This window comes from Pantoea phytostimulans (assembly GCF_046118715.1).
Classification (GTDB): domain Bacteria; phylum Pseudomonadota; class Gammaproteobacteria; order Enterobacterales; family Enterobacteriaceae; genus Pantoea; species Pantoea phytostimulans.
In genome coordinates this window covers 57,672-115,342 of record NZ_CP173701.1, presented here as the reverse complement: position 1 = coordinate 115,342, position 57,671 = coordinate 57,672, and the positions used below count along the sequence as shown (strand labels likewise).

Here is a 57,671-nt window from a genome sequence, read left to right as displayed (position 1 = left end):
ATATCTAAATTATCGCTTCCTCGTTACTGAAGTCAGTCGTAGTGGCGGGGGCAAAAGCGGGCCGGTTATGTCATTGCTGGCTCACATAACAATACTGACAATCGCTTCGTCTGAAAGAGAGAACATGCCCATGCCACAGATTGATGAGTTGGTTTTGGAACCCCCCTTTAATGTAACGCGTGCCAGCCACGTCGTGCTTAACGTCCGCGACCTTAATGCCAGCCGGCATTTCTATACCGAGCTGGTCGGGCTAGTGGTGAGTGATGAAGATGATTCGGCTGTCTATTTACGCGGCCTCGAAGAGCGCGGGCACCACAGTTTAGTGCTGCGTAAATCATCTGAAGCGACATGTGTATGTATCGGAATGCGCGTACGTAATGAAGACGATATCTATAAAGCACAGGACTATTTTGCCGAACAGGGCAAAACGGCGACGCTGGCTGATGTGCCTTATCAGGGGCTCACGCTGCGCGTCAGAGACAATGTGGGTGTGCCACTCGAATTTTGCGCATCAATGGAACCGCGTGAACGGATGCTGAAACAGTATCAGCATTATCGCGGGGCCAGCGCGCAGCGACTTGATCACTATCAGCTGCAGGTCAGCGATGTTCGCCAGACGTGGGGCTTTTATCAGGCTCTCGGATTTCGCGTCAGTGAATATACCTATTCGAATATTAGTGAGATGCAACATTTATGGGGCGTCTGGCTGCAACGGAAAGGCAATCCGCACGATATCGTCTTCACCCAAGGTCCAGGCCCGCGCCTGCATCACTTTGCTTATACCCTGCCGGATTCCAACGACATGATCCGCGCCTGTGATGTTGCCGGTGCGTTAGGTTATGCGCCCAGCCTGGAGCGTGGCCCTGGCCGGCACGGTATCAGTGGTGCACTGTTTACTTATTTCCGCGATCCTGACGGGCATCGCATCGAATTGTTCAATACGCATTATCAGCACATCGATCTGGAACCCGCACTCGGCTGGGATTTAGCTGATCCTAAACGCGCCGATCAGTGGGGACTTCCCGCCCAGAACAAGTGGTTTACCGAAGCCACGTCCTTTACTGACAGTGTTCTCACTCAACCGGAAATCCGTGTCGATCCTCCTACGCTGGAACGTTTTCTTGCCTTGGCTAACGATGGTTAACCGTTCTGCAGTAACGCTGTAATACGCGTGGCGCAAAGCCCGCTATCCCTCTGTTTCTGCATCAGCAGACTGTGATATCAGCTTTAGGGAGACAGGATCGTGAGTACATTCATTCAAAATCCACTCGTCAGAATTCTCGTTGCCTACGCCCTCGGCGTAATGGCTGCAATGACCGTTAGCGAAGCCGTAACTGAATTAGGTTCTATTGCTAAAGAGTTTCACGTATTCGACCACAGCCAGATGGGCCTCATTATGTCCCTGCCTTCGCTGATGGTTGCGTTAGGTGCACTGTTGGCCGGATACATTGTTGATCGTGCCGGGGACCGTATTGTTCTGTTAGTCGGTGCCGTCGTTATTGTCATTGGTGATGTTTGTGTCGTTGCCGCCCCCACATTCAACTTACTTTTAGCCGGGCGAATCGTGACAGGCATAGGTTACGTCATGACGGCCGTTGCCGCTGTAACGCTGTTAATTCGTATTACGACCGGCAAACAACGCAATATGGCGATGGCATTATGGTCAACCTTTGTTCCCGCCAGTTTTCTGCTGCCCTTTCTCTCTGCCGGTCTTGCGGACCACTTCAGTAACTGGCGCGCTGCGTTTATTGCGCATTCGCTACTGACGCTGCTGCTGGCATTCATCGCCATGATTAGCCTGCCGCGTCGGAGTGCAGAAGAGAAAGCGCAGTTTTCACGCACGCGTGGTCTGCGCGCTGTTCTGAGAAGCCCACTGATCTATCTGCTCGGTATTTCATTTGGTGCCGACGCCTTTTTGCAAACCGGCATTATTTCCACACTTGCGCCCTATTTATCGAAACGCTACAGCGTACCGCTGGTGGAAGTGGCGCACTGGAATGTGGTGGCGATGATATGTAACGGCATTGGCTGCCTGATGGTAGGCGCAATGCTTAACCGGGGAGTAAAGGCCGCCGCGATTGGATTCGTTGGGCTTATCCTTACCGGCATTCCAGCCCTCGCAATTTACATGTTGCCACTCGGTTTCATGCTCTCGGTGGGCGCGTCATGGCTGTTTATGTTTGGCAGCGGCCTGCTGGTGGGCATGTGGGCAATGGCACCGGTCGTCGCGCCAGCACGTGAAAGCATTGGCGCCACCAGCGGCTTGATCACACAACTGACGCTGGTTGGCGTGTTCTTGGGTCCTCCACTGTTTATCGCGGCACAACACAGTGGAAGCATGCAGTCGCTGGCAGTGTTGGTTATCGGTGGGCTGGTTGTTTGTCTGGCAGGCGTACCGATCTGGCTGCGCGATGTTAATCATCAGCCCGGACGCGACGCCCATGCTGGAGACCGTAGCACCCTGAAAAGCCATATCTGAATTTCCTGAACGCTGAGCTTAAAAATTCATAAACAAGAGGACGTCACTATGTTGGATATCGTCATCATCGGTGCGGGCCCGGCTGGCCTTGCCGCTGCCCTGCGCCTGCATCAACAGGGTTTTCGCCCGCGGCTGTTTGAAGCCGTTGCAGAGATAAAACCGCTGGGTGTCGGCGTTGACATCAAACCCTATGCAGTCAGGGAAATTACCGAGCTAGGTTTATACGACGCGTTTGTCGACATTTCGGTTGAAGCGAAAGAATCGATCTTTTACACCGGCCACGGACAGCAAATTTTTGCAGAACAGTGCGGCCGTCATATGGGCTACGACCATGACCAGCGATTTGTTCATCGGGGTCGTCTGCAAATGATGCTCTACAAAGCGGTACAGGAAAGGTTGGGTCAGGATGCCATTACGCTGGGCTGTCGTTGCAGCGGAATTGAACAGGATGAAAACGGCGTTACCGTACATTTCGATAACCATCTGAATCCCGATGCGCCACAGAGCGTCCACGCCGATGTGGTCATTGGCGTAGACGGGATTCGTTCTGTGATCCGCAGCAAACTGCTGCCCGAATCGGCGCGCAGTCATTTCTCCGGTTTGACGCTTTACCGCGGTGTCACAGTAATGCCGCCATTCAAAACTGGTGGCAGCATTTTGCATATCGGCGATCCGATTCGTCAGGGCACGCTGATCGTTTACCCGATACAGGACAACGTAGATGGCAACGGTAACCAGTTGGTCAACTGGGTTATCGAGCAGAACGAAAAGCCGCAGAGCGAAGAAGACTGGAATCAGAAAACCGGTGTGAAAGAAATTGAACATGTATTTGACGACTGCAAGCTCGATTTTCTTGATGTCAGCGAAATGATCCGTAATGCCAGCGAATGCTACCTGTTTCCGCTTATCGACCACGATCCGTTACCGCAATGGTCGTTTGGTCGTATTACGTTGCTGGGCGATGCCGCGCATGCCATGTATCCCCGTGGCGGTAACAGCGTGTGCCAGGCGTTTGTGGATGCGCGAGTGATCGCCGAAAAACTGGCGTCTGTTGCCGATCCGGTTGAAGCACTCAGCGCTTATGAAAATGAGCGTCGCGAGAAGGTGAACTGGCTGGTTGTTGCCTCACGGGGTGAAGGGCCGGAAGTCGTGCGCCGTATTGTAGAAGAACGCAGTGGGGGCAAACCGTTTGAAGATATAGAAGCTATCTTCCCCCACGAAGAAGCCTTGTCGATTTTCAGTGAATACCACGCCAAAGCGGGTATGCGTATACCAACAGAGAAAGAGACAGACCAGCCGGCTAAATACAAGTCGGTCTTTGCCACACAAAAATAACGTGAAGCAATCTTAACGTAGACAGAAAGGAACGGATTATGAGCAAGATTATTGATTCCAACATGCACTGGCTGCCGGGTGAACTTTTCTCCGACAAGAAACTTCTTAACTCTTTCCTCGACTGCGTACCCAAACAATACGGTGTGCATACGCGGGTGGAACAAATTGAAGGAACGGCGCTGAGCCAGTTGATCATTGAGCAACCTAAAGGCTATGTGAATCTCAACTATGCCGAGGGTCAGTACACGCTGGAAAGCCAGCTCGCCGACATGGAAAAAGCTAGCGTGGATCACGCTATTTTCCGTCTGCCAGTGTGGCAGGAATGGCTCGATTTAGAGACCTGTAAAGAGGTCAACACCCGCATGGCAGAGTATGTGAACCGCAGCGAGGGCCGGATGTCGGCGTTGGCAGTGGTGCCGCCATGGGGTACCGATGATTGCCTGCGTGAAGTGGATCGCTGCCTGAATCAGCTCGGTTTTCGGGGTGCACAGATCGTGGCGCACTATGGTCAGATCTATCTTGATGATGCGGCGTTTCGCCCCTACCTGAAATTCCTCAATGACCTGAATGTGCCGGTTGTGGTGCATCACACACCGCTGCCGGTCGATTTCAATTCGGTACTGCCTTATACCAATCAGCGTCGTCAGTTTGGACGCTGCGTTGATCAGGCTACTGCAGTAGGACGTGAGCTGTTTAGCGGCATGTTCGATGAGCTGCCGAACCTGCGTTTTATCCATTCAATGCTGGGGGGTGCATTTTATGCATTCGCCGACATGCTGGTGCCACCACAACATCAGTTTAACGATGCGGTCGACCGTTTCCAGACCGGAACTGGAAACCTGCGCGCGCAATTGAGTAATAACATTTTCTTCGACACGTCAGGCGCACCGCAGTGGGGTAAAGCGCAGCTCGAAGCGGCAGTGAAAGTCATTGGCGGCAAAAATATTCTCTACGGCAGCTCATATCCGATCCGTAAAGACTGGTTCTTCAAGGGCATTGAAACTATTCGGAGTCTGGACATCAGCGAAGAGGATAAAGCCAGTATCCTGGGCGGGAATGCCGCGCGTATTTTCAAACTGGAGTAACGCGTTTCGGCGCTGCGTCAACGCCGTAAAACCCTCTGTGTCTTATTTACTGCTCAGCCACCATGCTGGGAGCGGCGGGCTTCTGTTCGCCGCTTTTTTGCCCGGCAGGACGAAATGAAGGAGATTTCCATTGGAACCGATCAGATTTGTCAGTTTCTCCACGCTTGATGGACGGGTTAAAGGTTATGGTCTGATAAAGGGACAGGGTGTGATTGACCTCAGTAAACGCGTTGGCGATCGCTGGCCAACACTTGATGCGATCATTGCCGATAATGCCCTGCAAACATTGACCGCCGACGCGGAAAACCTGCCCGTTGACTATGCGCTAAGCGATATTCAGTTTGAAGTGCCGCTCACTCATCCCGGTAAGATTTTATGTGTGGGGGTTAATTATCCCAACCGTAATGCCGAGTACAAAGATAATCAGGTCGCGGCTGATTACCCTTCTCTGTTTGTCCGTTTTCCAGAGTCACTCACCGGACATCTTCAGCCTTTGCTGCGTCCTGCCGAAAGTGAACAGCTTGATTATGAAGGCGAGATTGTGATCGTTATAGGTAAAGCGGGCCGCCGCATTGCCCAGAACGACGCAATGGATCATATTGCGGCCATTACGCTGGGCAACGAAGGCACGGTGCGTGACTGGGTCCGCCACAGCAAATTCAACGTCACTCAGGGTAAAAATTTTTATCATTCCGGCGCGATCGGTCCCTGGCTGGTGCCCTTTACCCATGCCGCTCAGCTGAATGATATCCATCTGGCTACTTACGTGAACGGTGAGCTTCGCCAAAACGACCGTACCAGTAATATGACCTTCTCTTTCGCCTGGATCATCGCTTACGTTTCGACTTTTATTCCGCTGAATCCCGGCGATATCATTTTTACCGGTACGCCTACCGGTGCGGGTGCGCGCTTTGAGCCTCCCATCTGGCTCAAGCCTGGTGATGTGATTGAAGTACAGGCGGAAGGGATTGGGACGCTGCGCAACGTTGTTCGCGATGAGGGGTGAATCATGCTTAGCCAATCAGATATTTTGAGTGTGGCTGAAGCACTCGATAACGCAGAAAAATCACGTCAGCAAATTGGATTAGTCTCCCTTCTACATCCCACCATGACGCTGGATGAGGCCTATGCCGTTCAACGTGCCTGGGTGAAACAAAAAAAAGAGACGGGGCGTAAGGTTATTGGCTGGAAGATTGGTCTGACATCAAAAGCGATGCAGTATGCGCTCAATATTTCCACACCAGATTCAGGCGTGCTGTTTGATGACATGCTGTTTGAAGATGGCGACACGATCACGGCAGATCGCTTTATTCAGCCGCGTATTGAAGCTGAACTGGCATTTATTATGAAAGCGCCGCTCAATGGCGAGAATGTTAGCGTCAGCGATGTCTTAAACGCCACCGCGTATATCGTGCCTGCGCTGGAAATACTGGATACGCGCATTGTGCGAAGCGATCCCGCCAGCGGTAAATCGCGCACCATTATTGATACCGTTTCTGATAATGCCGCTAATGCCGGCATTGTATTGGGCAGCCAGCTTTTTGCGCCTGATCAGATTGATTTGCGCTGGACAGGGGCCATTGTTTCGCGCAATGCAACGGTGGAAGAAACCGGTTTAGGTGCGGGGGTGCTTAATCATCCGGCACGTGGCATCGCCTGGTTGGCAAACCGGCTGTCACAATATGGCGATTACATTGAAGCCGGGCAGATCGTGCTGGCGGGCTCTTTTATTCGCCCGGTTGAAGCCCGTCATGGGGACACTATTCATGCTGATTTTGGGCCACAGGGTTCAGTCAGCTGCTATTTTGAGTGAGGTCAAAATGCCTGCACCCGTAAATCACTTTAAAAAAGCGCTACTCAGAAAAGAGCCGCAAATTGGTCTCTGGCTGGCGCTTGCCAGTCCTTATGCAGCAGAGATCTGCGCCGGTGCCGGGTTCGACTGGTTGCTGCTTGATGGTGAACATGCGCCGAATGATGTGCCGCTGTTGATGAGCCAGCTTCAGGCACTCTCTGTTGCATCGGGACATGCCGTTGTTCGCGCACCGATGGACGCACCGTGGCTGATAAAGCAACTGTTAGATATTGGCGCCCAGACATTATTAATTCCCATGGTCGAGAACGCAGAACAGGCACAGGCTCTGGTGAAAGCTGTTCGCTATCCACCGCAGGGCATTCGTGGAGTCGGCGCAGCACTGGCCCGTGCATCCGCTTTTAATCGTATCGCAGATTATCTGACGTCAGCGAATGAACAAATCTGCTTGCTGGTACAGATTGAAAGTCGCGCCGGTCTGGAGCAGTTGGATGCAATAGCCGCCACTGAAGGTGTAGACGGGGTGTTTATTGGTCCCGCCGATCTCGCTGCGGATATGGGATATCTTGGCCAGCCAGCCGCAGAAGAAGTCCAGCAAGCTGTTGAGCAAGCATTAATACGAATTCAGTCACATGGCAAAGCGGCAGGTATTTTAAGCGCCGATCCCTTACTTTGCGCCCGATATCTTGAGCTGGGCGCGACGTTTGTTGCGGTAGGCAGCGATGTGGGATTGCTGGTGAAATCCACCAGCGTGCTGGCAGCAGATTTCCATGCCAGGTTAAAAGAGTAAGCCATAAAAATGCAGACGAAACGGATCCTGTCTGCATTTTACTTCATTACATTAAACAGACTGCCAGGTTACATCCAGCTTTTCACGTACTGCCGCTTCTTCCAGATGACGCACTAAAATGTGCTGCATCTCCTGAAGATTTTCTGCGTTAAGCGCGGTTAAGCTCACGCGGAAAATGCCTTCCAGTGCCTCCATGCGCACTTCGCCCATACTCATGCGAAAATGGCCGCTGCTCTCATCGGTCACAACGGGTGTTCGGTGTTGAAAATGGCTACAAAGGCGGCGTAAATAACGTTCGCCATTTGGGGTTGCGATATCAGCAACGCATTTTTCTGCGCCCTCGCTTAACACCGGCAGGTTGAACAACGCTTCAATTTGATTTGCTGCAATATGAATAATATCGCCTATACGCGCAATCACTTCGTCGGCAACCGGCTCCATTTTAATGCGCAAACTCAGTGCGCGTTTCAGGTGATCCATCGCCTCTACGATTGCCTGTGGCGATTTGCCATGCGCTTTCGGCACGACACGTGCCATCAGCATATCGGTCACGCTTTTATTCGCACTGAGAAATGCTTTACCTTCATCGGTAATACTGTAGCGTTTACGCCCGCCCTTTTCTAAATCGATTTCAGTGTAGCCGCGATCGTAAAGCCAGGTTAAAGCCGGATAGATAACACCCGGGCTGGGCTTATACGTGCCGCCCAGGCGCTCTTTTACTTCATGGATCAGTTCGTAGCCGTGGCTGGGTTGTTTGGCGATCATTGCCAATAACAGCAGGCGCAGTTCACCATAGTCGAAGGCGCGCGTGCGCCGGCCTGGTTTACCGCCGACCTGTGTTACAGCACTATCGGCTTGCCCGGTGCTGAGATTATCTGCAATCTCATCCGAACGGCGATTCTGGACCATTATTACCCCGTTCAATAACCACACTATATAACTGGATTTTAAATATATCGGAAATGTTGTAACTGACCAAGCTAACACGCGACTTGATAAGATTTTCCAATCAGGTTCGTTGGTCTGAGTCGCAAAAATGCGCTTAATTTTTTACTGTCAGATGCACAGGCAATATAGATAAACAGGCGGGCAGACACAAATGCTGCCCGCAATTTTCATTCTCCCAGCACAGCAGTAAAATCGCACTGAATGAGCGTATTGCCGGTGAAATTACCCTCTAATGCATGACGGGCAGGGCGGGCGTTGACGTCAGGAAAGGCTTTCTCCCAGTGACGGTTCACCGTTTCGCGTTGAGATTTATCCTGCATCCACAACGTCATTTTAATCACATCCTCAAGCGTTCCCCCTGCGGCTTCTACAATGCTGCGCACATGCATAAACATCAGTTCACACTGTTGTTCCAAATCTGCGGGTACCTGCTGCGTATGCGGATCGCGACCATAGATAACGCCAGAACAGAGCATTGGCCCGATGCGGCAGGCTGCCGGAATGGGATTAGCATGGGGAAAACCATCAATATAAATACTTTGCCGTTTAGCCATAACCTTCTCCTGAAGTCAGTCAGAATTAATAGTCGTCATCCGCCATCTTTGCGCCAAAGCGATACACCAACCGCAAGCGTTCGGCGTGATAATTACCGGTGACTTCTGAAGGGGAATGCACGTAATCCAACTCAAATTCCAGATGCAGGCGCGGAGTGACGTTATAACCAAGGATCATAAAGGCTGCGTTGATGTTCTCAGCAGGCAGCGGATAATAGATGCCGGTAGAGTCTTTCAACTCCAGACGCGTTACGCCTAATACGCCTAACCAAGTTTCATCATGATAGGCGTAGCGCAGTGCAAACGCGTTACCAGGTTGGTTGGTGGTGACCATAGAAACCAGCGGCTGTCCGCTCTCCAGCGGCGTATGGTCATAAATGCCATAACTGTAAGGTGCAAAGAAGCCACCGCTCAGGAAAGCATCCTCTTTGGACGGCACATAGGTGGCAGCAAAATAGATGTCGTGATTGCGCGAACGCATGCCGATGCGTCCTGAATAGAGATCGGTATCAACGTTGCGATACGGCGAGGCTTGATCGCTGGCATCCCACTCATGCAGATATTGTGCGCCCCAGTAAGGTGTCCAGTTGCTGAACTTTAGCCCAGCAACAGGAATTTCCGCGCCACCATAAGCGAGTTGTGCGCGTTTATCAAAATTGTAATACCAGGCTTCTGCGGTGGTGTTCCAGCGCCGGCCATAACGTAAACCCAACGTGGTAAAACCATCGCTGTCAACCGAGGGAACGCTGGTATCTTCTATTTCCGGATTGCCCGCATCACCCTTTTCAAAATGCTCTGAACTCAGCGGTTTGAAACGATAGATACGGTAAGCATTGAGTTTGAAATCGCCTTTCTGATTTAGCGCGTATGTACCGCCAAAGCCCTGATATAGGGCAGGGACCATTGTCCAGCCTTCGCCCTCGTTCGCAAAAGGGGTATCTATGCCAAAACGACCAGCCTGAAGATCAAGCCCATATCCCTGATAGCGCAGAAAAGCTTTTCCGAGCACCGTCGTGTTATCGGATGGCAGATAGATTTCAGTTTTCTCAACGTCAGAAGGATTCATTCCCAGGTTATAAGCACCATAAGCGCCCAGCCCAACGCTGAATCCACCTATTTCCGGACTGCGATACTGAATATCACCGCCCAGCGAACTGGTGCGCTTGTTCGGTAACGTACCGCTGAACTCTTTGAAAAAAGTCATGGTCTTCAGCTCGCCAGATATATTTCCCTGAGCGAGCCAGTCGTTGAAGCTGTCTGATTCAGTAGCCGGTAATGCTTCGGCGTAACACGCATTGCAAAACAGTGCCAGAGGCACGACGGTTAAAGCAGTTATTTTAAATTTTTGGACACGCATTGCCTGATAACCTCGTTTTATAAATATGTAGGGTTAATGTCTATTAGGGTTTTTAGGCGCAGCGAAGCCTTCCGCTTCATCAGGAAGCAGTCAACAAACGCTGTGGATTACCCGGGCAAAACGACGTCACCCGGTACGACGGAAATTCAGGCTTTGCAGCCTGTTATTGCTTCTGATATTGCATCAGCAAGGCCTTGCCGTAATCGTTACCGTTCGGGATGCGGGTGATGGTATGAATATGAAAGCGTGCTGGCTCTTCATTGGTAAGCCACATGCCGCTGTGATGATCGAATTCCAGTAATACCACTGGGCTTTGAATGCGGTAATAAAACACGTCGTCATTGCCGCAACCGCCGATCCAGCTCCACCAGGTTGACTCCAAGTGCTGCTCAATCTGTTTGAGACGAGCCTCACGCGGTCCGTCAGGTAAAAAATCGAGAAAAACGCGAATGGTTTCCATCAAACTGGCGCGCTGTGATGCGTTAAATTCTGCTGCGCAAATGCCCTCCAGCGGTATAACGCGATTATCCTGGAATGCGCCGCCCAAGTGTCGCTGATCGGCAAAGTTGAAACGCTCTGGAGGCATCAGCGGATCTTCCATCTGCTGATAAAGGGTTGCTCGCGCCTGCTGATCCGGGTTGAGGGATTGCATCAATGCCAGACCACGCTGCTCCTCTTCGGTGAACAGCACGCAGTCAGTGTCATCACCGCGCGCAATGACGTTTGGCTCTACACCCATAAATATGGGGGCGATAACCAGTTGCCGCCCTATGATAAAGCAGCAAAACGCCACATGATGGCCATAGATATTCCAGCCCCAGGGCTGCGTAGCAGACGGCTCCCCGAAGAGCATAAAGTGAAAACTCCAGCGGTTCATGATATTGGTGAGGTCGTAAAGTTCGCCCAGAAAATGATTAGCATCCATCAGCTGCTGCACTTTGATAAAACCCCGTTCACTGGTGCAACTGCGTAACAGCTTCAGGAAGGCTTCACGGGTTGCTGTTGAGGTTTCTTCAAGCCGTACGCCGTAATCATTAAACGGGATTTCAGGATTGTACCAGGCGCGCCACTGTTTGGCCTCTATAGGGTAACACGCCTCTATCTGCACCTCAGGCGCCAGGGTTTGTAAAAGAGCCTGGGCGGCGGCAACAGCATTTTCAACGGCAAAGCCCTCATCCTGCAGGCGATAAAGATCGGGTTGGATTTCACCGTTGCTGGTAATGCCGCGAAAGGTTTCATCCAGCATCGCCTGCCAGTGTGCTTTCAATTTTTGCGCTTTATCGGTTGCAAGCATGCGTTCGCCATAAGTATGCACGTCGACGCCACGAGCAAGACCAATACGATGCGCATCCGCTGGCATTAAGTAATCACGAAAATTTCGGCTGGTCATAACATCCTCCGGCGATTAAGAGTGAGCGGCTTCTGCCACCACACGATTTTCTATATGGCCCAGGCCTTCTATCTCCAGCCGCATGACATCGCCGGGTTGCAGGAAGCGGCCTGTTGGTGCGCCAATGCCCGAAGGTGTGCCGGTAGCAAGAATATCGCCCGGCTCAAGCGTCATCACCGTTGAGAGGTATTCTATTTGCGCATAGATGTCGTAAATCATGTCGCCGCTGCCGGAATGCTGACGCAGCTCTCCGTTCACATAGAGTTTCATATCCAGATTAAGCGGATCGGGAATTTCGTCTGCGGTTGTGAGCCAGGGACCTGTTGGGCCATGAGTATCGAAGGATTTACCCAAGGTGAAGGTGGGTGATTTGTGTAACCAGTCTCGGGCTGATACATCATTCACGATAAGGTAACCCGCAATGACTGCAGCCGCATCGCTGACTTTGACGTGACGACAGCGTTTACCAATCACGACGCCCAGCTCAATTTCATAATCCATTTTATCGCTGACATCAGGCTTTACGACTGGCGAAAATGGACCGTTTATGCAGGATACCTGCTTGTTGAACCACATCTGACTTTCAGGGATCGTTATGCCAGCCAGTCGGGCTTCATCCGCATGTTTACGGTAATTCATGCCAATCCCGAGAAATTTCTGCGCATCCTGTACTGGCGCTTCTAACTGAACCTCTGACAGTGGAAAAGCCGGTTCGCTGGTTTCTTCAAGCACTCTCCTCAGCTGCGGCAAATCAGTAATCAGCTGTCGCATTGATTCAGACACACCCGACACAGCGGAGAGATCGATTACCCGATCGTTAATGACTTTGCCAATACGCGTATAACCCTGCTCCGTAAAACGTACCAGTTTCATGCTGTTCTCCTTTATTGAATAAGTAGCCTTTACGACTGATAAGGGGTCAGTTGAGAGAGAACGATCTGCCAGCCCTGCGGCATACGTCGCAGTACCAGTGTGGAGAAGCCAAACCGTACTTTTTCCTCGCCCGTTTCCAGCAGCCGAACGGTGTTACGAGTATTGCCGGTGAGGATGGCAATATTGCCCTCCAGACGAATTTCAGGGGTAGCGCGTGAAATGGCGATAAATCCACCCATGCGTTCAATATGTGTCAAAAGTTGCTGCTTGTTATGCACCATGCCGGTGCTGTGAATGTGGACAAGATCCTCTGCCAGTAAACGTTCCAGTAAAACCAGGTCGGGCCGCGTTAAGGCCTGCTGGCGCTGCTGTTCGAATTCAAGCAGCTCGCTAAATTGCGGTTTCATTATCTACATCACCTCCATTAAATCAGGCCGTCGTAAGAACCACCGTCGAGTTGCAGATTCTGGCCCGAGATAAAAGAGGCTTGCTGACTGCATAAAAAAGCGCAGGCGGCACCAAATTCCTGCGGCGAGCCATAACGCCTTGCGGCAATAGATTGCACATTGCGCAAGCGAGCCTCTTCACGACTGATACCCTCTTTCGCGATTAAACGCTGAAGCATAAATTCCTGCCGGGGCGTATCAATCCGCTCAGGTAACAGGTTGTTAATCGTGACATTGTCTTTCGCCACGTCCTGACTGATGGCTTTACATATTGCCGTTAGTGCGGTGCGCGCTGAGGTTGATAACCCCATCATGTAATGTGGCGATTTCACCATGGCGGAGGTGATGTTAACGATGCGGCCAAAGCCCCGGGCCTGCATACCCGGAAGCCAGGCACGTATCAGCTGAACGGCGGGAATAAAATTGGCTTCCATTGCATTGCGTAAAGCATCCTCGCTCCAGTCAGATAACGCACCAGGCTGAGGCCCGGCATTATTCGTGACCAGAATGTCTACTTGCTGTAATGAAGAAATGATTTTTTCCCTTCCCAAAGATGTCGTTAGATCCGCAGCTATATAACTGACGACCGTTTTTGGATTATTAAGGCGAAGCCGTTGCACAACGCTTTGCAGTTTGCTTTCATCACGCCCGTTTAAAATGATGTGTACGTTTTCTGCCGCTAATGCCTGAGCACAGGCCAGTCCCAGCCCCTGCGATGAAGCACAGACAAATGCGATCTTGTTTTCTATGCCTAAGTCCATGATTACTCCGTTATTTAGCGAATTCTTCAGGGTTATTTCAATCACTGAACTTTTTGGTGTGCAGCCCTATTCAGCCTCGCGTTACTTGATATTAGATATATCTGTTATTGCGATATGTCTAGATATTGCGCCTCTCTGAGAGCGAAAACTCAGAAGTCGGTCACGGATCGTTAACAGGAAAAATAGGGGGGATCAGGCGTTGTTTTGAAGAGGGTTAGGCAGTCTCTGTGGAAAAGGGACTGGATAGCAAAAACAGCTATTTGGTCAGGTAGGATGAAGTTCTCAGTGGTGTGAGCAATTATCTGTGCCTTTTTTACAGCGGCACTTGGCGGTAAATTTGACGAGAAAGATATGGTGGGTTTTTAACTTTCTTGGGAAGAATTTACAGGTGAAATTAATACGTGATTTATGCCCATCTCATTTTTGAATGTCACTTTCTATGCTGGCTTCTGAAAAGAAAAGGGCAATAAGGTCATCCAGCAATGCAGTGTTGCGGATGCCATGATGGGCTTACAGCTTCTCAGCGGCAAGCGTGGGACGAAACCAGCGTAATTTTCGCGTCGCGACGCCGGCTGCGCTTTGCAGGCCAGAAAGATATCCGTATCTCCGAACACGACATTATCGCTTTGGGCTGAGAATCAAAGTACGCGTAATGTAATATATAAAATAACTAATCAGTATGACCATGCTCAGGCCTACAACTGAGTTTATCAGCTCCAGTAAACCCCAGGTTTTAAATATGACTTTCATCGATATACCGAAGATTTATTTGTTGCACCCACAACGGTAGTTATATCCAGTTTCATAAAAAGAATGTTGGCTTTCTTCGTAATCTACATAACCAGCGGCATAGCGATAAGAAATGCGACTTCATAAAACATCGCGAGGCCAAATATCACACCGATAAAGATCAGGCCCACAGAAAGAAAACGCGTGCCGCAGTGGCGGATAACCATATCAGCTATTTGCTTGCTGGCACCTGGTTACGTCATAAACTTACCGATGAACGCACCAGATATAACGAGCAGCGCCAGATGCTCCATAATATTGCCAATACCTTACTGTAATGTAGAGACAATTTTTTCCAATGGAGTGCCTACTGCCACAGCAACAAATATCTAGGCAATAAACAGCGAGAAAACATCATGAAATTTATATTTAATATTGAGTGCGACCAGAAACGCAATACCTGCCAGCATCTAAAAAAGTAATAAGAAAGGGGATGTGATGTTCCTTAACTATTTTATAGGTATTTTTATTTTTAGATAAAACAAGATAGCGGGAGGAGGTCAGTTCAGTTGGCCTTTGACTGACCGTAATCGGTAAATTATTGAGAGTTTTTACGCTCGAACAGGATAAGCGACGACGATAATTGTCAAGAAAATGCCCCTTTTGGCCTTGAGTGATATGATGGGGCATTTCTACCTCATTAATTCTCAAGGTCCATTCTGCATCGTCTGGTGTTCCATCTTGATGCTCATCATGGTCTTCAGTTATAGATGCATAGGGGATCTAACTTCAGGTGGGATAGTCTTGAGGTTATTCAGGATTGCTCGAACGTAACTTCGATTGCTTATCATTATGTCACAACGTTTTTACGTTGTTCCTCACTTTAGACCCGTGTTGTAATCTTGTGCACGAAAAGTGCGTTTTATTCTTGATAAGCGTGAGAGGTATTAGTCCCCCCGATCTAAGCCATCAACATGGTTCACATGATGTTATGTTCATAAACGTGCTGCTATCCTGAGCTCATTATTGTGTGAGTTTTATTTTCATAGTGATTAAGGTCAACGCGACGGTGAATACAGGAAATTTTGATCTTCAGTCGTTAAGGCTTTTTCTGCTGGCTGCCGAAGCAGGTAGCCTGACTAAAGCAGCAAGCCAGTCAAACATCACCCTGTCTGCTGCGAGCAAACGTATCGCTGAACTGGAAAAGAATTTTGAGTGTCGTCTTTTCATCAGACTACCTAGGGGGCTTGAACTTACAGCTGCAGGGCAGGGGGTAGTCAGACATGCACGCAAAGTGCTCGATAACGTCAATCAGATGGCCAGTGAGATGATTGATTATTCTTCTGGTGTATTAGGCCACATTCGTGTTGCTGCCAATGTTTCAGCTGTGATTCAGTTTCTGCCGAACGATCTTGCACGATTTCATCAACAACATCCCAGATTACGTATTCTCCTTGAAGAAGCATTAAGTGAAGACATTGTTGATCAGGTCGATTCAGGCAGAATCGACATTGGGATCTTCGCAGATAATGTCGCAGCTTCAGGCATTCGGACATTTCCTTATCGGTATGATCGGTTAGTTCTGTTGGTGCCATCAGGACATCCTCTGGCGCATCTGACCTCTGTCAGCTTCTGCGAAACGCTGGGTTATGATTATGTTGGCCTGAATCAGGGCAGTTCACTACTTAGACGTATATCGGATGCTGCAATCAGCTCAGGTAAAATCCTTAGGGTCAATATTCAGGTCACCAGCTTTGATGCACTTTGCCGTATGATCCAGGAAGGGCATGGAATTGGTATTTTACCCTCTGGAGCGATCAGCCAAACCTTACATGGCCAGAAACTTATTGCCATCTCCCTTAACGATTCTTGGGCTCATCGAACGCTTAAGATCGGGATTCACGCTGAAAATACTCTTCAACCTGAATCAGAAAAGCTGTTGCGTTTTTTGCGTTCCGTCAAATAAATGATATCCCCTTTATGTGATGAGCATCACCAAAACAGAAAGGAGGTTAACCGTACCTTCAAATAAAACTCATTAATATCATTGCTTAGAATGGTTATTTGAGCATTCCTTCACACCCACCCTTTCCCTATTGGAAAGGGTGGGTGAATAAAAGGAAATTTTCATTTACCTCTGTCGGGTTAATGCTTCTTCCATATGGCAATTATGGTTAAGGGGAGAAGTATGTCATTACCTTTAGAAGGCTTGAGGGTTATAGAAATGGGGCAGCTGATAGCGGGTCCTATGGCTGGCCGCATGCTCGCCGAATTTGGTGCGGATGTCATTAAAATTGAACCGCCTGGGAAAGGCGATCCTTTACGTAAATGGCGGATGCTGCATGATGGAACATCCGTATGGTGGGCGGCACAGTCCCGAAATAAACGTTCGCTCACGTTAGATCTTCGGCAGGAAGATGGCCAAAACATTGCACGTTCCCTGCTAAAAGATGCGGACGTATTAATTGAAAACTTTCGGCCCGGTACCTTGGAAAAATGGGGCCTTAGCTGGGAAACACTTCACGAACTGAATCCACGTCTGGTCGTTCTCAGCGTATCAGGATATGGACAGACAGGACCTTATCGCGATCGCCCCGGTTTTGGTGTTATCGGTGAAGCTATGGGTGGACTGCGTCATCTTTCAGGTGAACTGGGCAGGACACCTGTGAGAGTTGGTATTTCCATTGGAGACTCTCTCTCAGCCTTGCATGGTGTCATTGGCGTGCTCCTTGCTTTACGGCATCGTGACGCCGTTGATGAAGGACAACAAATTGATGTGGCTCTGTATGAGTCGGTATTCAATATGATGGAAAGTCTCATCCCCGAATACTCCGTTTTCGACCACATCCGTCAGCCGGCTGGCAGCAGCTTGCCTGGCATTGCCCCAACAAATGCTTACCGCTGCAGGGATGGAAAATATGCCCTGATAGCCGGCAATGGCGACTCAATTTTCCTGCGTCTGATGGAAATCATTAACCGTCCCGACCTCGCTGGTGATCCGGAGCTTGCACATAATGATGGACGCGTCAGGCAAGTTGAAATGCTTGATAGCGCAATCAGTGACTGGACCTCACAGCGAAGTCTCACGGAAGTGCTAGCGTCGCTCCATGTAGGTGGGATTCCGGCAGGTAAGATCTATGATGCCGCTGACATCGCTAATGATCCGCATTATCAAGCCCGCGATATGCTGCTTAAAGAGCAATTACCTGATGGCACATCCGTGCTGCTACCCGGGATAGTACCAAAATTGCTGGCGACGCCCGGTACGTTGCGAAGCCGCGCTCCAGAGTTGGGAGAACACACCGAAGAGGTCCTCAGGGAGTTAGGTATGAGTGAGGATGATCTTGAGAGACTAAAGCTAAAGGGGACAGTATGAGTTCAATTCAACCAGGCCAGGGAAAGCGCATTTTCATGCAGGAAGTTTGCCCACGCGACGGCCTGCAAAATGAAGCTGTTTTTGTAGAAACAGCAGATAAAATTGCATTGATTGATCGCTTGAGTCTTTGTGGTTTTGCGAAGGTAGAGGTGACTTCTTTCACTTCGCCAAAAGCGATTCCGGCTTTACGAGATGCAGAAGCGGTAATGAAAGGGATTCAAAAAGTTGCTGGTGTGGAATACAGCGTGCTGGTACCAAACATGCGTGGCGCTGAACGTGCAATAGCATGCAACATAGATGAAGCTAACCTGGTAATGTCCTGCAGTGAAAGTCATAACAATACCAATCTACGTATGGGACGAGAAGCTTCATTTAATCAGCTGAAGCAGGTTATTCGCGAGATCGAAGGCACATCCGTTGCGGTCAATGTGTCTCTGTCGGCTGCGTTTGGTTGCCCATTTGAAGGAAACGTGCCTGAAAAGGATGTGATGAGCTTAGTGGATCGATTTGCCGGTTTGGGGGTCAGAGGGGTAACACTTTGCGATACCACCGGTATGGCATATCCCACGCAGGTATTAAACCTTTGCCGTAACGTGAAAAAGTTTTTCCCTGCACTGGAAGTTACGCTCCATTTCCATGATACGCGTGGGCTCGCACTCGCGAATACAGTAGCAGCGTTGTCAGAAGGTATTGATCGCTTTGATTCATCTGCCGGAGGGCTGGGTGGATGCCCTTACGCACCTGGAGCCAGCGGCAATGTCTGCAGTGAAGACATGGTTCATATGCTCTCACTGATGGGTTTTGACACTCAGGTTAATCTCGCAGATCTAACTGGTATCTCACGCAGCCTGGCTTCTTTAATTGGTCATGAGGTGCACGGAAGTATCGTACGTGCTGGCCGTCGTGATGACTTGCATGCAATGCCCGAATCACTCGAGCAGAGTTTTAAAGGCTTTATCAAAGATGGAGTGAAAGCATGATTACGCATATCGATCATCTGGTTCTGACGACTCGTGACCTTGATGCCTGTATAGATTTTTATACCCAAGTACTGAACATGGAACTGATTAAGTTTGGTGACAACCGCGTGGCATTTTCTTTTGGTCAGCATAAAATCAACGTGCATGAGTACGGCTGCGAAATTGAGCCCAAAGCACACCTGCCAGTGCCAGGTTCCTTGGATATTTGTCTAATTAGTCACTCGTCGACAGAGCAGATAAAGCTTCATCTTGAGGCAACTCAGGTAGAAATTCTGGAAGAACCGGTTACGCGGACTGGCGCGTGCGGGCCAAATACCTCGTACTATCTTCGCGATCCCGATCTGAATCTTATCGAGATTTCTCATTACCAATCTTCCCATAAGACAGGTGGCTAAATGAAAATAGTTACCCTAGACGCAGGTACGCTACCTGTTGAGCTGTTAAAACCTGATTATTGTGATACATGGTTATATCGAACCAGCACCAAAGAGAACGAGCTCCTGGCTGCATTGGATAATGCGGAAGTCGTGATCACGAATAAGGTTCCTTTGCGTCGTGAAATCTTAGAAAAACTTCCTTCGCTGCGTTTTATCTGCGTGGCAGCTACAGGTTATGACTGTGTTGACGTCAGATATTGCCGTGAGAAAGGCGTCGCTGTCAGCAACGTCCCCGGATATTCAACGCGTAGCGTTTCAGAGGGGGTCATTGCATCAGTATTTGCACTGAGACGATGCCTGTTTGAATATAGCCACGTTTCGCGTCAGGAGTGGAGTGAGTCTGAAAATTTTTGCCTGCATAAAACGCCAATTCAAGATATTCAGGACGCAACGATCGGTGTCATCGGCCGAGGTGACATCGGGAGCACAGTGGGACGTATGGCCAAAGGCATTGGCATGAATGTGCTGTATGCGGAAAGGCCCGGACAAACTCAGGTACGAGGTGGCTATACGGAATTCAATGATGTCATCCGACAAAGCGATATTCTCACACTTCATTGCCCGCTCACACCGGAAACCCGTCATATCATCAATCACAGGGTACTTTCTGAAATGAAACCTGGAGCGATGATTATTAATACTGCCCGCGGACCACTCATCAATGAAGACGATCTGATTGTTGCACTTGAGTCAGGAATAATCGGCGGAGCAGCGCTTGACGTCTTAAGCCAAGAGCCGCCGCCGTCGGACAACAGGCTTTTAAAGGTAAAACATCCTAATCTCATCATCACACCTCATATTGCATGGGCGAGTGAGAGTGGCGTGAATAATTTAATTAAAGGTATTAACTATAATCTGGCCGGATATTTTGGCGGATCAATTAAAAATAGCGTTTTTTAAATATTATGGCGTGCTATGACGCGCCTTTTTTAACCCTACAAATGTACAACTTACCCGAGGATTCATTATGTCTCAGAACATCGCTGCCTCGAATATTTATAAAAAGAAATGGTATCAACATTTATATATACAGGTGATTATTGCCATTCTCATCGGGATAGGCATTGGTCATTATTACCCTAGTGTTGGTGTAGATCTTAAACCCCTTGGCGATACATTTATTAAGCTTATTCGTCTACTTATTGCACCCATTATTTTCTGTACGATAGTTAGCGGTATTGCCAGCATGAAAAACCTTAAGAGTGTAGGCCAGGTAGGGTGGCGTTCCTTGGTCTATTTTGAGGTACTGACTACTGTGGCACTGGTGATCGGACTCATAGGGGTGAACCTGTTAAAACCAGGTGCGGGAATGCATATCGATCCTGCATCGCTTGATGGAAGCGCGATTGCAGAATATACCAAGGCCGCCCATGAGCAAACTGTTACTGGCTTTCTGACCCACATTATTCCGGATACGGTATTTGGGGCGTTTGCAGAGGGCAACATACTCCAGGTATTGTTCATTTCGATACTGTTTGCATTCGGCCTGCAACTGCTCGGTGATATCGGGAAACCATTGCTGAACACCATAGACCTCATCTCTAAAACATTCTTCCGCATGCTCAAAATTGTCATGTACCTGGCTCCTTTAGGGGCAATGGGGGCAATGGCGTTTACCATCGGAAAATACGGTGTTGGGTCACTGTCATCATATGGTGCATTACTGGTCTGCTACTATCTGACCGGCTTCTTCTTCGTCTTCGTCGTATTGAATCTTGTGGCGAAACTGTTTGGATTTAGTCTGTGGCGTTTTCTCAAGTACATCCGCGAAGAGCTCGCCCTTGTCCTTGGAACGTCATCCTCTGAGTCAGCATTGCCGAGACTGATTACTAAGCTTGAGAAATTAGGTTGTGACAAACCAGTGGTTGGGCTCGTTGTGCCATCTGGTTACTGTTTTAATCTCGATGGCAGCTGCATCAACATGACTGTACTTGCGGTGTTCATCGCGCAAGCTTTGGATATCAATCTTACGATTGAACACCAGATATCCATGCTGATTATCCTGCTTCTGACATCAAAAGGTGCCGCAAGTGTGAGTGGAGGAGCGTTTATTACACTTGCCGCGACGTTAGGTTCAATGAACAGTGTTCCTGCTGCTGGGCTCGTGCTCGTACTGGGCGTCTACCGATTCATTTCTGAGGGAGGGGCGCTGATAAACGTCATAGGCAATGGTGTCGCAACAATTGCCATTTCCAGATGGAATGGCTCGCTGGATATGGAAAAGCTTCAGTCTGAGCTGGGAGGGAAGCAAGTGAAATCATCAATTAACGAACGCTACGCGGTCGCTAACGCGGTGCACAAAGACAACAGATAGAGTCTGAGCATTTGATTAAGGTTCATATTACTGTTCAGTGATATGAACCTTTTTTTTGGATAAAAGGTCATCCCTGGATGACAGCTCTTGGCTGAATAAAACGCTCTGATCTCAGCTTTCATCGCTTATTGAGCCAAGCCATAGCGCGGCAGATCACAAATCAGGAAGATCAAAAGTTAATCATGTTGAGCGATTTAATGCATTTTGTTATGTATACGTTAACGTAGTCGTTAAAGGTGCCGTTATGAGTCATGATTCTGTATCACTGAAGGAGCTGAAAGCCACTGGGAAACACCTGAATCGTCCTGAATGTGTGCTCGCGCACAGGTCTGGATACCTCTTTACATCTAGCTGGGAAGGCAATGGTGGGGTTTCAATCATTGCTCCTAACGGCGATACCCGAACGTTGTTGAATCAGTCTGACACAATACTCAGACCTAACGGTATTGCACTTGAGGCCGATGGAAACTTTCTTCTGGCTCACCTTGGGGAGAAAGTGGGGGGACTTTACAGGCTATTCCCTGATGGGCAGGTTGAACCGGTTCTGACACACATGGGCGCAATGCCGATTCCACCGTCTAATTTTCCAGTAAAAGACCAGAGCGGCAGGATCTGGTTAAGCATCTCTACTACTGTCATGCCCAGAGCTGTGGACTACCGAAAGCACGCTAATACCGGCTTTATCATTCTCATTGATAAGAATGGAGCACGTGTGGTAGCCGATCAACTGGGTTATGCGAACGAAGTTGTTATATCACCTGACCAGCAATATCTGTATGTGAACGAAACGTTTGCCCGTCGCTTATCGCGCTTCACTATTACACCTCATGGTGCACTAACAAACCGGGAGGTTGTGGCAGAGTTCGAAGCGGGTGATTTTCCAGACGGCTTAATCCTTGATAGTGAGAGCAACTTCTGGGTGACAAGCATCGTGTCCAACCGAGTGATTAAAATCGATCAAAAGGGAAACCGACATGTCGTTCTCGAAGATGCAGATGCTGAGCATCTGGAAATGGTCGAAAGAGCATGGCGTGAAGATGAAATGGGCAGGCCCCACCTTGATAACGCTCAGAGTAAATTGCTTGGCAATATTTCAAGCCTTGCATTTGGAGGGGATGGAATGAGAACAGCCTATCTTGGCTCATTGCTGGGTAAAGAAATATATCAATTTGATGCTGGAATATCAGGGATTGTCCCAGTCCACTACGATGCTGATATTAGCATCCACTTACGACGTTAGAACAATTCAGAAGAACGCATCCGTCTAAGATGGTGCATTACATAACTAAATGATTTGTCCCTACGAGAAAAATCATGAATAAAATGCGTTTTGTATTGATAGCCGTAGCGTTCTCGCTGACAGCTTTGCTTTATATTGACAGGATCGCCATCTCGGTGGCCAAGGAATCAATAACCAGCCATTTCTCATTAACTGATACGGAATTTGGCTGGGTATTGTCGATCTTCGCATTAGGATATGCCCTGTTCCAGGCACCCGCCGGTGCGATGGCTGATAAATGGGGGCCAAGGGTCATGCTGACGCTTTTTGTGTTGGTATGGTCAATTTTCACCGGACTCACTGGGATGGCATGGGGATTTGCTTCCTTGCTCATTTTTCGTTTTCTGTTTGGGCTGGCAGAAGCAGGGGCGTTTCCAACCTTTGCGAGAGCCATCTTTAGCTGGTTGCCTGCCGGTGAGCGAGGGCTAGCTCAGGGTATCAACCTTTCCGGCTCTCGTCTGGGGGCTGCTTTTGCCCTTCCATTCGTTGCCTGGCTCGTCACATCCGCGGGATGGAGAGAATCCTTTTATATCCTGAGCTGCGTAGGAATTGTCTGGGCGATAGGTTGGTATTTCTGGTTCCGTAACGATCCGGCTGAACATGCATCTATCTCCCCGCAGGAGCTGAAAGTCATCACTGCAGGAAGAGAGAGTAACGCACTGAGTGCAGGTGGCTCAGCAGGGCAGGATATGTCATTCCGCTCCCGAAATATGTGGCTGTTGATGGGCCAATATTTTTCCTCGAACTTCACTTTGTTCTTTGCAATGACCTGGCTTTACCCTTATCTGCATAAAACTTATTCCATGAGTCCGGTCATAACGGGCGTACTGGCTGGAGCCCCATTGGTTGCTGGCGCTATTGGAAACTGGGCTGGAGGCGGCGTTGTTGACCTGCTTTATCGTAGAGGTCATGGACTGAACTCCCGTAAGCTGCCAGCTATATTCGGTTTTTCGGTGGCCGCCGTGGGGATGTTTGGTTGCATGATGTCAACCTCTCCCTATGTGGCTGTTGCGTGGCTGTGTCTGGCCGTATTCGGTTCTGATATTTCCGTTCCAGCTGCCTGGGCCTACTGTATAGATGCTGGTGGTAAGTCTTCCGGGCAAGTCTCGGGTAAAATGAATATGGCTGGCAATCTTGGGTCCTTTGTCACCAGCCTCGCATTTCCTTACCTTGTGGCTTATTTCCATAGTACGCACCCCTTCTTCCTCGTCGCTATTGCTGTAGACCTCATAGCGATTCTGTTCTGGTTTAAGATAAATACGGGGCGAAGAGAAGCGAGGCTTAGCGCGCTTACCCGGTGAATCAGCCAGTGAAATATGAGAAGCCTGCATCTGATGCAGGCTTTTCTCCTACAATATTGGTTGTGATAGTCAAAGCAGGTTATTCCTGATTATGCTTGAATAATAATCGGGGTCACATTCCGACATTACTAAGCGACAGTTTTATCTAATCCTGTAGGGCTGATAAGTGTCGCGCTTAAAAAAGGACGGTTAGCGCTCTCTAAACGCCATAGCTACTCGAGATCATCTTTGAGATGGGAAGGCGCAGTGAGCATTTACGATAAGGAAAAATTTAACGACCATGAATATACGGTAACCGTTGATCGTCTGCGCAGCGATCTTATGGAAGCTATCCATGCCACATTCATTCAACGCTATGCCATTTTCTCAGGTTGTTTCGCTTTCTCTGTGCGCGTGAAAAGGGCAGAGTGGTATAAATACGGGTATGATTACTAAGTTTCATTAATTGCATACATGCTGCTGGATGAGCGCCCGTTTTATCAGGCGCTGTGTACGCAATATTCAGGAGAGGTTGTCAGTGTGGCTTTTTACTCAACCGGCATATTCCAACGTGTTCGCAGTGTTTTGGCTTCATACTCATGGCGGAAAATACCTTTCTTTCTTAAAAGCGGCACGACTTCGTTGACAAAATCTTCCAGGCCACTCGGTAGAATATCTGGCATCAGATTAAAGCCATCCGCACCACCCGATAAGAACCACTCTTCCATAAAGTCAGCAATGGCTTTCGGAGTGCCTACAATACGCTTGTGACCGCTACCCGCTAGGGCGGATACCGCTTCCCGCACGGTGTAAGGGCGTTCACGCAATAAACGCACAGAGGCTTCACGGAAGCCCATCGAACCTTTAAACAGTTGTGGGTCAGGGTAGTCCGAAATGGCTTCCTGAGGCAAAGGATCATCGGGATCAACCTGGGATAAATCAAAGCCCAGTTTTTCACTCAGGCGACGAATTTCATAATCACCTGGCTCTTTAGACTTTTGAGCCAGTTCGCGCGCTTCGGCTTCAGCCTGGGTACTGCCAATCACCGTGACCAGACCGGGTAGAATCGCAATCTCTTCAGGCTTTCTGCCGTGCGCTACCGCCACATTTTTCACGTACTGATAATGTTCCTGCGCAGCTGAAAGCACCATCTCCGCAGCGAATACCCCATTGGCGGTTCTACCCGCCAGCGAGCGACCCTGATCCGATCCTCCCGCTTGAATGAACAGGGGGTAACCCTGTGCTGATCCCGGTAAAGCAAGACGGCCATACACCTGAAAGTCTTGATTGTTAATGTTGACATCATGCCCGTAATAAGCGGCACGCCAGAGCTGTGCTACCACATCAACAAAGGCTTCTGCCCGGCGATAGCGCGTTTCACGATCGGGATTCACCTCTACGCCAAAGTTAGGCCCGGTGGCCGCACTGTAGGTTGTGACAGCATTCCATGCCGCGCGCCCTCCGCTGATATGATCGAGGGTCAGAAAACGATCTGCCAGTTCAACCGGATCATTATAAGTGGTAGAGAGCGTACCCACCAAACCGAGATGCGTTGTCGCTTCTGCGACCGTGGTGAGAATCGCGGTGGGCTCCAGTGCTCTTGCTCCACGGCTGCTGCGTGGGTCGTTAGTCAGAGAGGGGTGATCCGCCAGAAAGAAAGCGTCTAAGGTACCCCGCTCTGCGATACGTCCGAGTCGCGCATAATAATCTGCCGACATCACCGTGTCGGCGGGAAGTCCAGAATAAGCACGTGCCGAGCCCGAATGACCGAAGTCCAGAACGTTAACGTTAATTATCAGTTTACGTGCAGTGCTGTTTTTCATGCTGGCTCCGGGTTTTTAGCGGCAAATGCGGGGGCGTTGTCCTGTAGATTAGGTTCAGCATGTCGCGTAATGCCGAGCACCTCACGCAGTGAACTTGCCGATGCACTATAGCTGGTCAAGGCTCTGAGACGTGGGATGGTCACCATATGATCAACCAAATCCGGCAGTGCATCGCTGCTGGCGTAGATGACCAGGGCAGTGACATCCGGATGCTGGTCCAGAAGATTTAGGTTGTCCTGTTTCAGCGCGTTTAACGGGAGGCGAACATGTAGCTGAATCGGTTCATCGTGCTGACGTGCTGCGTCAAGCTGTGGGGTAGCCCAGTGAGTGAAGGTTTCAAGATCGGAGAAATCCACGATCACCGCGTCGGCCTCTGCCACACACTGTCGTTGTTCTTCCCGGTAGGGCGACGTGGGTACACGCCAAAATAGTAACGGCTCTCCCTGTAGCGTGGTCGGGCTGTTGAGGGGACCAGAGGTCGGGAAAACTCCTTGATGGTGGGCATAACGCACCACCGCCTGCGCAGAGATCGCGGGATCAGCGGACAAGGTTTCACGTGGCCAGGTGCGCCAGAGTTTGCGTATGGCTAACATGCCATCGGCAACCGCATGGGCATCCAGCGGGGCAGTCGTCCACGATGATTGTGCATTGATTCCCAGCGCCTGCGCCGGATCCTGCGCGCTAATCGCCACGCCTGTGCGCCCTTGGCTGATGTGATCAAAGGAGGCAACGCGGCGCGCAATATTAAAAGGATGATCGCGTTGAAATGACGCGGCCATGACGAACCCTGTCTGCGTTAACTTGCGTGAGAGCCAGCCAGCAACAATGCCCGGGTTAGGCGATACGCCCTTCAGCGTGGTACTACGCTCACCACCGATAAACAGATAGGCAGGGTTGATCTGCTTTAAATAACGCGTAACGAGGTGGTTGCCTTCCACAATGGCACGAAGCAGGTCCTCTCCCGGCAGTTCAACGCCGAGGCGGAGATTATTTGACATACAGACCTCAGAGAGATGAGTTAACGATGTTCTGCCGGAAGGGGCAGGCCATAATGTTCACGTAATGTGCTGCCACTGTATTCACGGCGGAATAAACCGCGTTCCTGCAGAATGGGTACCACCTGCTTCACAAAGGTCGTCAGACCGGATGGCAACAGTGCCGGCATGATATTGAAACCGTCGGCAGCACCTTGCTCAAAGTAGTGTTGTAAGGCATCAGCGGCTTGTGTCGGCGTTCCAACCAGCGTCCAGTGACCACGGCCCCCTCCCAGACGTTTAATCAGCTGCCGTACGGTCAGATTTTCACGTCGGGCCAGTTCGACCACCAGCGTTCTGCGGCTGCGTGCGCCTTCAACCAGCGCCTCTGGCGGCAGATTGTCAGGAATATGGCGGTCCAGATGCAGATCGTCCACCGGGATCTGCAGCACACTCGCAAGCTTGTTCAACGCGTATTCAGGAATAATTAACGCATTTAGCTCGGCTTCAAGTTCGCGCGCTTCGGCAAGCGTGTCGGCAACAACCGGCACGACACCCGGCATAATGATCAGATGATCCGGATTTCGGCCATTGTTGGCTGCCCTTGTTTTCAGCTCCGTGTAAAAGGCCTGTGCCTCTTCATACGTAGTCTGGGCCGTAAAGACCGCTTCCGCCCACTTCGCGGCAAAAGCTTTCCCTCCTTCGCTGGAACCCGCCTGCACCAGCACCGGGTAAAGCTGTGGACTACGGGAGATATTCAGCGGGCCTTCAACGGAAAAATGTTCGCCGTGATGCTTAACTTCTTTGATTTTGCTGGCAATGGCATGGATACCCGCTGCTTTATCTGCAATGACTGCATCCGGCTGCCAGGATTGCCAGAGCTGCGTCACAACCTGCACAAATTCATCTGCACGATCGTAGCGCTCCGCATGCCCCGGGTGGAACGGGAGACCAAAACTGCGCGCCGCCTCTTTAATTGAGGTGGTCACAATATTCCACCCTGCGCGGCCGGCAGAGATATGATCCAGTGAACTCAGGCGGCGTGCCAGTTCATAGGGCGCGTTATAGGTGGTGGAAGCCGTGGCAATCAGTCCAATCTTGTCCGTACTGGCAGCGATAGCAGACAATAGGATCGTGGGGTCAAGACGTGCCGTTGGGCGTCGTCCTGGTTCCCCCATCATTGCCGGGCTGTCGGCCAAAAACAGCGAATCAAATTTGGCCTCTTCGGCCAGTTTTGCCAGGTGTTGATAGGCCTTTACATTGACATTGACATGGGGATCGGACTCCGGCATCCGCCATGCGGCTTCATGATGACCGGTATCAAAAATAAATAAATTGAGATGGAGCTGACGTGTACTCATCACTGTGTTTCCTCAGCAGGGGGCGCTAAACCCCGAGCCCCGCGTCTTCACTGGCCAAATTTTTGCTCTTATCTTTTTTATCAAAAGGTGATGTGCCTTTCAGGCGATACTCGCCCAGCTGGCGATGGCGATAAATCAAAGGATTGTGTGAGGCAAGCGTACGAACATTGCGCCAGTGGCGATCCAGATGGCGGCGTTGATCGATGGCAGAAGCACCGCCCACCTCGAAGATCTCATTCGTGACGCGTAGGGCAACATCAAACACCACCGTTTGCGCGCGATAGGTATCAAGACCTGCATCTCTCTCCAGCTGATCAATCTCCTGCTGCGTCAGTGACGTGTCACCACGATGTTGCGCATAGCGGGCGTCTGCCAGCTCATCAAGTTGACCGGCAACCTGGAGCACCAGCGCCTTAAGAGAATAAGCGGCGGCATCGGCACGGCCGATGACAGACTGCACGAGGGGGTCGTCGGCAGGGACCTGTGCGCTTGCCTGGTTATAAGTGCGGTGGCGTGTGGCCACAAATTCACTGATTTCATCCGTTGCACGACGTACAATGCCCGCAGTCGTCGCGAGGTGAGATAACTGCACATGCGCATAGTGACCTCCCGTACCGCGAGCGGGGGGCATAATATTTTCTTTATCGACCAGGGTATTCGTAAAGATCGCAGTACCGCTGCCGCTGGACTTTTGACCAAATCCTACCCAGTCATCGATGACTTCTACGCCCGGTGCATTAACAGGCACCAGAACGGTAACAACTTCATCCTGATCGTTAGTGGCGGTAACGGAGAGGTAGTCTGCATAAATGGAACCGGTAGAGTAATATTTTCCGCCGTTCACATAGAACTTACCGTCTGACTCCGTGACACGCGTGGAGGGTTTACCATGCTGACCGGTACGCTCAGCACTTCCCGCTGCAATCACGACGCCAGAGGCAATTTTCTTCAACCAGCCACTGCTCCATGGGGTATCACGCTGTTTTAGATGCCCTTCAATAAAGCGGAACTGTACGCGTAGTGCGTGAGACAGGTTAGAATCAGCGGCGGCCAGTTCGATTAATAGCAAATGAAGCTGACGTAAGCTGGCACCCAATCCACCGTATTCACGAGGCACGCGTACGGCGGTAAAACCGGATTCACGAAGCCATTTCACTTCTTCAAGAGGACGACGTCCATCTATTTCACGTTGTATGGCATTTTCTGCGATGCGTTTAAATACGGGGCGAAATACATCCAGAAGTTCTTTATCGGTCGGAGGATTTGAACGCGCCGAAAGAGATAATGCACACATGTTACACTCCAGATAGTTGTGGTCTGCTATCAAACGCTCTTGATATCCCTGATATTCAACAAGGCGAATAATTCAGAAAAGGGTGAGTCATTATTAGCAACATTGAGTTTGTCAAAAATAAATTATCCCTTTCTGAAGGTGAATGAAATGGCTACCTGTTGATGCAATGTCAATGCGGGTTTCTGTGAAGGAAATAAGGGCGTTCGGGTTATAATGAGCAGGATAAAAAGGGAAATTACCATCAAAAAAAGCATCGCCCCCCTGATTTTAGCGGTATTCTCCGTTCGCATATTCATTTGCTGGCAAAGCTTTTCTGTAAATCATCTAATGATAATGCTTATGCAAAAAAGTCGTTTATCTCTGTTGCGCGCCGTTTTTAACCTGTGGGGGCTATGCATTATAAAACTCACAGGAAGGATCATGACTAATAAAAAATTAAAACGAAAACCGCTGGCATTACTTTTAGCGGGAATCACGGCTTCACTCTTCTCGTCATGGGTGCAGAGTGCCACACCTCCGGATACATTAGTGGTGGCGAAAAATATAGAAGACGTCATCACCCTTGACCCTGCTGAGGCCTATGAAAATAGCACCAGCGAAATTCTTAATAATGCTTACTCACGTCTGGTACGACGCGATCCGAAAAATCCTGCCACCATTGAAGGTGACGTTGCGTCCTCCTGGAAAGTCTCCGATGATGGGAAAACCTTTACGTTCACTATTCGGCCTAGTGAGCATTTTCCTTCTGGCCGCGCCATTACTGCAGATGATGCCGTATATTCGCTGCGCCGCGTGATTTTACTCAATAAAACACCTTACTTCCTGTTGAAAACCTTTGGTTGGGACAGCAAAAACATCCTGCAGAATGTCTATTCTGACGGGAATAATGTGGTCGTGCATATCGCAGACAGTATTGCTTCCGATCTGGTATTACAAATTCTTGCTTCGGCACCGGGTTCGGTTTTGGATGCAAAATTGCTGGAGGAACATACCAGGAACAATGACTATGGCAATGGCTGGTTGCGCACCGCCTGGGCGGGCAGTGGCCCCTTTAGTATTCAAACCTGGCAACCTAAACAAGCTATCGTGCTTGAACGCAATCCCACCTATTTTGGTGATAAAGCACATCTGGCGCGCATTATATTCCGACACGTCGCCGACAGCAGCACGCAGGCGCTGCTGCTGGAAAAAGGTGATGTTGACGTGGCGAATAATCTGCAGCCCGACCAGTTAACAAAATTGCTGCAAAACAAGCATTTCACTACCGTTGACACGTTGCGGTTCACCCAAATTTATATGCCTTTGAACCAGACAGATGTGCCTTTGCAAAATGTAAAAGTGCGCGAGGCATTAAAATGGCTCATTGATTATCAGGGCGTTGAGAAAAATCTACTTCAGGGACAATGGGTCGAGCATCAGTCTTTCATCAGTATTGGCCAACCGGGCGCCCTGACTGAAAATCCTTTCCATCTGGATGTTGCTCGGGCGAGAAAATTGCTGGAGGAAGTCGGGTATAAAAATGGCTTTGATTTGCGTATGGACGTTGAGAATGCGGCTCCTTATCCAGATATCGCGCAATCGATTCAGTCCACGTTTGCACAAGCGGGAATACGGCTTAAGCTGGTCACTTCAGACCGCCGTCAGATCGTCACCGAATACCGTGAACGTAAACATCAGACTATTTTGTGGCATGCATCGGGCTCCTATAACGATCCTAATGTATCCGCATCAGATTTTGCCTATAACGTTGATAACAGCGCCAACTCCACGAATCGTAATCGTGCCTGGCGTAGCAACTGGATTGATAACAATATCAACCAGCTTACGGATAAGGCCTTATAAAGCCAAACGTATTGCGGAATATCAGCAGTTACAACGCGAGATGTGGAAGGTTGCCCCGTTCATACATTTATTCCAACAGAAAGAGCGCCTGGCAATTAATACGAAAGTAAAAAATCTGATTACCGGTCCTAGCGACTCAACTCTGTACGATGAAGCGATTAAACAATAGATAAAATCCCCGGAGGAAACTCCGGGGATTTTATCTAATTCACGCGGCTAAAGTGGCCTTTGTTTAAGTGCATTTCCTCATCACACAAAAACTCGATCACGGCTGGGTTATGGCTCACCAATAGATAGCTAATATGATGGCTTTGTTTAATATCTTTCAGCAGATTGAGTATTTCAGCTTGTACTGAAACATCTAACGCGGAAGTCGGCTCATCAAGAACAACTAGTTTGGGTTTTAAAATTAACGCGCGTGCAATTGAGACACGTTGTCTCTGGCCCCCAGAAAGCTGATGCGGATAACGGTGCAAAAAACTGTGATTCAGACCGACTTCCTGCAGGGTCGAGATGATATCTGCGTCATCATGCTTGATGTCATTGATCACCAAAGGTTCAGCCAGAATTTTTCGAATAGTGTGACGTGGATGCAGTGCGCCAAAGGGATCCTGAAACACCATCTGAACACGCTGTGAAAACGCACTGAGTTTTTGCCCTGGCTTACGCGCCGTACCATCAATCTCGATGGTGCCACTGTCAGGTGTGAGCAGCCCCATGACAATTTTCAGCAGTGTTGACTTTCCAGAACCCGATTCACCACTGATGCCTAGGCTTTTTCCCTGAGGAAGGGCAAAATTAATATCCTGCAATATTGTTTTGTCGCCATAGCGCAATGAGACATTTTCAATCGACAGCACGTTATGACTCGTCATGCAAAGGTTCCTTCTTTTAAGGTCGGCAATCGATCCGGCATCTGGCCTGCTCGGGGAATGCATTTCAGGAGTCCTTGCGTGTAAGGGTGCTGAGCTTCATCTACGCGTTTTGCCGCCAGCGTTTCCACGATGTTGCCGCGGTACATCACAATGATTTGGTCACAGAACTGGGTAGCAAGATCGAGATCATGAGTAATATAAATCATGCCCATATCATGCTGTTTAAACTGCTGGTCCAGCTCCTCAATCACGCGCAAAGCGGTTGAGCCATCCAGGGATGAGGTGGGCTCATCGGCAATTAACAGCTTGGGTGATGCAGCCATCATCATCGCAATCATCACACGTTGCCCCATCCCCCCGGAGATATGATGCGGCCAGGATTTAAAAATTTTCTCCGGGTCTTTGATATGCAGTTTTTCCAGTGATTCCAGGGCTTTCTGCCTGGCGAGTTGACGTGGAGTACCAAAATGATAACGATAAACCTCCGCGATCTGTTCGCCTATCTGCATGACCGGATTCAGTGAATAGTGCGGATCCTGCATAATCATCGCAATCTGTCTTCCGCGCATCGCCTGACGCGCACGGCGGTTCAAGGCCGTCACATTCTGGTCGGCAAATAGGAACTTCTGTGAGGTGACCTGTGCCTGATCAGGCAAAATACCTGCAATCGCACGGGCGAGCTGCGTTTTCCCCGATCCTGATTCCCCTACAATAGCGATCTTTTGCTGGTAGCTAAGTGTCAGGCTGACCTCGTTGACTACGCCTCGATTCTGATAAGCAATCGACAGTTTTTCCAGTTCAAGTAGTGGGCTGGTCATGTTGTGACAGCTCCTTTTTCGGGTCGAAGGTATCGCGCAGGCCATCGCCTAAAAGGGTGAATGCAGCGCTCATCAACAGGATCGAAAGACCGGGAAACAGCGATATCCACCACGCGGTAGAAATGTATTCACGGCCTTCCGAAATCATCGCGCCCCATTCAGGTGTGGGCGGTTGAATCCCCAATCCAAGAAACCCCAGACCGGCAGCAATAATAATGATGCCCGACAGATCGAGTGCCAGGCGAATAAAAGCAGAAGAGGCGCAGAGTGGCAGAATGTAATGCACAATAATACGCATGTCAGAAGCGCCAGAGAGGCGTGCGGCTTTGATGAAGTCCATTTCCATAATGGTTAACACCTCGGCACGCGCCTGGCGAGCATAGGGCGGCCAAGCACTAATGACGATCGCAAACACGGCATTAAACAGGCCTGCTCCTAACACCGCGGACAGTGCCAACGCTAACACCAGGCGTGGGAACGCAAAAAAAATGTCCGTAATGCGCATAAACAGGGTATCAATCACGCCGCCGTAATAACCCGCCAGTATCCCAACCAATAATCCCACCGGTGCAATCGCCAGTGCGGAAAACAAAACGATGATCAGCGTGGCGCGTCCGCCGTATAACACCCGGCTAAGCATGTCGCGTCCGAGCTGGTCTGTTCCGAACCAGTGTTCAGCGGAAGGCGGTTCAACGCGGTGGCTCAAGGATTGCAGTATCGGATTGGCATGACTGATCCAGCCTGCACAGGCCACGGCTAAAACGGTCACCAGTAAAATCAACGTACCAGAGAGTAACAGGCTATTGCTCGTCAAAATCTTGTACGCGTTTTTCACGCGCTGGCGAACGCTAATCAGCCTTGGCAGAGCGGGATCGCTTATGGCCACAGGCTCAGTACGATCAATGTCAGGTTCATAGGTCATTTTTTAGCTATCCTGGCGTCGAGGAGTGGATAGAGCGCATCTACCAGTTTGTTCACGACTAAATAAAAGATGCCAATAAAGGTCACAGCTCCCATGACGGCAGGTAGGTCGGCGCTGAAAATGGATTGTGTGATATAGAGGCCCAGGCCTGGCCAGGTAAAAATGGTTTCCGTTAAGACGGCTCCTTCGATCAGGTGTACGTAGCACAGTGCAGTCGACGTCACTAAAGGAACGGCAATATTGGGCAGACAATGACGCAGAATAACCACGTGCTCTGGCATACCCTTCATGCGAGCGGTAGTGACATATTCCGACGTGAGGGCCTCAATCATGTAACCTCGCGTCAGACGGCAAAGATAGGCAGCACTTGCCAGCCCCAATACCAGTGAAGGCAGAATGAGGTGCGCAACAGCATCTTTAAAGGCGGCGATATCGCCTTCACTCAGGGTGTCATAGAGCAGAAAACCTGTTTTCAAAGGAATGCTGTATTGATAGGCAATATCTATGCGACCCGGACCGGGTACCCATCCCAGCTCTAAGTAAAAAATGAGCAGGAAGATGAGACCCAGCCAGAATCCTGGCACCGCGTGCGAGAAAATGCTTAATACCCGGATCAACCGATCCGGGATTTTATTACGATAGACTGCGGCCACAATGCCGGAAGGTATACCTAACACAAGGCCAATCAGCATGGCCGCTGTGCCGAGCTCAACCGTAGCAGGAACCGCGAGCAAAACGTCGTGCAAGACCGGTTTACCGGTAGTGATGGACGTGCCCAGATCGCCATGCACCACTTTTTCCAGGTAGTGGAAAAATTGTGTCGGAATGGGATCATTTAACCCCAGTTTTGCTTTCTCCTGAGCGTAAACATCGGCGCTGGCATGCTCACCCACAATCGCTAATACCGGGTCGATGGGTAATAGTTTTCCGATCAGGAAGGTGAAGCACAGCAGTCCGACTACTGTGCTCAGGAAGATTGCCACATTGTTGCCAAGTCGTTTAATTACAGGCATCAGCTTACTCATCTCACTTAGCGTTTAACCACGTAGTTGTAAATCGTGGCATCGTAATTAGGGCCAGTGATCAGGTTATGTACATGGGTATTAGTCGCTAATCGCTCTTTTTGCTGGAAGAGGAAGATATACGGTGACACTTTCCACATTTCGCGCTGCAGTTGTTGATAATCCGCAATACGTTTTGTTTCGTCCTTTTCGTGCAGGGCAGTGTCAGTCAACTTGTTAATATCGGGGTTAATCCAACTGCTGCGCCAGGCGCGGTTACGATTGGTCGAGGCCTCACTGTTGCCGATGTTATAGGCGTAATCTGCCGCGGAGGCATTAGGGTCGTTATAATCCACTGACGCATGCCACAGAATAGTCTGATGTTTACGTTCACGGTATTCAGTGACGACCTGACGACGATCAGAGGTGACTAGCTGCAATTTAATGCCTGCCTGGGCAAACGTGGACTGAATCGACTGCGCTATATCCGGATAAGGCGAGGTATTTTCCACGTCCATTTTGAGTGCAAAGCCATTTTTATAGCCCGCTTCATCAAGCAGGGCTTTCGCTTTGCTGACGTCTAAATGATACGGGTTCTCTGTGATGACGCCACGCTGCCCAATACCATAAAAGGACTGATGGACTACCCATTGGCCTTTCAGCAGATTTTTTTCAATTCCCTGATAGTCAATGAGCCACTTCAATGCCTCACGGACTTTCTCATTTTTTAATGCATCCACTTTCTGATTCAGAGGCATATAAATTTGGGTCAGTTTAAGTGTGTCAACGGTAGTAAAGTTCTTATCTTTCGTTAAATCACTTAACTGATCGGGCTGGAGATTGTAGGCTAAATCAACATCCCCTTTCTTTAATAAGAGAGCCTGGGTACTGCTGTCAGGTACATGGCGGAAAATAACACGCTCAATTTTAGCTTTGTCGCCATAATAATGATTATTTTTTTCCAGTACGATAGCCTGTTTGGGTTGCCAGGTTTGAATACTGAAAGGACCACTGCCGGCCCAGGCCGTGCGCAGCCAACCGTTACCAAAATCATTATCTTTGGTATGTTGTTCTAACAGTTTTTCATCAACGATGGACGTGACGGATGTAGCCAGAATCTGCAGCACCAGTTGTTGAGCAATCGCATCCTGAATGTGTAATACCACTTTTCCGTCAACCGCTTCGACATTCTTCTGGATATTATCTTTATTCCACCCGAAATTACGCAGCAGGAAAGCGGGTGTTTTGTTTAACAGAATGACACGCTGTAAAGAGTAAACCACATCGTCAGCACTAATTTTACGTCCTGAGGGGAATTCCTCATTCGAATTAAGTGTAAAGGTGTAAGTTTTTCCATCATCGGAAACCGCCCAGCTTTTTGCCACATCACCAACGATTTTAGTGGCATCCGTTTTGTCGCGATGAACTAAACGAGAATAGCTGTTATTAATGATTTCGCCTGTTGTGTTTTCATAGGCTTCGGCAGGGTCAAGAGTGATAACGTCCTCAAGATTTTTTGCAACGACTAATGCATTTTCTGGTGTAGCAGCATGAGCTAAACCGGCCATAGCGCCGTAACTCATAACCAAAAAAGCTAAAGCTTGTTTTTTTTTAGTCAAAAAAGTCATTTTGTAATTCCTGCGATGTAATGAACTTCCGACACGTTATTGGAGTTGTTCGATGTGGCTAAAGTATTTTTAAGCATTTACTAATGCATATGATGTATTCAGCATAAGCTAATGCGAAAAATGCAGTAAGAGGGCATTTTTAATAACTTTTTCTCTTCGTTTTATATAAAAGATAATAAAAAAGAATTTTTTTCAGAAAGATTTTGTTTTTCGCTCACTACTTTCTGAAAGGGAAATACGGCTTGATTATCTCTCCAGTGGTTTGAAGTTTGGGTTCCACCAAAATGCGGGAAACAAACAGGAGGATATGATGACTATATTAGTGACAGGCGTGACGGCAGGAATTGGATTGGCAATAGCACGACGTTTCATCGCCGCAGGACATAATGTTATTGGCACAGGTCGCCGCCAGGCGCGTTTAGATGAAATTCGCGCTGAATTAGGTGAGCGTTTCTACCCCATTCAGCATGATGTTGCTGATCGATCATCTTATCCTGATATTCTCAATGCGATTCCTGAAGCATTCTCATCGATCAGTGTATTGGTCAACAATGCTGGTCTGGCATTAGGCATTGAAAAAGCGCAGCAGGCCAACGCTGAAGACTGGGTAAGTATGATCGATACCAATATCACCGGGTTGAGTCTGCTCACGCACACGTTTTTGCCGGGTATGGTCGAACGTAACCGTGGACATATCATCAACATTGGTTCAGTAGCCGGAAAATATCCTTACCCAGGCGGCAATGTCTATGGTGCCTCAAAAGCTTTTGTTAAACAGTTCAGCCAGAATTTACGTGCTGACTTAATTGGCACCGATATCCGAGTGACCAATGTTGAACCCGGTTTAATTGGCGGCACTGAATTTACCACCATACGTTTAAAAGGTGATGAGCAAGAAGCCAAAAAACGCTATGAAAATGTTAAGGCACTGAGTGCTGAGGACATTGCAGAAACGGTCTACTGGATCGCCACTCTTCCCGAGCATATTAACGTTAATGCCATAGAGATTATGCCTGTCAGACAGTCCTTTTCTGCGCTCAATATTCACAGAAAACCAGCATAAGGATGGCGTAAACATGTTACCCCATCGTCAATCTCATTCCCAAACGGCTAACCGCAATGTGATCAGAGATGATAAACATGCCGTGGCCGTGGCAACGGCGCTGTCGGAACAGTACGCCCTGGAAGCTCGCCAACGTGATGAGCAACGCATTCCACCTGACGTCGAAATGGCCCTGTTTGCTAAATCTGGCTTATTGGGCTGTACATTGCCTGCTGAATACGGCGGTGCGGATATCGCGGTTTCGACGCTGGTCGATATTATTCGTCTGATTTCTATTGCCGATCCCTCTATTGGTCAGATTCCTGTCACCTATTTTGGTGCGATTAATACGCTCAAGACGTTGGGGGCAGAGCCGCAAAAACGACGCTATTTCGAGCGTGTAATGGCGGGTGAGCGTTTTGGGAGTGCGACCTCTGAGCGTGATACCCGACATGCGCGGGATATAAAAACGACCCTCCAGGCGAAGGGAGATTTTTATCTGCTGAATGGCACAAAATACTATTGTACCGGTGCGCAGTTTTCGGACTGGCTACAGGTTTTGGCTCTGGACGAAGAGGGGCATCTGGCCCGGTTATTTGTGCAAACCCATAGTGAAGGTGCCACGTTGCACAATAACTGGACTGGTTTTGGCCAACGCGTTACCGGGAGTGGTAGTGTCTCCTTTGATCAGGTTGTACTTGAGGCGTCGCAGATCCTTCCAGCACATACGCTCTATGATGATCAGTTGTCATTGCAGGGCGCCTTTGTCCAGATTTTACATGCTGCTATTGATGCAGGCATTGCAGAAGCTGCCCTCAGAGATACGCAATCTTTCATTAAAACACGCTCCCGTCCATGGATAGACAGTGGCAAAGAAACCGCGGGTGAAGATCCCTACATCGTTTCTGCCATCGGACTGCTTTCTGTCAGATATAAAGCTGCACGTGCTTTATTAAGCCGGGCAGCAGAAAAGCTGGATGCGCTCACCACCCAACGTGTCACGGCAAAAATGGCGGCGACATATCCGTTGCTGTGGCCGAAGCACGAATTTTGACCACGCAAATCGCATTGGATGCGTCACAAAAATTGTTTGAACTGGCTGGCACTAGCTCTGCTTTAGGCCATTTGGGCTTTGACAGGCACTGGCGTAATGCACGTACCCATACGCTGCACGATCCTATTCGCTGGAAATACAAAATCGTTGGCAATTATTGGCTGAATAATGAATACCCGCAGCGCCACTCTTTTATCTAACTGGAGCCAGAGATGATTGACCTTTCACGTAATAAGATGCCATCTCAGATGCTACCTGCCTATGTTATTCGTTCTGAGCAGGATGCGTTGGCAGTGATACAAGAGGTGGTCGGGCAGATTGCCGCCTCATCATCTGAACGCGATGTGACACGCACGCTGCCGGCCAGTGAACTTAACATCCTTTCTCAGAGTGGAATCTTGGGCATCACGGTACCTAAAGCGTTTGGTGGTTCAGATGTTAGCACACGCACGCTGGTAGAGATTGTGATTGCGCTCAGTGAAGCCGACCCCTCTATCGCACAAATTCCGCAGACGCATTTCTATTCAGTTGAGTGTTTTAGGCTATTAGGTAATCAGCAGCAGCAGCAGACGTTCTTCGCTAAAGTGCTAAGAGGAGAACGGTTTGGGAATGCGGTGGCTGAAACTCAGGGTAAAACCGCCTCTGCCGCACACCGAAATACGCTGTTAACGCATACCGCTGCGGGATATCACATCAATGGCGCTAAGGCGTATTGTACCGGAGCCTTACTGTGTGATTGGCTGGCCATCTTCGTCAAAGATGACGAGGGCTTTCAGCATATGGCTTATGTGCCTAAAGATAGCCCCGGATTGACACTGCATGATGACTGGACAGCCATGGGGCAACGCACCACTGCCAGCGGAAGCGCGACACTGGATAATGTGCCGGTGGTCAGCACACATATCCTTCCTTTTCAGTCGCTCTTCGATTCGCCCACGAGACTGGGGCCCTATTCTCAGATCTACCATGCTGCTATCCAGATAGGTATTGCGCGTGCTGCCTTGAAATATTGTCGTCACTTTGTGCTCACGCGTTCACGTCCCTGGATCGACAGTGATGTCGACAGTGCCGCTAAAGACACGTTATTACTGGCAGATTATGGTGCGCTTATGACGGAGTTACATGCAGTAGAGACAATGATCATGGATGCGGCAGAAAAGGTAGATGAGATCAAACGGCACCCTGCACCTCAGGCCGAAGCGTCAATTGCCGTTGCGGAAGTGAAAACGCTTTCAACAGAATTGTGTTTGAATGCCAGTACCAAGCTTATAGAACATGCTGGTGCACAGGCAGCACTTGCCCAATATAATCTTGATCGTCACTGGCGGAATGCCCGCACGCATACTTTGCATGATCCGGTTCGCTGGAAATACGCTGCTATTGGCAATTACTACCTGAACGGTATTTTGGCTCCACGTCGTGGTTATATCTGATTGGAGCTCTATAGCAACGGGCAAGCTGAGCGCTGTTTATACAGAGTCAGTTGTTATACTCTCTGAATCATATTGTTTGCACTATTTATCGTTAATGCATGAACTTACGTCAGGAGCGTCAAGGTTGGTCAATGTCAGCGGCCTGGATCTTATCACACTGAGAATTTTTGTTCTGGCTGCACATACGCGTAGCCTGACGCAGACATCTGAACATGTCTACATGACACTTTCTGCCGTGAGTAAAAGAATAAATGAACTGGAAAAGTTGATTGGACAGCGTCTGTTCGAACGGCGTCCACAGGGATTGCAGCTTACGCCGGCCGGTGAATCGATTCTGATGCAAGCGAAATCTGTGGTTGCTAGCGTAGATATCCTGACACAGCAAATGAATGCCTATGTCATAGGCATTAATGAAAATATTCGTGTCTGGGCAAACACGTCTTCCATTGTTCAATTTCTTCCAAAAGATCTCTTTGCGTTCCAGAGTCTACATCCAGATGTGAAAATTCTTCTGGAGGAGCGACTAAGTGTGGAGATTATTAAAGCGCTTAATCATGGCGACATTGATGTGGGGATTTATTCTGGCAATATTGATGCGCGTGGATTGGAGAAAAAAACCTATCGTATCGATCAGTTAGTGATCATTGCGCCTGCGTCGTTCATGCCTGAGTTAGGTGATGAATGTCAGTTCTCCCAGATTGTTGACCACTGCTTTATTGGACTGAATAATGGCAGCGCTATTCTTGATCTCATCAAGGATGCGGCTGTTTCTCAAGGTAAAAGTCTGGATATCCCCTTCCAGGTGGCTTCATTCGACGCTGCCATAAGTCTTATTGAAGCAGGCTTGGGAATTTCTATCCTGCCACGCTCCGCAGTGATAAGAATCGCTAAGGAGAGGGGGCTGCGCATCATTAAATTGCAAGACCATTGGTCGTTTCGGCAGCTATGGATCGCCTGGGCCAACGGTAATGCGTTAAATGCGGGCGCATCAGCATTGATCAAACATCTCACATTGAGCCGTTAGCGCTATCAGCCCGGAGAAAATATCCCCGGGCTGATGAAACCAGACGCGCTATGCGATTCGACTCAGGCGGAGCGCATGCGCTTGCCCGAGTTCAGCCAGTTCCCGGTAAAGCGACTGCCCGAGTGGAATGCCCTGTTGACGATGTTTTAACAGGGACAAATATTCGCGCTCTCCGGGCAGATAAATACGCTCAACATCGGTGGCTTTTTTCGCGTTTCGCATATCTGATATCGCCTTATCCATACGATCCAGATAGCTGTCCAGATCATCAAAAGAGGCCACGGGCAATACACCAAACAGGTGACCACTGTTCTGCGCGGTTGATGTTTTCTCATAGAGATCGCCGACGTCGCTGCCGAAGAAGGCCCCGGATAGCAGGGTGCTCAGCAAGCCAACCGTTAACGTCAGAGCATACCCTTTAGGTCCTCCTAATGGCGTGACAAAGCCTTTCAGTGCTTCTACCGCATCTGTGGTGGGCAAGCCATCAGGCCCGGTTGCCCAATCTTCAGGAATAGGTTTGCCTTCTTTCGCGGCAACAATAATTTTACCACGCGCTGCGATACTGCATGCCATATCCAGCACAATGGAGAAATCTTCTCGCGTTGGAAAAGCCACTGAGAACGGATTGTTTCCCAACATGGCTTCGGCACCCCCCCAAGGCGTCATGTGATTAATGGCACCAATGGTGAAGGAAAAACCTATCATATTATGTCGCGCAGCCATCTCGGTATAATAGGCTGCTGCACCAAAGTGGTTGCTGTTTTTCACGGCAACAAAAACACAATCGCCTTCGGCTGCTTTCTCGATAGCAAGCTGCATAGCCTGAACACCAACAAGGTGACCTAGTCCATTATCGCCATCCACTACGGCGGTAGTGCGGGTCTCACGCAGGATTTTCATGCTGGCTTTGGGATTGGTTCCGCCGTCAAGGATCCTTTTGACGTATATCGGAAAACGCACAACACCATGCGAATACACCCCACGCAGATCTGCCTCAACAAGGTTTTTTACCACAATGCGGGCATCATCAGAAGGAACACCAATATTCTCCAGAATTTGCGTACAAAACGCGGTTAAGTGGTTTTCTGAAACCAGTACATCATTTTCAGTCGTCATGTTTACCTCTGGAATAAATGACAGATTAAGAAGGCTGAGATTTGCTGTGTTTTTCCCGTTGCATGGCCAGCTTCAGGCTTTGAGCAGTGATTTCTTTCTCGCGGTTAGATATCACGAGTGTGGCCACAATATTCCCAATCACATTCACGATGGCGCGGCCCTCGCTGATGATGCGATCAATACCCAGTAACATGGTGACGCCTACCAGCGGGATCTCAGGCACCAGTGCAAGCGTGGCAACGAGCGAGACAAAACCTGCTCCGGGGACTCCTGCTGAACCCTTTGTGGTGAGCGTTGCAACCGCCAGGATCATCAATTGATGCCAGATGGTTAAGTCGACATGCATTGCCTGTGCTAAGAAAAGGATGGCCATGGTGAGATAGATGTTGGTGCCATCGGAGTTGAAGACATAGCCTGAAGGGACAACTAAGCCTACTGTACCAGGTCGGCAACCCAGATTTTCAAGCTTACGCATCACGGATGGTAATGCGGCATCAGAAGATGATGTGGCCAGCACCAGCAACAGCTCGCTTTTGAAGTGACGCAGTACAGACATAATGTTGAAGCCATATTTGAGTCCAATCGTGCCCAGTACGACAAAAACAAAAAGTGCAGCTGTAATGTAAAAGCAAACAATCAGCACCAGCAGGGAGTTGAGCGATGCCACACCAAATTTTCCTACCGTAAATGCCATTGCACCGAAGGCACCTATAGGCGCGAAGCGCATGATCACGTTGATGATGCCAAAGATCCATTCCGCGCCTGCATCGACGAACTCACGCAACGGCTTCCCTTTGTCACCCATCCGCCCCAGCACTAACCCCATTAGCACAGAGACAAATACAACGGGCAGAATGCTGTCGCCGGTAAAAGCGCCCAGGAGCGTTTTCGGGATGATACTGAGCAGAAAGTCAGCCATTCCGCCTGTGTGAGAGGCTGTAACGTATTGGCTAATTTGGCTCGCATCGAGCTTGGCAGGATCGACATTAAAACTGGCACCAGGCTGAAGAACATGCGCCACCACCATGCCGATCAGAAGCGCAATAGTAGACACAATTTCAAAATAGATAAGCGCCACACCGCCAATTTTGCCTACTTCTTTAAAGTTGCGCATGTTGGCTATGCCAGACACGACAGTGAAAAAAATGACCATGCCGATGGTCATTTTTATTAGCTTAATGAATCCATCACCAAACGGTTTCATTTCAGCAGCAAGTGCTGGGTAGTAGTGACCTAACAAGATCCCGATTGCCATTGCGATGACAACCTGCAAATAGAGATTCTTCGCGATTAACCGAAAGAACCCCCCAATACTCCAGTTCACTCCTGAAGGTGTGTCGACTGAGTTAGACATGTTTTAAGTGCTCCATAGCGTTATCTGTCTGGCGTTACAATAAGCAAAGACGCCCCGCCAGAAGCGGGCAGTCTGGAATGGAAAATTAAGTTAAGAGATAACTAAATATAAAGTTTAATGACTGGCTACACGCTGTTAAATAAGTTGTGATTTGAATGGAAATTAAAAGAAAAAACAGATGAGGTTTGTGGGTGGCATTGCAAAAAAGAGTATTTAGGATTGTGAATTTTAATTTTTTATGTGTGAAGGTGGTGTGTCGAAATGGAGATATGGAAAATAAATGATGTGCGTTTTATATCAATGTGTTAGGGGAAGGGTGATGCCTCAATATTCATTGATAATTAATTTATCACATGATTTCACAAAATAGAATTCAATCATTCACATCCAATTCAGCAATGATGATATTTGAGACGCATGTCTCAAGTTTCTCGCGAGCATTGTCTGTCAGATGATTATCTGTGATTAGTGTTTCGAACTTATTAAGAGGAAGGCATTTATGGAGTGAGATCAGCCCATATTTTGATGCATCGGCCACCAGAACACTCTTTGAGGAAACTTGCGAAACGCTCTTTTTGATCTGAGATTTGTTTTCATCACTTGAAGAAATACCTGTGGCATTGAATGCCGCAGCGGAAATGAACGCAAGATCGATATTAAATTTACTGAGGGTTTCTGAGGCCAATAAGCCAACAGATGATCCATTCTCTTTATCAATTCTCCCACCAACAAAGTAAACTTCTGAGCGCGTTGACTTGATAAGAAGACTCGTTGTTTCGATATCATTGGTAATAAAGACGAGATCATGTCGGGCAGCAAGTTCACGGGCTATCTCGTAACAGGTAGTACCGGCATCAAGATAAATCACTTTTTCAAAGTTAACTAAGCTGGCTGCTGATCTCGCAATTGCCGATTTAGCATCGCGCGCGATGTTCACTTTGAACGTACGTGGAAGTTCTGTGCTTTCAACTCCAGCTTTACGCACCCCACCGGAAACCGCCTTGACCTTCTGATGTTTTCCGAGCTCGGCGATATCGCGACGAATTGTCATGTGAGAAACGCCAAAGTGTGATGTCAGATAATTTATGCTGACGTATTCACGTTCATCGATTATCTGCATAAGGAGCTTCTGGCGCTGAGAAGGGATCATAATTAGCCTCTCGAAATTTAAACCAATTAAATCAATTAGATGAGTTTTCCCTCGTTTGCCATCTGCATTGTTAGCCCACCTGTGTGAAGTCACAAATGTGACCTACGTATAATTTTTGTGAAAAAAAGCTAGTAGCACTGTTGCAAAAGGCGGGTGTATCGTAACATGCACATTGATTAATGCATACATTAACGAATACGAAAGGTGCGCAAATGTTAACTGTCTTAGTGAAGATGGTAGTGGGTGAGAATGACTATCCCCGCTTCAAACCCCTCCTGCTTTCAAATGCTGCGACTTCTTTGACTGAGCCGGGCTGTAAGTTCTTTAGCGTTTCAGAAAAGACGATCGAAGAATCGCAACAGATCGAGTTCCTCCTGTATGAAGAATACACAGATATGGAAGCCTTCAAAGTGCACCTAAAGACCGCGCATTTTCTCAGTTTTGATGCTGAAACTGCCGGGATGTTGGTGAGCAAAGACGTTTCGTTTTACGACCTTATTCAAAAATAATGGCGAGGAAACCCATGAAAAAGTTCAATATTGCAGTTATGCCAGGTGACGGAATCGGTCGTGAAATTATGGCTCCAACGCTGGAAATTCTGGATGCGGCGACCCGTAATCTGGACGTAGGCCTGGTTTACGATCATATCGATGCGGGCGCTCAGTTTTATGCTGAAACGGGTGATGCCTTCCCGGAAAGTCATTTCGTTCGCGCCGAAAAAGCCGATGCAATTCTGTTGGGGGCGATGGGACATCCTGATATTCGTTACCCGGATGGAACGGAAATTGGACCTCAGCATGATCTGCGTAAACGTCTGGGCCTGTATGCCGGGGTTCGCCCGTGTAAAACCATTCCTTCATTGCCATTGCCACTGGTTGATGAAAGAACCAAGAATCTCGACTTCGTGATCATCCGTGAATCTACCGAAGGTTTGTTTGCGTTCCCGCGCGGTTTCACTACCGATGATGAAGAATATAAACATAACCTGATGCGTATCTCGCGGACGGTTTCCAAGAAGCTGTTTGATTTCTCCTTCAAACTGGCTCGCCGTCGTCACTCTCAAGGGCGCGGAAAAAATCTCGTTACTCATATTGATAAGGCGAATGTGCTGTCTTCACAGCATCACGCTCGTGAATGGTTCTACGAGGTGGCAGCAGACTTTAAAGATGTCAATGCTGCGCATAAGTACGTCGACTTCGCCGCGCTGGATATGGTTCGTCGTCCGTGGGAATTTGACGTTATGCCTACTGAAAACCAGTACGGCGATATCCTGTCCGACCTTGCCGCTGCACTTATGGGTGGTATGGGGATGGCGCCAAGTGGTGAGATTGGTGACACGCACGCGCTGTTCCAGCCATGCCATGGCTCTGCCCCTGACATCGCCGGTATGGGTAAAGCAAACCCAACCGCAATGATCCTTTCGGGCGCCATGATGCTTGATTACCTGGCAGAAAAGCATGAGTGCGAAGAGCTGGCCGTTGCGTCACGAAATATTGAAGAAGCGGTGCGCAAAGCCTATGAGGCAGAAAAACTGCTTCCTTATGAACTGAGTGGGACTTCCGGGCTGAAAGAGATTTCTGACGCCGTGAAGAAACATCTGCAGTAAGAAGTAGGGGCTTTTATGAAAGTTGGAATCATTGCTGATGATTACACTGGCGGCACGGATGCAGCCAGTTTTCTGGTAGAAGAGGGAATGAGTTGCATCCAGCTAAGTGGTGTGCAGGTTAACGATGTGCCGCTTGAGACAGATGCCATCGTAGTCAGCCTGAAAAGTCGAACCGAAGATCCGGTAAAGGCCGCTGCAGATTCTGTGGCAGTCTGGAAGTGGCTGAAAAAACAAGGTAGTGATGTCATTCAGTTCAAGTACTGCTCAACTTTTGACAGCACTTCAGAGGGTAATATTGGTCCGGTCACCGATGCCATTTTGGCTGAGGCGGGGCTGCTTTCCACGATCGTTGTTCCTTCACTGCCTGTTAACGGCCGAAAAGTTTTTTATGGGAATCTTTTTGTTAAAGGTGAACCGCTGAACGAGTCTGGCATGAAAGATCATCCTCTGACACCCATGCGTGATGCCAACTTGGTGCGGCTGATGGACAGTCAGTCGCAGGGAACGACCGGCCTGATTGATTATGAAACCGTTGAGAAAGGAATCACAGCTGTACGCCAGGCTTTTGAAGAATTAACTCAGCAGGGCCACCGTTATGTTGTTATTGATGCATTTGATGATGAGCATCTCACGACAATCGGTGCGGCGTTCGCGAACTACCCCTATGTGACGGGAGCCTCTGGCCTGAGCCATGGGCTGGCTAAGGCTCTGTCTGCCCGTCAGGGTGAAGGCGGTGGAAGTAAAGCATTCAAACCTACTCAGGGCAAAACGGTAGTCATTTCTGGATCGTGCTCTACGCAGACAAACCGGCAGGTTAATTACTACAAATCGCTTGCCTGCGCGCACCAGGTAGACGTTGACAAGCTTGACGATGTCGATGCCTACAGCGAGGAAATTGCCGAGTGGCTTAACGCGAATGTATCGGCCGATTATCCCCCGATGGTCTGTGCCACAGTTAACAAAGAACGTCTGGCTGAAATCAAAGCGACATATGACTTTGATGTATCCGCACGCATTGAAGTGCTGTTCACACATCTGGTTAAGAAATTGAAGCACCGCGGATTCAGTAATTTTATTTGCGCGGGTGGCGAAACTTCCGGCGCGGTTACTCAGTCACTTGACGTTAAGGAGCTGCTGGTCGGGAAGTTAATTTGCCCGGGCGTTCCGTGGGTTGCAACACTGGACAAGAGCCTGTTCCTTGCATTGAAGTCCGGAAATTTTGGTGATGATGATTTCTTTGAGTGTGCTAAGTCTCTGATCCAGGAAGCGAGGTATTAATAGTGAATTACAGAGCGTTAATGGTCTCCCAGGGACTTTCCTTCTTCCAGCGCGGGTATACGTGTGGGGGAGGGGGGAACCTCTCCCTCAAACTCCCAGATGGCAATATTCTGGCTACACCGACAGGGTCGTGCCTTGGACGTTTGGTTGAGGATGAACTTTCTGTCGTAACTCTTAATGGCGAACTGGTATCGGGTAAAAAGGCGTCCAAAGAAGTGGGCTTTCACCTTGATATCTATCGTAGCAATGCAGCAGTGAATGCAGTTGTGCATCTTCATTCCACTTATCTCACCGCGCTCTCTTCGATCGATCATAGCGAAAAAGAGAATGTGATTGAGGCCTTTACCCCGTACTACGTCATGAGGATCGGCAAGCTCCCCCTGCTGCCTTATTTCCGTCCAGGGTCGAATGAAATTGGTAAAGAGATTGCTAAATATACCTCCCAAGGATACACAGCGGTATTATTGGCAAATCACGGGCCGGTAGTAACAGGTACTGATTTCATCAATGCATCAGATAATGCCGAGGAGCTGGAAGAGACAGCAAAGCTGAAATTCCTGTTGGAAGGCATGAATGTGAGATTCCTGACGGAACCCGAGAAAGAAGCATTAAGTGGAATGAAAAGCTAATGCATCAGGCGGCCAGTGCATACATTGGGCTGATGAGGCATCTGTTTCACTTCATAGGTTTGATGGGCAGTATTCTCATGCTTTCCTGTCGGCCATTGTGGCTTCTGTTTAAAACAGATTAAGCGCCGCCTGTACCGTAAGCCATTATCTTCATAAGATAATGGCTTTTTTATATTCAATTATCCCATATATGAAAGCAAAAGAAGCACTGCTGGCAGGGTTATCAACCCCAATAAGGCAGACAGTGCAACCGCTGCAGTCACCTCCTCCTGTGCAACCTTATATCGGTGCGCAAACAAATAAACATTGGCGCCAATGGGCAAAGCCGCGGTGATCATCATCACTTTTAGGCTTAAACCCGACAGGTTTGACAGCAATCCCATGATGAGTAATGCGGCAGGATGAAAGCAATTTTTAGCCAATGCCATCATGAACGGCACACGCCAGCGTGATATTGATTTGCTGGTAGCAAGCGTCATTCCTACAAGGATCAGCGCCACCGGCGAGAAAGCATGTCCAAGAAGAATCAGAGCATTATCTACCGGTGTGGGTATCGTTAACCCAGTTAAACCGAAAAGTATTCCGCAAATAACAGGAAGTGGAACGGGATGCAGAAGCGTTTTACGCATGGATACGCCGAACGTCCTGAAAAAAGATCTTAGCCTGCCTGTACGTAAAGCCGCATTCCCTGCAGTCAGTTCTTTCGATATGGAAAATTCAATCAGACTGGTAACCATCGTCAGCATGATTAATGTATGAACTGACATCAGCGTAAAGAGCACAATAAGCCCCTCTTGTCCCCAAGTGAAGTTAACCAGCGGCACACCAATCATTGCTATATTCGAAAAAGTAGCAGAGAGCGCCATGATCGCTCCCCGGCGGTTAACGCCCTGAGTAAACATTGTGGCGAAAAACACCACCCATATCGCCAGAAAGTAAACAAGGACAGGTTTAAAATCCAGTTCGTTAAGATGTACCTGTGCCATACTGCGGAAGAAGAGGGCCGGACCAAGAATGAGGAATGCCAGGTTTGAGATGTCCATGATTGCACTGCACTTTAGCCAGCCGCTACGTACGGCAGCAAAACCGATAAGAATAAGTATTACGACGGGCAACAGAGCGTTAACTACAGGATTTGACATACCTTAAGGGTCTCTTCAACTCAAACGAAAAAAGACCAGCATAGCTGGCCAAAGGAGGATACTAGATTATTTTATCAGCTGGCCTTGGCAAGAACGCCATGACTTTTTTTCTTAATGTTAATCAGGAACCAGAAGTACGCACCAATGAGGTTCAGAACGATCGCTGAGATGAAGAAGGGCATGGTGCTGCCAAAAGCTGTCAACATGTAAGGGAAGGCAATACTGGTAAGGAAGGCCCCGAAATTACCACACATGTTCATTTTGCCTGAGACCGCGCCCGATTTCTTGCCACCCACATCAATGCAGTATGCCCATGACGGCGGTACGGTCACATCGGTTCCGAACATAGCAAGGCAGAGCCATGCAACAGCCATATATGCAGAATCACTCATCATTGCGCCAACCAGACCCGCTGCAGACAATATAAAACCGATAATTGCAGGTAGTCGGCGTGACCACAGTCCGTATCCTCTACGGTACATCATATCTACCGTGGCACCGCCTACCCAGTTACCAATTGCGCTGGCAATCAGTGGCGCTCCTGCCAGAAAACCGGTTGTGACAGCACTCAGGCCGTAGGTTTTTTGTAAATAGGGGAATAACCACGTTAAGGCAAAGTAGAAGGTGAAGCTGTGCGCGAAATATTGGAGCATTAGCAGCCACATCGTTTTTGAGCGAAAGGACATGTCCATTGGCTCAGCGACGGTAACACGCTCATCGGCGTTAGAGAGCTTTGTCTCGCGGCCTTCTTCAATCAATTTTAATTCTGCTTTTGAGATTGAACGGTGATCGGCCGGGTCATTGCGGAACCACAGGTACCAGCACACAGCCCAGATGATACCGACAGCACACAGTATATAAAACGACTCACGCCAGCCCGCAGCGTCAAGCATCCATGCCACAAACGGAAGGGCAAAAGCTGCACCAATACGTGCACCGGATAAGTTGATGCCCTGCGCTAATGCCCTTTCACTTGCTGGTAACCAACTATACATGGCGCGTGCAAAAGTCGGGAAAGCACCGGCTTCGGCGATTCCGAAAAGGAAACGCACAACCATGAGCGATACGAATCCCCAAGCCAGTCCTGTAAGGCCGGTTAACGCTGACCAAGTGATAACAAACAGCGCCAGCATGGAGCGTGGGCCCCATTTGTCAGCCATTGCTCCTGTGGGTGACTGGAAAAGTGCATAACCCAGAGAAAACATTGAAAGTACCCAGCCGAATTCAGTATCGGTTAAACCGAAATCAGATTCGATGTGGCCTTTTGCAACGGAGATAGCAATTCGGTCGACGAAGAGCAGGGCGGTAAGACTGAAAGCTACAGCCACCAGTGCATAGCGTGCTTTAGACATAGTAGATATTCCTGGTTGTGTCAGCGAGATACGCTTTAAACATTATGTTGTACTTCCTCGTTTCCTGTGTGTACTAAATTACGCACTCGTAACACACTCGTTAACGTATACGTTAATTAGTGCATTGTTTTAAGTCAATTGACCTGTAATCGCAAAGTTACGAATGTGTGATCGCTATCAAAGTTGCAGGGAAATAGTTTGTGAACGTTTATCAGGAAAGAGGTGATGGTGGTAATGGAGTGACAGGGAGCAGTATTTAGTAAGGATAAATCTCATCTCGGTAACGTCAGTAACGTGGCACGCAATGAAAAAAGGGCCGGAAAAGGCCCAAAATGATCCATGCCAGCAGCTAATCAGGCAGTGTCATGCAAAGCTGCTGTAACTGCGCTGGAGCATAAAGTCTGATCTGCAGTGGTGATCACACCACATCCTTAGGACTTCACCATCAGCAAAGATTATTGGATTCGTTAATGGATTTATTGGTTTGGATTAAATATGTCATATTTTATAAATTTAATAGTAAAAAGAATGAAAAACATAAAAAGGAATCTATGGGAAGGGGCTTTTTTAACCGAAAGCAGTGACTATCTATAAAGTCAGAACAATTTAAACAGGATAACTGCAAGACGCGATTTTAGTCCCGCAGTTTGAGTAACTAAATTTGAGTAGCGCCTAACTCTTTCAGAAGCTTCACCAGCATTGTGCTTGCTTTCTTGCGGTGCGTTTCATGCATCTGGCGTGCCTGCTTTACCTTTCCTGCAGAAATAGTCTCAATCAGAGCCTGATGTTCCCTATTTGATTTTGTCGGGCGAGGGCGCATTCTCAGTGTCAACATTCTGGCACGGTGTGACTGTTCCCACAGCTGAGAAACCATACTAATCATGCGTTTGTTATCACTGAACTCAATGAGCTTCGCGTGAAACACTTCATCAGCAGAGGCCCATGCCTGAAGATCATCCTGTTCCAGTGCGAGATCCATTGCGGCAACCGTTGCTTCAAGCTCCTGCTTTTGTTCTTCCGTTATACCCCTTTCTGCAAGCGTTGCGGCTGCGGAGCCTTCGAGTGAGGTCAGAACGTCATAGATTTCCTGCATGTCTTCGGCGGAGATGGGCAAAACCCGCATACCATGGCGGGGGCGAATATCCACCATACCATCTTGGTGCAAACGGATCATAGCCTCACGCACGGGTGTGCGGCTCATCCCGAGCAGGTCGGCTGCTTCATGTTCAAGTACCTGCGTGCCAGCCGGTAGCGCGCCATCGAGTATCCGCTGCTTTAGCAATCTATAGGCTACTGCCGACTGGGTTTCTTTGGTATTGACTAAAGATGGGGATAAGCCGGTAAGGTTTGTCGTGGTGGAAATTTCGGCATTTTTTCTCATCTGTTCAGTCTTTAGCCTCAAAATATGACATCGTTATGCGAATATTAAGCCTGTCAGATGAGAAGATTCAATTTTATTCTTGAAGCACGTTAATCCAATGAACCATGCCATGTTTGATGTCTTTTTTGCACTATGTATTCTGAACGTTGCCAGCGCATCATCTAGAGATAGTAAGACAGTATATGGACGATACATTGAAGGTGAGAAGAAACTGACCTGCTCACCGTTGATTAGTACACCCCGATGTTAGTAATGTCTTCATAAGCCACATGAGGACATCCCCATGAAGAAGCGTTTTTCCGACCAACAGATCATCAGTATTCTCCGCGAGGCTGAAGCCGGGGTATCCGCGCGTGAACTCTGCCGCAAGCACGCCATTTCCGATGCCACGTTTTACACTTGGCGTAAGAAGTGTGGCGGTATGGAAGTGCCTGAGGTTAAGCGCCTGAAGTCGCTTGAGGAAGAGAACGCCAGACTCAAGAAGCTGCTTGCCGAAGCCATGCTGGATAAGGAGGCGCTTCAGGTGGCCCTGGGCCGAAAGTACTGACGACAGACCAGAAGCGGGAAGCCGTGGTGTTGATGTGTGATGCGACCGGTCTGTCGCAACGTCGTGCCTGCAGACTCACAGGTTTGTCCCTGTCGACCTGCCGCTACGAAGCGCAGCGTCCGGCGTCGGATGCGCATTTATCCGGACGCATCACCGAACTGGCACTGGAACGCAGGCGTTTTGGCTACCGCCGCATCTGCAGCTGCTGCGCCGCGAAGGGCTTCATGTTAATCACAAGCACGTGTACCGACTTTATCATCTCAGTGGCCTGGGGGTAAAACGCAGACGACGTCGTAAAGGCCTGGCAACAGAACGTCTGCCGCTGCTCCGCCCGGCGGCACCCAATCTGACCTGGTCGATGGATTTCGTCATGGACGCGCTGGCCACCGGTCGCAGGATCAAGTGCCTGACCTGCGTGGATGACTTCACGAAGGAGTGCCTGACGGTAACCGTTGCCTTCGGGATTTCAGGCGTGCAGGTCACGCGTATTCTGGACAGCATTGCGCTGTTTCGCGGCTATCCGGCTACGATAAGAACCGATCAGGGCCCGGAATTTACCTGCCGCGCGCTCGATCAATGGGCCTTTGAGCATGGCGTGGAGCTGCGACTTATCCAGCCCGGCAAGCCGACACAGAACGGATTTATTGAGAGTTTTAAGGGACGCTTTCGCGATGAATGCCTGAATGAACACTGGTTCAGTGACGTCAGTCATGCCAGGAAAACCATCAGTGAATGGCGTCAGGATTATAACGAATGTCGCCCGCACTCCACGCTGAATTATCAGACGCCGTCTGAATTTGCGGCGGGCTGGAGAAAGGGTAATTCTGAGAGAGAAGGATCCGACATTACTAACTGAGCGTTGTATCTCATCAACGGGGAGCAGGTCATTTCCACAACATGCAGCCTTAGAAAATAAGTGAGTTATCAAAACGGCAAAGGAGTTGCGCTATATGCACAAATTCGGGGATTACCCCGCCAGCCCGGTCAGTCAGATACATACCGGCATAACGAATATTAGGCGGACTAGGCCGTAACGTGACTTCGCCAAGCTTGCCATTCTTTACCAGGTTTCCTACCAATTTTCCCGGTAGATAGGTTATACCAAGTCCAGCGACAGCGAGACTAAGCTGGGCAACGAAATTGTCGCATTCAAGCGTTTTATTAAAAAATACATTTTTACTGGAAAAATAACGCTGATAAATCAAGCCGATTCCTGACTCTTTGCCCTGCGTCAAAAAAGTGTTCTGTGAGAGCGCATCAAGGCTAAGCGGTGTGCCATGAGGTATTAGCAAGGGGGAGCACATCCATACATTCTCCAGTTTATCCAACGGTATACTCACCACCCTAGTATCGCTGTACACGTCTGGTATTACAATGAAATCAACAGCATCAGAAATAAGCGAGTCAAACAATCTTGCACTGGTATTGATGAAGGGTTCAATTTGCACTTTAGGATAAAGACCACGGACTTCTTCAACAAAGGAAGGTAACCAGGTTAACGCAGATAGTTCCGTTACGCCCAAGCGCAGGCGCGTCATTAAAACCTGACTGTCACTCATGCGTTTGATTAACATATCCCTTCGGCCAGCAAGATCTAAACATAATTCGTATAGCTCTCGTCCTTTCTCTGTCAAGCGAGCTCCTCGCTGCGAGCGGTCAAACAGCGGCAGGCTAAAGGTCTCCTCTATTTCATGAATGCGTTTTGAAATAGCGGACTGTGACATGCTCAAACGCGTCGCTGCTGCTTCGAAGCTTCCACATTTCACAATCCATATAAAAGCATCCATTTGTTTGAAAGTAATCATGGGATCCTTCAGATGAAAAAAGTGATGATATGCATGCATAAAATATCGCTGAAAGTTCATTGCAGCTAGCGATAGTATCATTACAACTTACCTGCTTAGTTGAATAATGTACGGCAGGTTTGCTTTATGCCAACTCAGTCCAAGGGGAACTTATGAGCTTACCAGGCAGCGTTATTAATCCGGCGGCGTGACCGCTAACCGAGTCAGATCGTGAAAAGTTTCACGACGTTGTAACGCCACATTTGAGCGATAACATGTCAAGGTTGGTAGGTATCAAAGACCTGCATCGAATAAATAAAACCGGAAAGCTCATCGGCACTGCACTCACTGTAAAAAGTCGTGGTGGTGACAATCTTATTATTTATAGGGCAATGACCATGTTGCAGAAAGGACATGTGCTGGTGATTGATGCCTAGGGTGATATGAATAATGCTGTTATCGGTAAATTAATCAAACTTGAGAGCGTCAGACGCGGTTGTGTTGGGTTTGTTGTAGATGGAGCGATACGTGATGTGGCGTCATTTGAAAACATGCCTTGTTATGCGCGTGGTGTTATCCACAAAGGACCTTACAAAACAGGGCCCGGGGAAGTAAATACGCCGGTTAGCATTGGCGGGCAGGTCATTATGCCAAGCGATATCATTATTGGCGATGAAGATGGGGTAGTGAACTTTGCTTATCATCTGAAGGATCAGCTGTTAAGCCTTGCAGCGCAACATGCGCGCAAAGAAGAATTAATCAAACAAGAAATCACCAAAGGTTTGGATGAACAGTCCTGGTATACCCCAATACTTAAACAACATGGACTTGTTTAAACATGACAACTAAAAATTTGACGTCTGATCGAATCAATCGAATCAAGCCATCACCGTCGGTTGCTGCAAACGCACTAGTGAATGAACTGCGTGCAGCAGGGCATGACATCATTAATTTCACCATTGGCGAGCCTGATTTTGATACGCCGACTCATATTATTGAGGCCGCCACACAGGACATGCACAGCGGAGATACCCATTACACACCATCTAATGGAACTCGCGCACTACGTGAAGCTATCACGATTAAGTTAAAACGTGATAACGGCCTGGACTATTCAATACAGGAAGTCGTGTGCGGAAATGGCGGTAAACATATTATTTCCAGCGCATTTGGTGCGACGTTAAATGCAGGAAATGAAGTAATTATTCACGCGCCATATTGGGTTTCTTATCCAGATTTAGCCTTATTGAATGAAGCCGTACCGGTAATCATTGCCGGTAAAGAAGAACTGGGATTCAAAGTCAGTCCTGAAGAGATACGACAGGCAGTAACAAACAGGACTAAATGGGTAATATTGAATTACCCGAATAATCCAAGCGGGGTCGTATATAACGCCGCAGAACTCAATGAAATTGCCGCTGTTCTTCGTGACTTTCCTGATGTGTTGATCATGCTTGATGAGATCTACGAGCACTTCGTTTACGAAAAGTCAGTACACATTTCATTAGCTGAGGTCGCCCCCGATCTTAAAGACCGTATTCTGATCATTAACGGAGCTTTGAAAGGCTATGCCATGACGGGTTGGCGTTTGGGTTATGGCGTTGGTCCTGAATGGTTGATTAGTGCCATGACCAAGTTGATTTCACAGACTGCAACCTGCTCATCATCAGTTAGTCAGGCAGGAGCCGTCGTTGCGTTTGCTGGTGATCAGAGGCCAGTGAAGGAAATGTGTGCTGTATACGAAACGCGGCGTAGAGCGATCTGCGATCATCTTTGTGAGGTCGAGGATATTTCATTTATTCCACCGTCAGGCGCCTTCTATCTCTATATCAATGTTTCAAAGTTGTTAAATAAAAAGACGCACAACGGTCACATTCTTCATAATGATGATGATGTGGTTGAGTATTTACTCCGAGAGGGAGGAGTGGCTACAGTGAGTGGGAAGGCCTATGGCATGTCACCATATATTCGCGTCTCATTCGCCAGTTCATTACCGGTGATTGAAGAGGGATGTATTAGATTTAAAACGCTGTTAGCCGCCTGATTGACCTGACAAAATAGGGGAGGTATGAAATGCATTCACTCTCTTATCTGAATTGCAATGGGGATACCGCCTGGGATATCTATCTCAAGCAAATCGATAGAGTCGCCCCTTATATTAGTAATTATGCCCTGCGGATTGAGACCTTCCGTCATCCTAAGCGTGTTCTCATCGTTGATATCCCGGTTGAAATGGACGATGGTTCAATTCGCCATTTTGAAGGTTATCGCGTTCAGCATAACCTTTCTCGAGGTCCAGGTAAGGGAGGGATCCGCTTTCACCCTGATGTGGATCTCAACGAAGTGATGGCGTTATCTGCTTGGATGACAGTCAAATCCGCCGCGTTGAATCTACCTTTTGGTGGGGCAAAAGGTGGGGTAAAAGTTGACCCGCGTGAACTTTCTATTCGGGAATTGGAGCGATTAACTCGACGTTATACCAGTTAAATTGGATTGATAATTGGTCCGCAGCAAGACATCCCAGCTCCAGATGTCGGTACTAATAAACAGGTAATGGCTTGGATCATGGATACTTATTCTATGAATGCTGGCTCCACAATAACAGGCGTAGTAACCGGTAAGCCGGTTCATCTGGGAGGATCACTGGCCGAGTTAAAGCCACTGGGAGGGGGTATTTATCACCGGCACCGAAATGGCTAATAAGCTTGGCATTGCCATTGCTGGCGCCCGTATTGCTGTTCAGGGGTTTGGAAATGTAGGTAAAGAAGCCGCATCTCTATTTAAACGAGCGGGTGCGATTATCACTGCAATTCAAGACCATACCGGCACACTTTTTTGTTTAAAAGGAAGTGATATTGATGCGTTGATCATCTGGCAAGAGAAACATAATAACATTCAGGGGTTCTCAGGTGCTGAAACGGTCATGAATGAACAGTTTTGGCTTACCGATTGCGACATCTTGATCCCTGCTGCATGGGAAGGACAAATAACTGCTGCCAGAGCTGAAGCGTTGACGTG

At 48.8% G+C, this 57,671-nt stretch carries 51 protein-coding genes and 4 pseudogenes (1 of these 55 only partly in view); 30 read left to right on the top strand and 25 right to left on the bottom strand.

The window, feature by feature from the left end; all coding sequences use genetic code 11:
* Positions 1 to 130: 130 nt before the first annotated feature.
* The 7 genes from hpaD to hpaI all read left to right on the top strand — a co-directional run bounded on the left by hpaD (position 131) and on the right by hpaI (position 7,499).
* Positions 131 to 1,144: a 3,4-dihydroxyphenylacetate 2,3-dioxygenase gene (gene hpaD, locus ACF2G4_RS22960; RefSeq protein ID WP_409076469.1), complete on the top strand. Its 1,014-nt coding sequence runs from the start codon at positions 131 to 133 to the stop codon at positions 1,142 to 1,144.
* Between the two features lie 99 nt (positions 1,145 to 1,243).
* Positions 1,244 to 2,479, top strand: coding sequence for an MFS transporter (locus ACF2G4_RS22955; RefSeq protein ID WP_409076468.1), 1,236 nt, complete (start codon positions 1,244 to 1,246; stop codon positions 2,477 to 2,479).
* Positions 2,480 to 2,527: 48 nt separating this feature from the next.
* A complete protein-coding gene (locus ACF2G4_RS22950; RefSeq protein WP_409076467.1) occupies positions 2,528 to 3,814 on the top strand; it encodes an FAD-dependent monooxygenase in 1,287 nt (428 codons plus the stop codon).
* Positions 3,815 to 3,852: 38 nt separating this feature from the next.
* A complete protein-coding gene (locus ACF2G4_RS22945; RefSeq protein WP_409076466.1) occupies positions 3,853 to 4,899 on the top strand; it encodes an amidohydrolase family protein in 1,047 nt (348 codons plus the stop codon).
* A gap of 139 nt (positions 4,900 to 5,038) precedes the next feature.
* Positions 5,039 to 5,905 carry a fumarylacetoacetate hydrolase family protein gene (locus ACF2G4_RS22940; protein WP_409076621.1) on the top strand — a complete coding sequence of 289 codons (867 nt, stop codon included), beginning with the start codon at positions 5,039 to 5,041 and terminating at the stop codon, positions 5,903 to 5,905.
* Between the two features lie 3 nt (positions 5,906 to 5,908).
* Positions 5,909 to 6,712 carry a 2-oxo-hept-4-ene-1,7-dioate hydratase gene (gene hpaH, locus ACF2G4_RS22935; protein ID WP_332625041.1) on the top strand — a complete coding sequence of 268 codons (804 nt, stop codon included), beginning with the start codon at positions 5,909 to 5,911 and terminating at the stop codon, positions 6,710 to 6,712.
* Positions 6,713 to 6,719: 7 nt separating this feature from the next.
* The gene (gene hpaI, locus ACF2G4_RS22930) at positions 6,720 to 7,499 is read left to right on the top strand and encodes a 4-hydroxy-2-oxoheptanedioate aldolase (protein WP_409076616.1); all 780 of its coding nucleotides are present in this window, start codon (positions 6,720 to 6,722) and stop codon (positions 7,497 to 7,499) included.
* A gap of 51 nt (positions 7,500 to 7,550) precedes the next feature.
* Here the strand turns inward: hpaI and ACF2G4_RS22925 are convergent, their stop codons facing one another.
* From ACF2G4_RS22925 to ACF2G4_RS22885, 9 genes and pseudogenes are all read right to left on the bottom strand, one after another.
* Positions 7,551 to 8,408 carry a DUF2218 domain-containing protein gene (locus tag ACF2G4_RS22925; protein ID WP_409076615.1) on the bottom strand — a complete coding sequence of 286 codons (858 nt, stop codon included), beginning with the start codon at positions 8,406 to 8,408 and terminating at the stop codon, positions 7,551 to 7,553.
* Between the two features lie 206 nt (positions 8,409 to 8,614).
* Complete coding sequence (locus ACF2G4_RS22920; protein ID WP_409076614.1) at positions 8,615 to 9,001, bottom strand: RidA family protein; 387 nt, start codon at positions 8,999 to 9,001, stop codon at positions 8,615 to 8,617.
* Positions 9,002 to 9,026: 25 nt separating this feature from the next.
* Positions 9,027 to 10,358, bottom strand: coding sequence for a hypothetical protein (locus ACF2G4_RS22915; RefSeq protein WP_409076613.1), 1,332 nt, complete (start codon positions 10,356 to 10,358; stop codon positions 9,027 to 9,029).
* Between the two features lie 163 nt (positions 10,359 to 10,521).
* The gene (locus ACF2G4_RS22910; protein ID WP_409076612.1) at positions 10,522 to 11,748 is read right to left on the bottom strand and encodes a DUF3500 domain-containing protein; all 1,227 of its coding nucleotides are present in this window, start codon (positions 11,746 to 11,748) and stop codon (positions 10,522 to 10,524) included.
* A 15-nt stretch (positions 11,749 to 11,763) separates the two neighbouring features.
* Positions 11,764 to 12,621, bottom strand: coding sequence for a fumarylacetoacetate hydrolase family protein (locus ACF2G4_RS22905; RefSeq protein WP_409076611.1), 858 nt, complete (start codon positions 12,619 to 12,621; stop codon positions 11,764 to 11,766).
* A gap of 29 nt (positions 12,622 to 12,650) precedes the next feature.
* Positions 12,651 to 13,028, bottom strand: coding sequence for a nuclear transport factor 2 family protein (locus ACF2G4_RS22900; RefSeq protein WP_409076610.1), 378 nt, complete (start codon positions 13,026 to 13,028; stop codon positions 12,651 to 12,653).
* 17 nt (positions 13,029 to 13,045) lie between these two features.
* The gene (locus ACF2G4_RS22895) at positions 13,046 to 13,828 is read right to left on the bottom strand and encodes an SDR family oxidoreductase (RefSeq protein ID WP_215845096.1); all 783 of its coding nucleotides are present in this window, start codon (positions 13,826 to 13,828) and stop codon (positions 13,046 to 13,048) included.
* Between the two features lie 833 nt (positions 13,829 to 14,661).
* Positions 14,662 to 14,796 (bottom strand): annotated as a pseudogene (locus tag ACF2G4_RS22890) (gluconate permease); the annotation flags it as partial.
* A 190-nt stretch (positions 14,797 to 14,986) separates the two neighbouring features.
* Positions 14,987 to 15,247 (bottom strand): hypothetical protein, encoded by a 261-nt coding sequence (locus tag ACF2G4_RS22885; RefSeq protein WP_409076609.1) that lies wholly within the window; start codon positions 15,245 to 15,247, stop codon positions 14,987 to 14,989.
* Positions 15,248 to 15,587: 340 nt separating this feature from the next.
* Between ACF2G4_RS22885 and ACF2G4_RS22880 the strand changes: the two genes are divergently transcribed.
* The 9 genes from ACF2G4_RS22880 to ACF2G4_RS22840 all read left to right on the top strand — a co-directional run bounded on the left by ACF2G4_RS22880 (position 15,588) and on the right by ACF2G4_RS22840 (position 24,679).
* Positions 15,588 to 16,523 carry a LysR family transcriptional regulator gene (locus ACF2G4_RS22880; protein ID WP_409076608.1) on the top strand — a complete coding sequence of 312 codons (936 nt, stop codon included), beginning with the start codon at positions 15,588 to 15,590 and terminating at the stop codon, positions 16,521 to 16,523.
* Positions 16,524 to 16,745: 222 nt separating this feature from the next.
* Entirely contained in the window at positions 16,746 to 17,933 is a 1,188-nt protein-coding gene (locus ACF2G4_RS22875) for a CaiB/BaiF CoA transferase family protein (RefSeq protein ID WP_409076607.1), read from the top strand.
* A complete protein-coding gene (locus ACF2G4_RS22870; protein ID WP_409076606.1) occupies positions 17,930 to 18,913 on the top strand; it encodes a hydroxymethylglutaryl-CoA lyase in 984 nt (327 codons plus the stop codon). The genes ACF2G4_RS22875 and ACF2G4_RS22870 overlap by 4 nt, the downstream gene beginning before the upstream one ends.
* Positions 18,910 to 19,308: a VOC family protein gene (locus ACF2G4_RS22865; protein ID WP_409076605.1), complete on the top strand. Its 399-nt coding sequence runs from the start codon at positions 18,910 to 18,912 to the stop codon at positions 19,306 to 19,308. The genes ACF2G4_RS22870 and ACF2G4_RS22865 overlap by 4 nt, the downstream gene beginning before the upstream one ends.
* Complete coding sequence (locus ACF2G4_RS22860) at positions 19,309 to 20,250, top strand: D-2-hydroxyacid dehydrogenase (RefSeq protein WP_409076604.1); 942 nt, start codon at positions 19,309 to 19,311, stop codon at positions 20,248 to 20,250.
* Positions 20,251 to 20,317: 67 nt separating this feature from the next.
* Positions 20,318 to 21,664 carry a C4-dicarboxylate transporter DctA gene (dctA, locus tag ACF2G4_RS22855; RefSeq protein WP_409076603.1) on the top strand — a complete coding sequence of 449 codons (1,347 nt, stop codon included), beginning with the start codon at positions 20,318 to 20,320 and terminating at the stop codon, positions 21,662 to 21,664.
* 244 nt (positions 21,665 to 21,908) lie between these two features.
* Complete coding sequence (locus ACF2G4_RS22850; RefSeq protein WP_409076602.1) at positions 21,909 to 22,904, top strand: SMP-30/gluconolactonase/LRE family protein; 996 nt, start codon at positions 21,909 to 21,911, stop codon at positions 22,902 to 22,904.
* Between the two features lie 74 nt (positions 22,905 to 22,978).
* Positions 22,979 to 24,244: an MFS transporter gene (locus tag ACF2G4_RS22845; RefSeq protein ID WP_409076601.1), complete on the top strand. Its 1,266-nt coding sequence runs from the start codon at positions 22,979 to 22,981 to the stop codon at positions 24,242 to 24,244.
* A gap of 246 nt (positions 24,245 to 24,490) precedes the next feature.
* A complete protein-coding gene (locus ACF2G4_RS22840) occupies positions 24,491 to 24,679 on the top strand; it encodes a hypothetical protein (RefSeq protein WP_409076600.1) in 189 nt (62 codons plus the stop codon).
* Between the two features lie 92 nt (positions 24,680 to 24,771).
* Here ACF2G4_RS22840 and ACF2G4_RS22835 read toward each other — a convergent pair whose 3' ends face one another.
* Genes ACF2G4_RS22835 through ACF2G4_RS22820 form a run of 4 tightly spaced genes read right to left on the bottom strand, consistent with a single transcriptional unit; the run spans position 24,772 to position 29,675 of the window.
* On the bottom strand, positions 24,772 to 26,046 hold the full coding sequence (locus ACF2G4_RS22835) for an LLM class flavin-dependent oxidoreductase (protein ID WP_409076599.1): 1,275 nt from the start codon (positions 26,044 to 26,046) through the stop codon (positions 24,772 to 24,774).
* Positions 26,043 to 27,044: a hypothetical protein gene (locus ACF2G4_RS22830; RefSeq protein ID WP_409076598.1), complete on the bottom strand. Its 1,002-nt coding sequence runs from the start codon at positions 27,042 to 27,044 to the stop codon at positions 26,043 to 26,045. The genes ACF2G4_RS22835 and ACF2G4_RS22830 overlap by 4 nt, the downstream gene beginning before the upstream one ends.
* A gap of 20 nt (positions 27,045 to 27,064) precedes the next feature.
* Entirely contained in the window at positions 27,065 to 28,381 is a 1,317-nt protein-coding gene (locus ACF2G4_RS22825; protein ID WP_409076597.1) for an LLM class flavin-dependent oxidoreductase, read from the bottom strand.
* A 25-nt stretch (positions 28,382 to 28,406) separates the two neighbouring features.
* A complete protein-coding gene (locus ACF2G4_RS22820; RefSeq protein WP_222213755.1) occupies positions 28,407 to 29,675 on the bottom strand; it encodes an acyl-CoA dehydrogenase family protein in 1,269 nt (422 codons plus the stop codon).
* Between the two features lie 420 nt (positions 29,676 to 30,095).
* On the opposite strand from ACF2G4_RS22820, the gene ACF2G4_RS22815 reads away from it, so the two are divergent.
* Entirely contained in the window at positions 30,096 to 31,517 is a 1,422-nt protein-coding gene (locus ACF2G4_RS22815) for an ABC transporter substrate-binding protein (RefSeq protein WP_409076596.1), read from the top strand.
* Between the two features lie 203 nt (positions 31,518 to 31,720).
* Here the strand turns inward: ACF2G4_RS22815 and ACF2G4_RS22810 are convergent, their stop codons facing one another.
* Genes ACF2G4_RS22810 through ACF2G4_RS22790 form a run of 5 tightly spaced genes read right to left on the bottom strand, consistent with a single transcriptional unit; the run spans position 31,721 to position 36,761 of the window.
* Positions 31,721 to 32,392, bottom strand: a complete 672-nt coding sequence (locus tag ACF2G4_RS22810) for an ABC transporter ATP-binding protein (RefSeq protein ID WP_409076595.1) — start codon at positions 32,390 to 32,392, stop codon at positions 31,721 to 31,723.
* Positions 32,389 to 33,210: an ABC transporter ATP-binding protein gene (locus ACF2G4_RS22805; protein ID WP_409076594.1), complete on the bottom strand. Its 822-nt coding sequence runs from the start codon at positions 33,208 to 33,210 to the stop codon at positions 32,389 to 32,391. Before ACF2G4_RS22805 ends, ACF2G4_RS22810 begins: the two co-directional genes overlap by 4 nt.
* A complete protein-coding gene (locus ACF2G4_RS22800; protein ID WP_409076593.1) occupies positions 33,191 to 34,132 on the bottom strand; it encodes an ABC transporter permease in 942 nt (313 codons plus the stop codon). The genes ACF2G4_RS22805 and ACF2G4_RS22800 overlap by 20 nt, the downstream gene beginning before the upstream one ends.
* On the bottom strand, positions 34,129 to 35,145 hold the full coding sequence (locus tag ACF2G4_RS22795) for an ABC transporter permease (protein WP_409076592.1): 1,017 nt from the start codon (positions 35,143 to 35,145) through the stop codon (positions 34,129 to 34,131). The genes ACF2G4_RS22800 and ACF2G4_RS22795 overlap by 4 nt, the downstream gene beginning before the upstream one ends.
* A 17-nt stretch (positions 35,146 to 35,162) precedes the next feature.
* The gene (locus ACF2G4_RS22790; protein WP_409076591.1) at positions 35,163 to 36,761 is read right to left on the bottom strand and encodes an ABC transporter substrate-binding protein; all 1,599 of its coding nucleotides are present in this window, start codon (positions 36,759 to 36,761) and stop codon (positions 35,163 to 35,165) included.
* Between the two features lie 310 nt (positions 36,762 to 37,071).
* Between ACF2G4_RS22790 and ACF2G4_RS22785 the strand changes: the two genes are divergently transcribed.
* From ACF2G4_RS22785 to ACF2G4_RS22765, 5 genes are read left to right on the top strand one after another with little or no spacing between them, the layout of a single operon-like run.
* Positions 37,072 to 37,824: an SDR family NAD(P)-dependent oxidoreductase gene (locus ACF2G4_RS22785; protein WP_409076620.1), complete on the top strand. Its 753-nt coding sequence runs from the start codon at positions 37,072 to 37,074 to the stop codon at positions 37,822 to 37,824.
* Positions 37,825 to 37,837: 13 nt separating this feature from the next.
* Positions 37,838 to 38,857: an acyl-CoA dehydrogenase family protein gene (locus ACF2G4_RS22780; RefSeq protein WP_409076590.1), complete on the top strand. Its 1,020-nt coding sequence runs from the start codon at positions 37,838 to 37,840 to the stop codon at positions 38,855 to 38,857.
* The gene (locus ACF2G4_RS22775) at positions 38,854 to 39,057 is read left to right on the top strand and encodes a hypothetical protein (protein ID WP_409076589.1); all 204 of its coding nucleotides are present in this window, start codon (positions 38,854 to 38,856) and stop codon (positions 39,055 to 39,057) included. Before ACF2G4_RS22780 ends, ACF2G4_RS22775 begins: the two co-directional genes overlap by 4 nt.
* A 12-nt stretch (positions 39,058 to 39,069) precedes the next feature.
* A complete protein-coding gene (locus tag ACF2G4_RS22770; protein ID WP_409076588.1) occupies positions 39,070 to 40,290 on the top strand; it encodes an SfnB family sulfur acquisition oxidoreductase in 1,221 nt (406 codons plus the stop codon).
* On the top strand, positions 40,277 to 41,314 hold the full coding sequence (locus tag ACF2G4_RS22765; protein ID WP_409076587.1) for a LysR family transcriptional regulator: 1,038 nt from the start codon (positions 40,277 to 40,279) through the stop codon (positions 41,312 to 41,314). Before ACF2G4_RS22770 ends, ACF2G4_RS22765 begins: the two co-directional genes overlap by 14 nt.
* 48 nt (positions 41,315 to 41,362) lie before the next feature.
* Here ACF2G4_RS22765 and ACF2G4_RS22760 read toward each other — a convergent pair whose 3' ends face one another.
* From ACF2G4_RS22760 to ACF2G4_RS22750, 3 genes are all read right to left on the bottom strand, one after another.
* A complete protein-coding gene (locus ACF2G4_RS22760) occupies positions 41,363 to 42,430 on the bottom strand; it encodes an Ldh family oxidoreductase (protein WP_409076586.1) in 1,068 nt (355 codons plus the stop codon).
* A gap of 25 nt (positions 42,431 to 42,455) precedes the next feature.
* On the bottom strand, positions 42,456 to 43,784 hold the full coding sequence (gene dctA, locus ACF2G4_RS22755) for a C4-dicarboxylate transporter DctA (RefSeq protein ID WP_409076585.1): 1,329 nt from the start codon (positions 43,782 to 43,784) through the stop codon (positions 42,456 to 42,458).
* Positions 43,785 to 44,157: 373 nt separating this feature from the next.
* Complete coding sequence (locus ACF2G4_RS22750) at positions 44,158 to 44,934, bottom strand: DeoR/GlpR family DNA-binding transcription regulator (protein WP_409076584.1); 777 nt, start codon at positions 44,932 to 44,934, stop codon at positions 44,158 to 44,160.
* Positions 44,935 to 45,146: 212 nt separating this feature from the next.
* Between ACF2G4_RS22750 and ACF2G4_RS22745 the strand changes: the two genes are divergently transcribed.
* The 4 genes from ACF2G4_RS22745 to ACF2G4_RS22730 are packed head-to-tail and all read left to right on the top strand — an operon-like array spanning position 45,147 to position 48,447.
* A complete protein-coding gene (locus ACF2G4_RS22745) occupies positions 45,147 to 45,443 on the top strand; it encodes a putative quinol monooxygenase (protein ID WP_409076583.1) in 297 nt (98 codons plus the stop codon).
* A gap of 14 nt (positions 45,444 to 45,457) precedes the next feature.
* On the top strand, positions 45,458 to 46,540 hold the full coding sequence (locus ACF2G4_RS22740; RefSeq protein WP_409076582.1) for an isocitrate/isopropylmalate dehydrogenase family protein: 1,083 nt from the start codon (positions 45,458 to 45,460) through the stop codon (positions 46,538 to 46,540).
* Positions 46,541 to 46,555: 15 nt separating this feature from the next.
* A complete protein-coding gene (gene otnK / locus ACF2G4_RS22735; protein WP_409076581.1) occupies positions 46,556 to 47,818 on the top strand; it encodes a 3-oxo-tetronate kinase in 1,263 nt (420 codons plus the stop codon).
* A gap of 20 nt (positions 47,819 to 47,838) precedes the next feature.
* Positions 47,839 to 48,447 carry an aldolase gene (locus ACF2G4_RS22730; RefSeq protein ID WP_409076619.1) on the top strand — a complete coding sequence of 203 codons (609 nt, stop codon included), beginning with the start codon at positions 47,839 to 47,841 and terminating at the stop codon, positions 48,445 to 48,447.
* Positions 48,448 to 48,626: 179 nt separating this feature from the next.
* Here ACF2G4_RS22730 and ACF2G4_RS22725 read toward each other — a convergent pair whose 3' ends face one another.
* The 3 genes from ACF2G4_RS22725 to ACF2G4_RS22715 form a co-directional block, all read right to left on the bottom strand.
* Complete coding sequence (locus tag ACF2G4_RS22725) at positions 48,627 to 49,589, bottom strand: AEC family transporter (protein ID WP_409076580.1); 963 nt, start codon at positions 49,587 to 49,589, stop codon at positions 48,627 to 48,629.
* Positions 49,590 to 49,663: 74 nt separating this feature from the next.
* Positions 49,664 to 50,941, bottom strand: coding sequence for an MFS transporter (locus ACF2G4_RS22720; RefSeq protein WP_409076579.1), 1,278 nt, complete (start codon positions 50,939 to 50,941; stop codon positions 49,664 to 49,666).
* Between the two features lie 655 nt (positions 50,942 to 51,596).
* Positions 51,597 to 52,322 carry a GntR family transcriptional regulator gene (locus ACF2G4_RS22715; protein ID WP_409076578.1) on the bottom strand — a complete coding sequence of 242 codons (726 nt, stop codon included), beginning with the start codon at positions 52,320 to 52,322 and terminating at the stop codon, positions 51,597 to 51,599.
* 283 nt (positions 52,323 to 52,605) lie between these two features.
* Here ACF2G4_RS22715 and ACF2G4_RS22710 point away from each other — a divergent pair.
* Positions 52,606 to 53,725: pseudogene (locus ACF2G4_RS22710) on the top strand (IS3 family transposase).
* A gap of 49 nt (positions 53,726 to 53,774) precedes the next feature.
* On the opposite strand, the gene ACF2G4_RS22705 reads toward ACF2G4_RS22710, so the two are convergent.
* The gene (locus ACF2G4_RS22705; RefSeq protein ID WP_409076577.1) at positions 53,775 to 54,674 is read right to left on the bottom strand and encodes a LysR family transcriptional regulator; all 900 of its coding nucleotides are present in this window, start codon (positions 54,672 to 54,674) and stop codon (positions 53,775 to 53,777) included.
* Between the two features lie 152 nt (positions 54,675 to 54,826).
* On the opposite strand from ACF2G4_RS22705, the pseudogene ACF2G4_RS22700 reads away from it, so the two are divergent.
* The 3 genes and pseudogenes from ACF2G4_RS22700 to ACF2G4_RS22690 all read left to right on the top strand — a co-directional run.
* A pseudogene (locus tag ACF2G4_RS22700) lies at positions 54,827 to 55,489 on the top strand (RraA family protein).
* Between the two features lie 2 nt (positions 55,490 to 55,491).
* Positions 55,492 to 56,697 carry a pyridoxal phosphate-dependent aminotransferase gene (locus tag ACF2G4_RS22695; RefSeq protein ID WP_409076576.1) on the top strand — a complete coding sequence of 402 codons (1,206 nt, stop codon included), beginning with the start codon at positions 55,492 to 55,494 and terminating at the stop codon, positions 56,695 to 56,697.
* A 29-nt stretch (positions 56,698 to 56,726) separates the two neighbouring features.
* Positions 56,727 to 57,671, top strand: a pseudogene (locus ACF2G4_RS22690) (Glu/Leu/Phe/Val family dehydrogenase); it runs 328 nt beyond the window's last position.

What these genes read in the sequence shown, in the direction of transcription:
- hpaD (WP_409076469.1), top strand. Translation starts at nt 131, where the DNA reads ATGCCACAGATTGATGAGTTGGTTTTGGAACCCCCCTTTAATGTAACG.
- ACF2G4_RS22950 (WP_409076467.1), top strand. Translation starts at nt 2,528, where the DNA reads ATGTTGGATATCGTCATCATCGGTGCGGGCCCGGCTGGCCTTGCCGCT.
- ACF2G4_RS22945 (WP_409076466.1), top strand. Translation starts at nt 3,853, where the DNA reads ATGAGCAAGATTATTGATTCCAACATGCACTGGCTGCCGGGTGAACTT.
- hpaH (WP_332625041.1), top strand. Translation starts at nt 5,909, where the DNA reads ATGCTTAGCCAATCAGATATTTTGAGTGTGGCTGAAGCACTCGATAAC.
- hpaI (WP_409076616.1), top strand. Translation starts at nt 6,720, where the DNA reads ATGCCTGCACCCGTAAATCACTTTAAAAAAGCGCTACTCAGAAAAGAG.
- ACF2G4_RS22925 (WP_409076615.1), bottom strand. Translation starts at nt 8,408, where the DNA reads ATGGTCCAGAATCGCCGTTCGGATGAGATTGCAGATAATCTCAGCACC.
- ACF2G4_RS22920 (WP_409076614.1), bottom strand. Translation starts at nt 9,001, where the DNA reads ATGGCTAAACGGCAAAGTATTTATATTGATGGTTTTCCCCATGCTAAT.
- ACF2G4_RS22915 (WP_409076613.1), bottom strand. Translation starts at nt 10,358, where the DNA reads ATGCGTGTCCAAAAATTTAAAATAACTGCTTTAACCGTCGTGCCTCTG.
- ACF2G4_RS22910 (WP_409076612.1), bottom strand. Translation starts at nt 11,748, where the DNA reads ATGACCAGCCGAAATTTTCGTGATTACTTAATGCCAGCGGATGCGCAT.
- ACF2G4_RS22905 (WP_409076611.1), bottom strand. Translation starts at nt 12,621, where the DNA reads ATGAAACTGGTACGTTTTACGGAGCAGGGTTATACGCGTATTGGCAAA.
- ACF2G4_RS22900 (WP_409076610.1), bottom strand. Translation starts at nt 13,028, where the DNA reads ATGAAACCGCAATTTAGCGAGCTGCTTGAATTCGAACAGCAGCGCCAG.
- ACF2G4_RS22895 (WP_215845096.1), bottom strand. Translation starts at nt 13,828, where the DNA reads ATGGACTTAGGCATAGAAAACAAGATCGCATTTGTCTGTGCTTCATCG.
- ACF2G4_RS22885 (WP_409076609.1), bottom strand. Translation starts at nt 15,247, where the DNA reads ATGCCCCATCATATCACTCAAGGCCAAAAGGGGCATTTTCTTGACAAT.
- ACF2G4_RS22875 (WP_409076607.1), top strand. Translation starts at nt 16,746, where the DNA reads ATGTCATTACCTTTAGAAGGCTTGAGGGTTATAGAAATGGGGCAGCTG.
- ACF2G4_RS22870 (WP_409076606.1), top strand. Translation starts at nt 17,930, where the DNA reads ATGAGTTCAATTCAACCAGGCCAGGGAAAGCGCATTTTCATGCAGGAA.
- ACF2G4_RS22865 (WP_409076605.1), top strand. Translation starts at nt 18,910, where the DNA reads ATGATTACGCATATCGATCATCTGGTTCTGACGACTCGTGACCTTGAT.
- ACF2G4_RS22860 (WP_409076604.1), top strand. Translation starts at nt 19,309, where the DNA reads ATGAAAATAGTTACCCTAGACGCAGGTACGCTACCTGTTGAGCTGTTA.
- dctA (WP_409076603.1), top strand. Translation starts at nt 20,318, where the DNA reads ATGTCTCAGAACATCGCTGCCTCGAATATTTATAAAAAGAAATGGTAT.
- ACF2G4_RS22850 (WP_409076602.1), top strand. Translation starts at nt 21,909, where the DNA reads ATGAGTCATGATTCTGTATCACTGAAGGAGCTGAAAGCCACTGGGAAA.
- ACF2G4_RS22845 (WP_409076601.1), top strand. Translation starts at nt 22,979, where the DNA reads ATGAATAAAATGCGTTTTGTATTGATAGCCGTAGCGTTCTCGCTGACA.
- ACF2G4_RS22835 (WP_409076599.1), bottom strand. Translation starts at nt 26,046, where the DNA reads ATGAAAAACAGCACTGCACGTAAACTGATAATTAACGTTAACGTTCTG.
- ACF2G4_RS22830 (WP_409076598.1), bottom strand. Translation starts at nt 27,044, where the DNA reads ATGTCAAATAATCTCCGCCTCGGCGTTGAACTGCCGGGAGAGGACCTG.
- ACF2G4_RS22825 (WP_409076597.1), bottom strand. Translation starts at nt 28,381, where the DNA reads ATGAGTACACGTCAGCTCCATCTCAATTTATTTATTTTTGATACCGGT.
- ACF2G4_RS22820 (WP_222213755.1), bottom strand. Translation starts at nt 29,675, where the DNA reads ATGTGTGCATTATCTCTTTCGGCGCGTTCAAATCCTCCGACCGATAAA.
- ACF2G4_RS22815 (WP_409076596.1), top strand. Translation starts at nt 30,096, where the DNA reads ATGACTAATAAAAAATTAAAACGAAAACCGCTGGCATTACTTTTAGCG.
- ACF2G4_RS22810 (WP_409076595.1), bottom strand. Translation starts at nt 32,392, where the DNA reads ATGACGAGTCATAACGTGCTGTCGATTGAAAATGTCTCATTGCGCTAT.
- ACF2G4_RS22805 (WP_409076594.1), bottom strand. Translation starts at nt 33,210, where the DNA reads ATGACCAGCCCACTACTTGAACTGGAAAAACTGTCGATTGCTTATCAG.
- ACF2G4_RS22800 (WP_409076593.1), bottom strand. Translation starts at nt 34,132, where the DNA reads ATGACCTATGAACCTGACATTGATCGTACTGAGCCTGTGGCCATAAGC.
- ACF2G4_RS22795 (WP_409076592.1), bottom strand. Translation starts at nt 35,145, where the DNA reads ATGCCTGTAATTAAACGACTTGGCAACAATGTGGCAATCTTCCTGAGC.
- ACF2G4_RS22790 (WP_409076591.1), bottom strand. Translation starts at nt 36,761, where the DNA reads ATGACTTTTTTGACTAAAAAAAAACAAGCTTTAGCTTTTTTGGTTATG.
- ACF2G4_RS22785 (WP_409076620.1), top strand. Translation starts at nt 37,072, where the DNA reads ATGACTATATTAGTGACAGGCGTGACGGCAGGAATTGGATTGGCAATA.
- ACF2G4_RS22780 (WP_409076590.1), top strand. Translation starts at nt 37,838, where the DNA reads ATGTTACCCCATCGTCAATCTCATTCCCAAACGGCTAACCGCAATGTG.
- ACF2G4_RS22770 (WP_409076588.1), top strand. Translation starts at nt 39,070, where the DNA reads ATGATTGACCTTTCACGTAATAAGATGCCATCTCAGATGCTACCTGCC.
- ACF2G4_RS22760 (WP_409076586.1), bottom strand. Translation starts at nt 42,430, where the DNA reads ATGACGACTGAAAATGATGTACTGGTTTCAGAAAACCACTTAACCGCG.
- dctA (WP_409076585.1), bottom strand. Translation starts at nt 43,784, where the DNA reads ATGTCTAACTCAGTCGACACACCTTCAGGAGTGAACTGGAGTATTGGG.
- ACF2G4_RS22750 (WP_409076584.1), bottom strand. Translation starts at nt 44,934, where the DNA reads ATGATCCCTTCTCAGCGCCAGAAGCTCCTTATGCAGATAATCGATGAA.
- ACF2G4_RS22745 (WP_409076583.1), top strand. Translation starts at nt 45,147, where the DNA reads ATGTTAACTGTCTTAGTGAAGATGGTAGTGGGTGAGAATGACTATCCC.
- ACF2G4_RS22740 (WP_409076582.1), top strand. Translation starts at nt 45,458, where the DNA reads ATGAAAAAGTTCAATATTGCAGTTATGCCAGGTGACGGAATCGGTCGT.
- otnK (WP_409076581.1), top strand. Translation starts at nt 46,556, where the DNA reads ATGAAAGTTGGAATCATTGCTGATGATTACACTGGCGGCACGGATGCA.
- ACF2G4_RS22730 (WP_409076619.1), top strand. Translation starts at nt 47,839, where the DNA reads ATGGTCTCCCAGGGACTTTCCTTCTTCCAGCGCGGGTATACGTGTGGG.
- ACF2G4_RS22725 (WP_409076580.1), bottom strand. Translation starts at nt 49,589, where the DNA reads ATGTCAAATCCTGTAGTTAACGCTCTGTTGCCCGTCGTAATACTTATT.
- ACF2G4_RS22720 (WP_409076579.1), bottom strand. Translation starts at nt 50,941, where the DNA reads ATGTCTAAAGCACGCTATGCACTGGTGGCTGTAGCTTTCAGTCTTACC.
- ACF2G4_RS22715 (WP_409076578.1), bottom strand. Translation starts at nt 52,322, where the DNA reads ATGAGAAAAAATGCCGAAATTTCCACCACGACAAACCTTACCGGCTTA.
- ACF2G4_RS22705 (WP_409076577.1), bottom strand. Translation starts at nt 54,674, where the DNA reads ATGATTACTTTCAAACAAATGGATGCTTTTATATGGATTGTGAAATGT.
- ACF2G4_RS22695 (WP_409076576.1), top strand. Translation starts at nt 55,492, where the DNA reads ATGACAACTAAAAATTTGACGTCTGATCGAATCAATCGAATCAAGCCA.